At 56.9% G+C, this 56,571-nt stretch carries 55 protein-coding genes (1 of these 55 running past the window's edge); 38 read left to right on the top strand and 17 right to left on the bottom strand.

The genetic code is table 11. From position 1 onward, the window contains the following. Window positions 1-4: 4 nt before the first annotated feature. From BLU39_RS01310 to BLU39_RS01295, 4 genes are all read right to left on the bottom strand, one after another. Entirely contained in the window at window positions 5-1,012 is a 1,008-nt protein-coding gene (locus tag BLU39_RS01310) for a LacI family DNA-binding transcriptional regulator (protein ID WP_092708590.1), read from the bottom strand. Window positions 1,013-1,295: 283 nt separating this feature from the next. Beyond that, a complete protein-coding gene (locus BLU39_RS01305; protein WP_092708586.1) occupies window positions 1,296-2,033 on the bottom strand; it encodes an NRDE family protein in 738 nt (245 codons plus the stop codon). Continuing rightward, window positions 2,024-2,314: a DUF4936 family protein gene (locus BLU39_RS01300; RefSeq protein WP_092708583.1), complete on the bottom strand. Its 291-nt coding sequence runs from the start codon at window positions 2,312-2,314 to the stop codon at window positions 2,024-2,026. The genes BLU39_RS01305 and BLU39_RS01300 overlap by 10 nt, the downstream gene beginning before the upstream one ends. Before the next feature lie 7 nt (window positions 2,315-2,321). Beyond that, the gene (locus BLU39_RS01295) at window positions 2,322-3,437 is read right to left on the bottom strand and encodes a CAF17-like 4Fe-4S cluster assembly/insertion protein YgfZ (RefSeq protein WP_092708580.1); all 1,116 of its coding nucleotides are present in this window, start codon (window positions 3,435-3,437) and stop codon (window positions 2,322-2,324) included. 176 nt (window positions 3,438-3,613) lie between these two features. On the opposite strand from BLU39_RS01295, the gene mltG reads away from it, so the two are divergent. The 10 genes from mltG (at window position 3,614) to qatD (ending at window position 16,592) form a co-directional block, all read left to right on the top strand. Continuing rightward, window positions 3,614-4,600, top strand: a complete 987-nt coding sequence (gene mltG, locus BLU39_RS01290) for an endolytic transglycosylase MltG (protein WP_092708577.1) — start codon at window positions 3,614-3,616, stop codon at window positions 4,598-4,600. Window positions 4,601-4,776: 176 nt separating this feature from the next. Next, window positions 4,777-5,412 (top strand): dTMP kinase, encoded by a 636-nt coding sequence (tmk, locus tag BLU39_RS01285; RefSeq protein WP_092708574.1) that lies wholly within the window; start codon window positions 4,777-4,779, stop codon window positions 5,410-5,412. A gap of 241 nt (window positions 5,413-5,653) precedes the next feature. Continuing rightward, on the top strand, window positions 5,654-7,399 hold the full coding sequence (locus BLU39_RS28055; protein ID WP_139178107.1) for a hypothetical protein: 1,746 nt from the start codon (window positions 5,654-5,656) through the stop codon (window positions 7,397-7,399). A 2-nt stretch (window positions 7,400-7,401) separates the two neighbouring features. Further along, window positions 7,402-9,354, top strand: a complete 1,953-nt coding sequence (locus BLU39_RS01280; RefSeq protein ID WP_092708571.1) for a tyrosine-type recombinase/integrase — start codon at window positions 7,402-7,404, stop codon at window positions 9,352-9,354. Then, window positions 9,354-10,322, top strand: a complete 969-nt coding sequence (locus tag BLU39_RS01275; protein ID WP_139178105.1) for a hypothetical protein — start codon at window positions 9,354-9,356, stop codon at window positions 10,320-10,322. The genes BLU39_RS01280 and BLU39_RS01275 overlap by 1 nt, the downstream gene beginning before the upstream one ends. A gap of 2 nt (window positions 10,323-10,324) precedes the next feature. Then, window positions 10,325-11,611: a site-specific integrase gene (locus BLU39_RS01270; RefSeq protein ID WP_092708559.1), complete on the top strand. Its 1,287-nt coding sequence runs from the start codon at window positions 10,325-10,327 to the stop codon at window positions 11,609-11,611. Window positions 11,612-11,868: 257 nt separating this feature from the next. Beyond that, a complete protein-coding gene (locus BLU39_RS01265) occupies window positions 11,869-13,737 on the top strand; it encodes a KAP family P-loop NTPase fold protein (protein ID WP_092708556.1) in 1,869 nt (622 codons plus the stop codon). Window position 13,738: 1 nt separating this feature from the next. Next, a complete protein-coding gene (qatB, locus tag BLU39_RS28050) occupies window positions 13,739-14,572 on the top strand; it encodes a Qat anti-phage system associated protein QatB (RefSeq protein ID WP_368087013.1) in 834 nt (277 codons plus the stop codon). Beyond that, on the top strand, window positions 14,569-15,849 hold the full coding sequence (gene qatC, locus BLU39_RS01255) for a Qat anti-phage system QueC-like protein QatC (RefSeq protein ID WP_092708550.1): 1,281 nt from the start codon (window positions 14,569-14,571) through the stop codon (window positions 15,847-15,849). Before qatB ends, qatC begins: the two co-directional genes overlap by 4 nt. Next, window positions 15,849-16,592: a Qat anti-phage system TatD family nuclease QatD gene (gene qatD, locus BLU39_RS01250; RefSeq protein WP_254788848.1), complete on the top strand. Its 744-nt coding sequence runs from the start codon at window positions 15,849-15,851 to the stop codon at window positions 16,590-16,592. The genes qatC and qatD overlap by 1 nt, the downstream gene beginning before the upstream one ends. Before the next feature lie 313 nt (window positions 16,593-16,905). On the opposite strand, the gene BLU39_RS01245 is transcribed toward qatD, so the two are convergent. Next, window positions 16,906-17,910 carry a GlxA family transcriptional regulator gene (locus tag BLU39_RS01245; protein ID WP_092708544.1) on the bottom strand — a complete coding sequence of 335 codons (1,005 nt, stop codon included), beginning with the start codon at window positions 17,908-17,910 and terminating at the stop codon, window positions 16,906-16,908. Window positions 17,911-18,052: 142 nt separating this feature from the next. On the opposite strand from BLU39_RS01245, the gene BLU39_RS01240 reads away from it, so the two are divergent. Genes BLU39_RS01240 through BLU39_RS01225 form a run of 4 tightly spaced genes read left to right on the top strand, consistent with a single transcriptional unit; the run spans window position 18,053 to window position 21,402 of the window. After that, a complete protein-coding gene (locus BLU39_RS01240) occupies window positions 18,053-19,159 on the top strand; it encodes an S-(hydroxymethyl)glutathione dehydrogenase/class III alcohol dehydrogenase (protein ID WP_092708541.1) in 1,107 nt (368 codons plus the stop codon). Window positions 19,160-19,169: 10 nt separating this feature from the next. Further along, window positions 19,170-20,012, top strand: a complete 843-nt coding sequence (fghA, locus tag BLU39_RS01235; protein WP_092708537.1) for an S-formylglutathione hydrolase — start codon at window positions 19,170-19,172, stop codon at window positions 20,010-20,012. A gap of 11 nt (window positions 20,013-20,023) precedes the next feature. Beyond that, window positions 20,024-20,599, top strand: a complete 576-nt coding sequence (gene gfa / locus BLU39_RS01230) for an S-(hydroxymethyl)glutathione synthase (RefSeq protein WP_092708534.1) — start codon at window positions 20,024-20,026, stop codon at window positions 20,597-20,599. 50 nt (window positions 20,600-20,649) lie between these two features. Beyond that, window positions 20,650-21,402: a ZIP family metal transporter gene (locus BLU39_RS01225; protein ID WP_092708531.1), complete on the top strand. Its 753-nt coding sequence runs from the start codon at window positions 20,650-20,652 to the stop codon at window positions 21,400-21,402. Here BLU39_RS01225 and BLU39_RS01220 read toward each other — a convergent pair whose 3' ends face one another. After that, a complete protein-coding gene (locus BLU39_RS01220) occupies window positions 21,403-23,838 on the bottom strand; it encodes a glycoside hydrolase family 95 protein (protein WP_217635038.1) in 2,436 nt (811 codons plus the stop codon). Between the two features lie 174 nt (window positions 23,839-24,012). Between BLU39_RS01220 and BLU39_RS01215 the strand changes: the two genes are divergently transcribed. From BLU39_RS01215 to BLU39_RS01195, 5 genes are all read left to right on the top strand, one after another. Further along, on the top strand, window positions 24,013-24,699 hold the full coding sequence (locus BLU39_RS01215; RefSeq protein WP_217635037.1) for a TetR/AcrR family transcriptional regulator: 687 nt from the start codon (window positions 24,013-24,015) through the stop codon (window positions 24,697-24,699). A 36-nt stretch (window positions 24,700-24,735) separates the two neighbouring features. After that, window positions 24,736-25,500 (top strand): MipA/OmpV family protein, encoded by a 765-nt coding sequence (locus BLU39_RS01210; RefSeq protein ID WP_092708525.1) that lies wholly within the window; start codon window positions 24,736-24,738, stop codon window positions 25,498-25,500. 74 nt (window positions 25,501-25,574) lie between these two features. Then, window positions 25,575-26,285, top strand: coding sequence for an MlaA family lipoprotein (locus BLU39_RS01205; RefSeq protein WP_092708522.1), 711 nt, complete (start codon window positions 25,575-25,577; stop codon window positions 26,283-26,285). Between the two features lie 131 nt (window positions 26,286-26,416). Next, window positions 26,417-26,854 (top strand): DoxX family protein, encoded by a 438-nt coding sequence (locus BLU39_RS01200; RefSeq protein WP_092708519.1) that lies wholly within the window; start codon window positions 26,417-26,419, stop codon window positions 26,852-26,854. Between the two features lie 23 nt (window positions 26,855-26,877). Next, window positions 26,878-27,450: a cytochrome b gene (locus BLU39_RS01195; RefSeq protein WP_092708516.1), complete on the top strand. Its 573-nt coding sequence runs from the start codon at window positions 26,878-26,880 to the stop codon at window positions 27,448-27,450. Here the strand turns inward: BLU39_RS01195 and BLU39_RS01190 are convergent. Further along, on the bottom strand, window positions 27,447-28,379 hold the full coding sequence (locus BLU39_RS01190) for a LysR family transcriptional regulator (RefSeq protein ID WP_092708513.1): 933 nt from the start codon (window positions 28,377-28,379) through the stop codon (window positions 27,447-27,449). The genes BLU39_RS01195 and BLU39_RS01190 overlap by 4 nt on opposite strands. 110 nt (window positions 28,380-28,489) lie before the next feature. Here BLU39_RS01190 and BLU39_RS01185 point away from each other — a divergent pair, with 110 nt between their 5' ends. Genes BLU39_RS01185 through BLU39_RS01125 form a run of 13 tightly spaced genes read left to right on the top strand, consistent with a single transcriptional unit; the run spans window position 28,490 to window position 39,753 of the window. Further along, entirely contained in the window at window positions 28,490-29,476 is a 987-nt protein-coding gene (locus BLU39_RS01185; protein WP_090185983.1) for a 2Fe-2S iron-sulfur cluster-binding protein, read from the top strand. 11 nt (window positions 29,477-29,487) lie between these two features. Continuing rightward, entirely contained in the window at window positions 29,488-30,537 is a 1,050-nt protein-coding gene (gene gtdA, locus BLU39_RS01180) for a gentisate 1,2-dioxygenase (RefSeq protein ID WP_254788847.1), read from the top strand. Between the two features lie 37 nt (window positions 30,538-30,574). Beyond that, window positions 30,575-31,300: a fumarylacetoacetate hydrolase family protein gene (locus tag BLU39_RS01175; protein ID WP_092709826.1), complete on the top strand. Its 726-nt coding sequence runs from the start codon at window positions 30,575-30,577 to the stop codon at window positions 31,298-31,300. Further along, on the top strand, window positions 31,293-32,552 hold the full coding sequence (locus BLU39_RS01170; protein ID WP_092708507.1) for an aromatic ring-hydroxylating dioxygenase subunit alpha: 1,260 nt from the start codon (window positions 31,293-31,295) through the stop codon (window positions 32,550-32,552). The genes BLU39_RS01175 and BLU39_RS01170 overlap by 8 nt, the downstream gene beginning before the upstream one ends. Next, entirely contained in the window at window positions 32,552-33,028 is a 477-nt protein-coding gene (locus BLU39_RS01165) for an aromatic-ring-hydroxylating dioxygenase subunit beta (RefSeq protein WP_092709823.1), read from the top strand. Before BLU39_RS01170 ends, BLU39_RS01165 begins: the two co-directional genes overlap by 1 nt. A 7-nt stretch (window positions 33,029-33,035) precedes the next feature. Further along, window positions 33,036-33,359, top strand: a complete 324-nt coding sequence (locus BLU39_RS01160) for a non-heme iron oxygenase ferredoxin subunit (RefSeq protein WP_090185711.1) — start codon at window positions 33,036-33,038, stop codon at window positions 33,357-33,359. A 27-nt stretch (window positions 33,360-33,386) separates the two neighbouring features. Next, window positions 33,387-34,559, top strand: coding sequence for an ABC transporter substrate-binding protein (locus BLU39_RS01155; RefSeq protein WP_092708504.1), 1,173 nt, complete (start codon window positions 33,387-33,389; stop codon window positions 34,557-34,559). Between the two features lie 11 nt (window positions 34,560-34,570). Then, a complete protein-coding gene (locus tag BLU39_RS01150; protein ID WP_090185719.1) occupies window positions 34,571-35,491 on the top strand; it encodes a branched-chain amino acid ABC transporter permease in 921 nt (306 codons plus the stop codon). Next, window positions 35,491-36,501, top strand: coding sequence for a branched-chain amino acid ABC transporter permease (locus BLU39_RS01145; protein WP_092708501.1), 1,011 nt, complete (start codon window positions 35,491-35,493; stop codon window positions 36,499-36,501). Before BLU39_RS01150 ends, BLU39_RS01145 begins: the two co-directional genes overlap by 1 nt. Then, window positions 36,498-37,250: an ABC transporter ATP-binding protein gene (locus tag BLU39_RS01140; RefSeq protein WP_092708498.1), complete on the top strand. Its 753-nt coding sequence runs from the start codon at window positions 36,498-36,500 to the stop codon at window positions 37,248-37,250. Before BLU39_RS01145 ends, BLU39_RS01140 begins: the two co-directional genes overlap by 4 nt. After that, window positions 37,247-37,963 (top strand): ABC transporter ATP-binding protein, encoded by a 717-nt coding sequence (locus BLU39_RS01135; RefSeq protein ID WP_092708495.1) that lies wholly within the window; start codon window positions 37,247-37,249, stop codon window positions 37,961-37,963. The genes BLU39_RS01140 and BLU39_RS01135 overlap by 4 nt, the downstream gene beginning before the upstream one ends. A 1-nt stretch (window position 37,964) precedes the next feature. Further along, on the top strand, window positions 37,965-38,618 hold the full coding sequence (gene maiA / locus BLU39_RS01130; protein ID WP_092708492.1) for a maleylacetoacetate isomerase: 654 nt from the start codon (window positions 37,965-37,967) through the stop codon (window positions 38,616-38,618). A 43-nt stretch (window positions 38,619-38,661) separates the two neighbouring features. Continuing rightward, window positions 38,662-39,753 (top strand): porin, encoded by a 1,092-nt coding sequence (locus BLU39_RS01125; protein ID WP_092708489.1) that lies wholly within the window; start codon window positions 38,662-38,664, stop codon window positions 39,751-39,753. 12 nt (window positions 39,754-39,765) lie between these two features. On the opposite strand, the gene BLU39_RS01120 is transcribed toward BLU39_RS01125, so the two are convergent. Then, the gene (locus tag BLU39_RS01120) at window positions 39,766-39,945 is read right to left on the bottom strand and encodes a tautomerase family protein (RefSeq protein WP_090185740.1); all 180 of its coding nucleotides are present in this window, start codon (window positions 39,943-39,945) and stop codon (window positions 39,766-39,768) included. Window positions 39,946-40,072: 127 nt separating this feature from the next. On the opposite strand from BLU39_RS01120, the gene BLU39_RS01115 reads away from it, so the two are divergent. Together BLU39_RS01115 and BLU39_RS01110 are read left to right on the top strand one after the other, a co-directional pair. Beyond that, entirely contained in the window at window positions 40,073-40,981 is a 909-nt protein-coding gene (locus BLU39_RS01115; protein ID WP_092708486.1) for a LysR family transcriptional regulator, read from the top strand. A 25-nt stretch (window positions 40,982-41,006) separates the two neighbouring features. Beyond that, on the top strand, window positions 41,007-41,993 hold the full coding sequence (locus tag BLU39_RS01110; RefSeq protein WP_092708483.1) for an AraC family transcriptional regulator: 987 nt from the start codon (window positions 41,007-41,009) through the stop codon (window positions 41,991-41,993). A gap of 9 nt (window positions 41,994-42,002) precedes the next feature. On the opposite strand, the gene BLU39_RS01105 is transcribed toward BLU39_RS01110, so the two are convergent. Together BLU39_RS01105 and BLU39_RS01100 are read right to left on the bottom strand one after the other, a co-directional pair. Beyond that, window positions 42,003-44,180 (bottom strand): beta-glucosidase, encoded by a 2,178-nt coding sequence (locus BLU39_RS01105; RefSeq protein WP_092708480.1) that lies wholly within the window; start codon window positions 44,178-44,180, stop codon window positions 42,003-42,005. Window positions 44,181-44,196: 16 nt separating this feature from the next. Further along, window positions 44,197-46,320, bottom strand: a complete 2,124-nt coding sequence (locus BLU39_RS01100; RefSeq protein ID WP_092708477.1) for a TonB-dependent receptor — start codon at window positions 46,318-46,320, stop codon at window positions 44,197-44,199. 262 nt (window positions 46,321-46,582) lie between these two features. On the opposite strand from BLU39_RS01100, the gene BLU39_RS01095 reads away from it, so the two are divergent. Genes BLU39_RS01095 through BLU39_RS01085 form a run of 3 tightly spaced genes read left to right on the top strand, consistent with a single transcriptional unit; the run spans window position 46,583 to window position 50,715 of the window. Beyond that, window positions 46,583-48,301, top strand: a complete 1,719-nt coding sequence (locus BLU39_RS01095; protein ID WP_092708473.1) for a GMC family oxidoreductase — start codon at window positions 46,583-46,585, stop codon at window positions 48,299-48,301. Between the two features lie 23 nt (window positions 48,302-48,324). Beyond that, a complete protein-coding gene (locus BLU39_RS01090; RefSeq protein ID WP_090185766.1) occupies window positions 48,325-49,776 on the top strand; it encodes an aldehyde dehydrogenase in 1,452 nt (483 codons plus the stop codon). Between the two features lie 24 nt (window positions 49,777-49,800). Then, window positions 49,801-50,715 carry a SphA family protein gene (locus BLU39_RS01085; protein WP_092708470.1) on the top strand — a complete coding sequence of 305 codons (915 nt, stop codon included), beginning with the start codon at window positions 49,801-49,803 and terminating at the stop codon, window positions 50,713-50,715. A gap of 28 nt (window positions 50,716-50,743) precedes the next feature. Here BLU39_RS01085 and dmpH read toward each other — a convergent pair whose 3' ends face one another. The 3 genes from dmpH to BLU39_RS01070 are packed head-to-tail and all read right to left on the bottom strand — an operon-like array spanning window position 50,744 to window position 52,850. After that, complete coding sequence (gene dmpH / locus BLU39_RS01080; protein ID WP_092709820.1) at window positions 50,744-51,532, bottom strand: 2-oxo-3-hexenedioate decarboxylase; 789 nt, start codon at window positions 51,530-51,532, stop codon at window positions 50,744-50,746. Between the two features lie 53 nt (window positions 51,533-51,585). Then, window positions 51,586-52,164 carry a YceI family protein gene (locus BLU39_RS01075; protein ID WP_090185779.1) on the bottom strand — a complete coding sequence of 193 codons (579 nt, stop codon included), beginning with the start codon at window positions 52,162-52,164 and terminating at the stop codon, window positions 51,586-51,588. Window positions 52,165-52,220: 56 nt separating this feature from the next. Beyond that, the gene (locus tag BLU39_RS01070) at window positions 52,221-52,850 is read right to left on the bottom strand and encodes an NADPH-dependent F420 reductase (protein ID WP_092708467.1); all 630 of its coding nucleotides are present in this window, start codon (window positions 52,848-52,850) and stop codon (window positions 52,221-52,223) included. Between the two features lie 113 nt (window positions 52,851-52,963). On the opposite strand from BLU39_RS01070, the gene BLU39_RS01065 reads away from it, so the two are divergent. Further along, window positions 52,964-53,866, top strand: a complete 903-nt coding sequence (locus tag BLU39_RS01065; protein ID WP_092708464.1) for a LysR family transcriptional regulator — start codon at window positions 52,964-52,966, stop codon at window positions 53,864-53,866. A gap of 70 nt (window positions 53,867-53,936) precedes the next feature. Here BLU39_RS01065 and BLU39_RS01060 read toward each other — a convergent pair whose 3' ends face one another. From BLU39_RS01060 to BLU39_RS01045, 4 genes are all read right to left on the bottom strand, one after another. After that, window positions 53,937-54,407, bottom strand: coding sequence for a cupin domain-containing protein (locus BLU39_RS01060; RefSeq protein WP_092708461.1), 471 nt, complete (start codon window positions 54,405-54,407; stop codon window positions 53,937-53,939). Window positions 54,408-54,498: 91 nt separating this feature from the next. Next, window positions 54,499-55,875 carry an MFS transporter gene (locus BLU39_RS01055; protein ID WP_092708458.1) on the bottom strand — a complete coding sequence of 459 codons (1,377 nt, stop codon included), beginning with the start codon at window positions 55,873-55,875 and terminating at the stop codon, window positions 54,499-54,501. A 9-nt stretch (window positions 55,876-55,884) separates the two neighbouring features. Next, window positions 55,885-56,361, bottom strand: coding sequence for a nuclear transport factor 2 family protein (locus BLU39_RS01050; protein WP_139178102.1), 477 nt, complete (start codon window positions 56,359-56,361; stop codon window positions 55,885-55,887). Between the two features lie 28 nt (window positions 56,362-56,389). Continuing rightward, window positions 56,390-56,571 carry the 3' end of a hypothetical protein gene (locus tag BLU39_RS01045; RefSeq protein ID WP_254788846.1) on the bottom strand. 517 nt of this gene lie beyond the right edge of the window, so only the last 182 of its 699 coding nucleotides appear in the window; its start codon lies off the right edge, out of view — the gene reads right to left on this strand; its stop codon occupies window positions 56,390-56,392.

Below are 56,571 nucleotides of genomic sequence, written 5' to 3'. Positions count from 1 at the left end.
AAGGTCAGGGGCAGCCGCAGGAATTGCGCACGCGCAGGGTCGGCGACAAGCGCTGCACGTGCTGGGCGCGGCCCGGATTGGCGATGCGGTCGATCAAGAGGTCGACGGCCATGGCGCCCAACTCTTCAAGCGGCTGCGCCATCACGGTCAAACGGGGGCTGAAGTAATCGGCCCAGTCGAAATCATCGAAGCCGGCCAGGGACACGTCTTGTGGCACCGCAATGTGCGCATCGCGCAAGGCGTGCATGGTGCCGATGGTCATCAGGTTATTGCCGGCCACGATGGCCGTGGGACGCTGTCCGGCGGGCAGGGCCAGCAATTCGCGCGTGGCCGTGCCGCTGCGCTCGAGGTTGGAGTCGCCCGAGCGCAGCAGCTCGGGATCGAAAACGATATTGGCGCGCTGCAAGGCCAGGCGGTAGCCTGCGATACGCTCGTCCGTCGTGGACAGGCCGGGCGCGCCCGCGATGAAGCCGATGCGGCGGTGGCCGTGGACGGTGATCAAATGGCTGACCAGCTCGGCCGTCGCTTCGATGTTTTCCACGCCCACCTGGTCGAAGGCCTGCGGCGACATGCGGTCGACCAGCACGGAAGCGATCTTGTTACTGGTCAAATAGTCGAGCGTGCGGTGGTGCGGATCGCCGGACGGTGCCAGCACGATGCCGTCGACGCGGCGCTGGTGCAAGTTCTGCACCACTTTCAATTCCTGTTCGGGATCGTCGTGCGTATCGGAAAACAGCATCATCAGGCCATGGCGCGTGCAAGCGGCCTCGATGGCGCGCACGGTTTCGCTGAAGTAATGATTGGTGAAGGCGGAAATGGCCACGCCGATGGTGCCCGACGAAGAGCCGGCCAGGGCGCGCGCCAGCATGTTCGGCACGTAGCCGATCTGCTGCATGGCCGCATTGACGGCGGCGACGGTTTTCGGGCTGACCTTGCGGGTGCCGTTGAGTACATGCGAAACGGTCGACAGCGATACGTCCGCCGCCCGCGCTACATCTTCCATGGTGGCCATGGTGTCTCCTGATGGTTTTTTTATTATTGTGTGCTGCGATTGGATGCGGCTGTGTCGCCGCGTTTGAATCTATCGTAAACAAAAGAAAGCGCTTGCGCAAGCGCTTTCTTTTTTGTGCGAGCGGATGTGGCGTGGGTTTTGGATGAAGCGAGGCGAAGCTTGCGTAGGTCGGATTAGCGCGCCGCAGGGGCGCGTAATCCGACATCGGGGACGGCGGTGATGCCGGTTGAGTGTTGTGGTGTTGTCGGCTTACGCGCTTGCGCGCTAACCCGACCTACCCGACCTACTGTATCACCAGCTCATGCAATTCGCCGGGAGAATCCTGGAATAGTTTCACGACGGTGGACGTGCGCGTGCCGTAGCCCGGCGTTTCGATGCAGACGGCGGACAGCACGCGCTCGAGGTCGAGCGGCACGCCCGTGTCCGGCAAGCGGAAGTCGGGTGCGCGCGTGGTATCGGCCAGCATGTCGAAATACGCTTCGTCGGGCGCGCCCTGGCACAGCAGGCTGGCGAACTGGGCCTTGGTCTTCAAGACCTTCGGCCACGGCGCGTCGAGCAGGGCGTTCGACAGGCCGTAGATGCCGGGCTCCAATGGCTGGCCGTTGCGCGCATCGCCATCGCCCCGGTTGGAAAACCAGATCAGGGTGTCCGCATCACCGAGCACCAGATTGAAACCGTTGTAGGCTTTGCAGCCGGGGCGGATTTGCGCGATGTAGTCTTGCGGCGACATGTTGCCAGCCAAATAGTCGGCCACCAGGGCGCCGCGCGAGGGAGCGTCCGGGTTGCGGTCTTGCGGGCTGCGGATATTCGTGATGGCGGCAAAGCGCGAGCTGCCGCCGCCGGACTGGGTGATGCCCATCCAGCTGCCGCCGGCCTGCAGGTCGCGGCCCGCATACACTTGCGGGTGCTCGGGCCAGGCGCCGGCGGGGGCGCTGGCGCGTTCATAGAATTCATCGCGGTTGGCGGCGGCAATCAGCGGGATGTGCGGATTGACTTTCCAGGCAAAAACGATCAGGCACATGGGGGCAAATCCATGAACACTTCCGTATGGCGCGCGTCCGCCGTCAGGGACAGCAAGCCCGCTTCATCGGATGCGTCGGCCAGCAGCTCCGTAAAACCTTCGCCGACGACGGGGTAGATTTCCATCCACGTCTGCAAGCCATCCTTGCTGTCAGGACGGCGCTTCAGTTGCGGCGCCACGCCGGACGCGGCCGCCAGTTTCGCCTGCATGGCGCGGACCCGGGCTTCCAGCGCCTGGGCGTGCTCTTCTTTTACCTGATAGTAAACGTACAGATCTTTCATGGCATTCTCACAAGTCGAGTGCGTCGAGCACGTAAGGCATGGGCAGGAACTGCACGGCAGCGCCCTGGGCCGAGCCGTAGCGCACGGCGCCGGCGGCGCTTGAACCTTCTTCGATTGCCCCCAGCTTCATTTCAACGAGGGCGTCGATGCCGCCCACGCCGTTCGGTGCGGCGTTGACGACCATGCCGCAAGGCTGGTCGGGATCGCTGACGGCGAACAGTTCGCCGCCGGCCACCACCGAGGGATCGGCAATGCTGACGAGGGTGGTGCGGCGTTTGAGCTTGCCCAAGTACTGGCTGCGCGCGACGATTTCCTGGCCCGGGTAGCAGCCTTTCTTGAAATTGACGCCGCCCAGCAGCTCGAAGTTGACCATCTGCGGCACGAACTGCTCTTGCGTGGCGGCCGTGATCAGCGGGATGCCCGCGTGGATTTCCGACAATTGCCAGGCGTCATTGCCGCCCTGGGCGAGAGTTTCGGCCAACTGCGGCCACACGTTCTGCGCCGTGGCGGCCGACGTCAGCCATTGATAGCGGGCGCTGCCGAAGGCATCGGCCACGCGCAGCAGGGTACCCAGCGCGTGGTCCACCTTGCTGAACGGCGTGGCGGGCAGCGCCGGGAACCAGGCGGACAGGGCCGCGCTGGCTTGCTTGCCGCCGAGGCCCAGGATAACTTGATTGGGTTCATCGGCAGAGGCATCGTGCAGCTTGGCCTTGGCGCGCAGCACGAACATTTGCAGCCGCTTCTGAATCGCCGGCTGTATGGCGCGCGGCAATTGCAGATAAATGGTGGTGGCGTTGCGCCACATCAGGAAACTGGCCAGCAGGCGCCCCTTCGGCGTGCAGTAGCCGGCCAGGCGCACTTGCTCCTGGTTCAGGTGCTCCACGTCGTTGGTCAGCTGGCCGTGCAGGAAACTGGCTGCATCGTCGCCGGTCAAGCCGATCAAGCCCTGGTCCGTGATGGCCGCGACAAAACCTTCTTGCAGCTGGGGCACTGTCAGGGACAGGCCGAAATCATGGATAGGGGCGGCGGCGATGGCGGCGGTGCCGTCAGGCGCGCCATCGGTGGCGGCGGGACGGGCGCCTTGTGCGGTTAAAAATTGATTCCAGTTATTCATAATTTCCATTAGATCAGCGATTAAGCATTATCATTACGGGTTCATTATAGTGATGTCGCGCAAATTGCGTCGGCAGCGGCGAGATTGCCAGTGTTGGCGCCGCTTTGCGCGCACTTGATTCACAAATGAACGATCATAACAAGCGTGCGTTGCCCGCCAACGAGCGCATCACAAGAATCGGAACAATGGCTTTCTTTAAAAAACTTGTAGTCAGTTCAGTCATCGCCGCCATCGGCGTGGGCGGCACTTTTGTGTACTGGGCGCAGCAGCCCATCACGACGGAAGGCGAAGCGATTCCGTTTACGATCAGCCCGGGCAGCGGCGCGCATGCGGCCGGCCAGCAGATCGCGGACGCGGGCGTGCCCATCGTGCCCATCCTGTTCAACATGCTGGCGCGCATCGAAGGCAAGACCTCGAAGATCAAGGCCGGCTCCTACGAGCTGAAACCGGGCACGACCCCGCAGCGCCTGATCACCCAGCTGGCGCGCGGCGAGTTCGCGCAAGAGTCGCTGACCATCATCGAAGGCTGGACGTTCAAGCAGATGCGCCTGGCGATGGCGAATCACCCGGGCCTCAAGCACGATACCGTGGGCCTGTCCGACAAGGAACTGATGGCGAAGATCAGTCCGGAATACGTGCTGCCGGAAGGCCTGTTCTTCCCGGACACGTATCTGTTCGCCAAGGGCGCCAGCGAAATGCAGATTTTCAAGCAGGCGCACGCGGCCATGATCGGCCGCCTGTCCGAAGCGTGGGACAAGCGCGATCCGGCCTTGCCATATAAAAATCCGTACGAGGCGCTGATCATGGCTTCCATTGTGGAAAAGGAAACGGGACAAAAGTCCGAGCGCGCCATGATCGCCGGCGTCTTCGTCAACCGCCTGAAGACGGGCATGCTGCTGCAGACGGACCCCACCGTGATCTATGGCATGGGCGACAATTACCAGGGCAAGATCCGCAAACGCGACCTGGAAGCGGACACCCCGTACAATACCTACACGCGCGGCGGCCTGCCGCCCACGCCGATCGCCCTGGCCGGCGCGCAATCGCTGACGGCGGCGCTGGCGCCGGCCCGCACGCAGGCGCTGTATTTTGTGGCGCGCGGCGACGGCACCAGCCAGTTCTCGGCCAACTTGCCCGACCATAACCGCGCCGTGAACCAGTATCAGCGTTAACCCATCATCAGAGAACAAGAAGTTTCATGACTCAACACTATCAACCGCGTTTCATCACCTTTGAAGGCATCGATGGCGCGTTATATGTGCTTGCTCAGTGATGTAAACTTGTTGCGCTTATCTGTGTTTGTGCTACAGTGGAAACCTTGATACGGGTTGAACACTGGAGATCGAATATGCCTGGATGCATGATTGTCTGTGATGGAGGGAACGGTGCGGGGAAGAGCACTGTGCTGAAGGCAATCGAGGTTCACCTGAAAGATTTGGGGTTGGACCCTGTTATGACCCGCGAGCCAGGTGGAACGCCTATCGGAGAACGCATTCGCGACATTCTCCTTGATCGCGGCGCGGCAGAAATGTGCGATGTCACTGAGCTGATGCTGTTCGGGGCCGCGCGCGCTCAGCACCTTCAGCAGAAGATTCTTCCAGCAATCGGTGCCGGTAAAATTGTTGTGTCGGACAGATTCAACTCAGCGACCGTTAGCTTTCAACACTATGCGCGTGGAATTTCATTCGATGTTATTTCTCAGTTGAATGAAATCGCAATCGGTGACTTTAAACCCAACATTACCATTATCCTCGACCTCGATCCCGCTATCGGATTAGATCGGGTTGCGTCTCGTGGCAGCGAACTAGATCGCCTGGAAAAAGAGAAAATCGATTTCCTTGAGAAGGCCAGACACGGTTATCTGGAACAAGCGAAGCTTGACCCAGGTCATTTCGTTGTTATCGATGCATCTCAGTCTCTCGATGTTGTGGTTCAAGAAGCGATCGCAATAGTGGATCGCACCCTTAAGAATAGGAACAACTAGTCGTGCCTGATTAACTGCGCGTTTCCTTCGAGGTCTGGCTATGTCGTTTCGAACCGTAGTAGCGGCTGTAAGCAAAGTTCAGTGCAGCGATGGGAAAATCGTACCGTGTAATTATTTACAGCACCCACGGTTTTCTCTAACGTGTGGCTTTTGTGCTGGGCTGCATTATGTGTTTGTGCGCTATGGAAGCGATGTATCTTTCGCGCGAGTCTATTCATTGCGTACGGCAATCAATCTACTATTGAATTTTATCGTTGATTTTGAGATACGCAATCCCAAACCATTGCATTTGACGGAACTGTCGCAATTTGGAGTCGAGCTATTTCGTGGTTTTGATTTTTTTATCAAAAAAAATGGTGGACCGCTAGACTCCGCCTCGCGGCTCAAAACTGCTATCAAGATGGTGGGGCAGAGGCATGATGAGGGAATGCCTTTGCTGACATTACCTGTTTTAGATCAACCGCGATCAGTTCCAAACGAACCACTAACCGAGTCGTGCTTTAATGAGCTAGAGACTTCTCTTCGTACGCATATAGTCAAACTATATGAGAAGCTTGAATTCAGAAAAGTTGTTGAGGCCGCAACGCCTTACACCATCGAGGAGGTGAATGCTATTGCATCCATCCAAAAATGGATTCCGAATTTCGAGAGATGCTTACGTACTCTTTCTTTGCACGGTCATCCGTTTTCGGTGAGTATATCAGAAGCGATCGATGCACCGAAGAGAGATTTTAAAATAGATGTTCTCGCTGCAATCTACGGCGCATTTCGAGTATCGCCAAGAGATTACGGCATTGAGCGCCCTTTTTTTGATGAGCTTCTATCGAAATATTACCCATCTGCGATGGATCAAACGGCAATCTGCCTGTTTCTAATGCTCCAAACTGGGTGGAATAAAGAGACCGTTATAGCGATCGATGGTGAAAACTTCAAGCATATACTGACCGGTGCTTTTGACACAAATACTGTCCTTATTGTCTCCGAAAAAAATAAGTCTCAAGGGAATGGTAAGCCATTTTCAGCGCCTAAGACTTTCTTTGCACCTAGCAACAAGGCAGATAAATTTTCAGCTTACTCTCTCGTTAAATTAGCCAAGTCACTGTCATTGCCGTTATCTGGGTTGCCGCTGGAATGTGATGCCAAGCAACATCGTGACAATTTCAATCCGCTATTCATCTGTATCCGTGGCTATCGCACCATGTTCGTCAACGACAAGGGCGTTCGTTCGGGCAGATTCCTTTCCATCGGTAGCAAGTATCCATGGGAAAGCGGTATTGCTGATTTTCTCAAGCGATATCCGATATTTGAGAACGGCAAGCGCCTCGAAACTGCCGGCGAGTTGACAGATCGTTTGCGACCGACATGGATACGTTTCCATCGCGATAAGCTTGATAAGCCATTGAGCTTAGTCGCGCTGCAACAAGGACATGCGTCAATTGAGACGACGGATGTGCACTACGATAATTCTGGGGTCGCACGTCAAGGTCGTAGAGAACGGTTGCGCGAGGAACTTGAAATCGTTGTACAAGCGTTACGTGAGCGCCGTTTCAAAGGGATGCTTGGCAGGAGGTCTGACGCTTCGATAGATATGTCGACTTGGCGCATATTTACAATCCCGGGACACGAGCGCGCATTATGGGGTTGCTCCGATTCTTTGAGGCCCGACTGGCCTGGCGCCGCCCATCGTGTTCCCGAGGGGCAGCGATGCACCGAGATCTCACAATGTCTTTTTTGTAGCCGTGTTGGCATATTTGAAGATTCACTCCCGTATCTGATGAGCCGGGAATCACGTATTCAAGTTGAACTAACAGACTATCAAGAGCCAGAGCTTGATGCGCCACTTCAAGATGAATTGAAGATTATTGAGTATATCCTTGAAGTCTGGGGTGACGAGCGAGCTTTAAAACTTGCCGCGCGATATCTTCGTGCACACCCCAATCTTCTGCCGGCCAGTATGCGGGAGCTTTCTACTCTAGTGGAGGATTGACCATGATAGATATCGGCAAGACAAAAGAGTCGCAGGATTCTGATCGCCTTTGGATCGATGAGCTTGAGCAAGAAACTAATGATGCTGCGCAATTCGAGTTTGAAAGTATGCAGGAGTTGTTAGATGTTGGATCACATCCAATATCTCCGCTCTTGGCTCGCATAAACTCGTCACCTACACTAGATTTTCCGGTAAGCGACTATTCTATTTATCTTCAAAATCGCTGGATACTTTCTAGTCCTGATAACTCGACCGAAATTTCGGTGCTCTTCAATAATAAAGTAGAAGGGGGAGATGAACTTGCGAAGATGTTGACTTTCTTTTTGCTTCCACAATTTCATCCGCTGGGAACAATCAGGAGTTATGTTTCGACAAAAACTTACGCCTGGGCATATAGTTTGCTGGAGGCGCATCTTTTTATCCCCAATTGTCTTGAAGTTACGACTGAGAGTATCTCGTTGATAACTGGGAGAATGCTCAATGAGGCTCTCGACCGTGCCAAAAATATCGGGAATGCTCGTCAATATTTTCTACTATTTTTTATAATTATGTTTTGGCACATGTTGTCGGCCAACGGCCTGATTCCAAAAAGCCATGTACTTTCTGTGTCTGCGAGATTGATCGACACCTCAGATCGAAAAAAAGATATTCAAAATTGCATTGCTAGATACTATAAAGGGTGGAAGTCGCTTTCTGAACAAGAGCTGGCTAGAGTAATCAATCACTCATTTTTTTGGACCGAGACTGTTATGCCACAGTTGCTGGAAATGAGTGCTGTGTTTGATGGTTCTGCCCGACTGCAGGAAAAAAATAAGGAATATCGTTGGGAATGGCTGCACAAGTTGTTTGATCGGAATGATGTTGGTAAGGGGTGGGCATACTCTTATAAGTTAGCTTTAGATAAGATTAAGGATGCTCTGCTGGTATTAGTCGGTTTGGTTATGGGCCTCAGGAAGAGTGAATTATCAGAGTTAAAATTTGAAAATTTAATTTCTGGATCAGATGGAACTTATTCTCTTTTGGTAACTCGTTTTAAGACGAGTTTAGATCCCAATTTTTCGGGGGAAACAGAAGCTCTACCGATTCCAGTCTTTTTAGCTATTGCTATTCAAGACTTCGAAAGCCTCAGAAAATTCGATGGGAACTATGGACGTGGTTACATATTCGAGCAAATGGCGAATTCTAGGCGAACTACTTTTTTAGACCGATCTGTGGGGAAGGCGCTTGCCAAGCTGGGCCGCGAGCTAGGTATCGAGAGTCTCCATCCTCATCGCCTTCGCAAAACGATTGCTGAAATTTTAATCAATCGCTCGGAGCGAAATATTGATTTAATCCGCATGCTTTTCGGTCATCGGAGTTATAAGATGACGTTAAGATATATTGCTAGAAATCCGTATTTGGTACAATCAATCGCAACTACGATGGAAGTACACTATGCAGAAGATTTTGTTGATATCATTAATTCTGTGCGAGATGGTCATTACTCCGGAAGTGTTGGCGATCGTATCACTGCGCTAGCTTTAGCGAGACCTGAGCTATTCACAGGACAATTGCTAAGAATGACTGTTTTTAATTATATCTCCTATTTGCTAGCCGCTGGCGAACCTGTTTATATAAAAAGAACTGCAGTTGGTCAATATTGTTTGAGTATGGAAAATTATACTGAAAAGGATTTGCCGCCGTGTCTTGCTAATAAGGTAGAAGGTAATGATTTCACTTTGCCCGATCCAAGTAATTGTAGCCTGGAATGTAAAAATCTACTTGTACTTGAAGGTGCTATAAAATCACTTGAGCAAAATATTATTTTTTACTCAAATTTATTGAATGATGTTGAGAAAAAATTATCTCGAAATATGTTGATGTCGAAAATTGAGGTGAATGCGCGTCATTTAAAAAATCTGAATTCTAATTCAAAAATTTTAGCTATCGCCTCGGATATGGGGGTTGTAGCATAATGAGTCAAAGTGCAACGCGGGAACGTATTATTCAAGTCATCGTTCAGCATTATTCGACGGGTGGAAAAAGAAAGCTTAGGGTCGAAGATGCAGCATTATTAGCCGGAATTTCTCGGCAAGCCTTAAGTAGGAATTATCATGAACTAATAGTTTATATACAAGGAAAAAGTCCATTCACGGATTTGCTGCGTTCAGACACAGAAAATCTTGTTGATCTTTTGGCGGCAAGCCAGTATAGAGTAATCGACCTAGAAAAAACTCTGGAAAATTTGAAGAATTCGCAGCACGAATCATTTGAAAAAATGAAAGCGAGTTACATAACCAGTTTAATGAATTCTGATATTTCATTGAGAAACAGTCAGGAGGTCAGAAGTACACTTGAGAAACAAAGCTTGCACAATGAGAAATTAATAAAAGATATTCATCGACTGCAGATTGAACTCACGGCGGAGAAGAGCAGGAAGCTTTCCCAAGGAAGCGAAGTTTCCAAAACTATTTGGATGGAACCCGATTTGGAATCGGTGTTTAAAATCTTTTTTTCTTCAGGTGATCAAGAATTATTCGAGGAAAAGAAAGATTTTGAAATCGAACGTCTTGCTGAAAAATTGTCGAAGGTTTGTACCGCCTCAGCGTGTAATGTGACTCTTTTTATTGATCGTTATTTAATGAATTTTGAAAATATCATGAGTTTTGTACCTATTACAAAGTCGGGTATTTCAGTCGCTGTGAGATTGCCATTATTTAATCCGTTGGAAATTAAGATGTTCGCAAAGAAGATTTCTAAAGCAGTGGCAATATCGATTATTGTACCGGTATGCGAGGTCGATTCCATAATTAAAGCCCAGAGGAAATTCCGCTTTAGATCCACTCCTGAAATTGAGTTTTTGGCTGCTGATATGATGAGTTATCCGAAAATTAGTGATGGATATTCTTCGGTTACTTTTTATAGAGTCAATCAAGGAGATTGATTATGATCGAATTTCAGCGTGAGGTTTTTGATTACAATAGTCAAGAGACCGGACGGAATATGCGCCATCATATTTTGACTGCTCATACAAGAACAAATATAATTTTACTTAGTTATCCAAATTTGTTTTTACATGATCATGCGACCTCTTCTATAGAAACTTCTAACCGCTATTCTTCGGTTTTACTAATGTTTTATCGATATTTATCTATTTCTGAAAAATTTAAAAATATTGATGTAAGTAATTATCATGCGATTGTTGATAATAGAGATATAAAGCGATGGCAAGTTCAGAGGCAGATTGAACGAGTTCGCAGCCAAAATGCAAGTCCGACCTCCAACACAATTTTTGAGGATGCGAAGTTATTGTTGGTTTTTTTTAATTGGATAAATAAATCAGGTTATATAACTTGCGTTAAAATTAATATTAAAAGCTGGGCTGCAAATTTTAAAAGCGAAAAAATGTTAAATTATGTTCGCCAGAAATCTGGGCTGCGGATTGATTCTAAAAATATAGAAGTCCTTGATAAGGAGAAAAGGCAACAATCTAGAAAATCCCTTATAACAGATGCTGAAATAAAAGCTTTAATATTGTCTTTTAATGATCCGGTTTATTCAGTGATGTTTAAGTTGGCGCTTGGCACAGCTATGCGGCCTATGGATTTATGTAAATTCCCCTATATCGGGAATGGACCAAATCAGCACATTCTACCGTACTCGGAAATGAGGAGCGAGGGGGCAGTAGTTTCTTATCTTGTCACTGAAAGTAAAGGCAAAAAAGATAGAGAAATAAAAATAAACCGTGCTGATCTAAAGGTTTTGGAAGATCAATATATTCGACCATTTTATAATGAGCGTGCACGGAAATATGAAAAGAAGTATGGGAGGAATTGTCCTCCTTCTATACTATTTTTGACCGTGCACGGTGAGCCGGTGACATCGAATAAAGTATCTTCGCGAACTGGTGCAGCAAAGGAAAGGGCGATCCGGAACTTTCCAGAATTTCGGCGATCCATCACTTTTTACGATGCTCGGCATTGGTGGCCAACAATGTATATTTTGAAATTTTTCGGAGATAAATTGCTCACTCAATCTGCCGACGCCTTATACCTCGCCGCTGGAGAAATCTTGGTGAAGCAAATGGGGCACGAGGATTTGTCGACCACATATAAATACTATGTTGACATGGCCAGGCTTCTCATGTTGGCACATGACGGACACGTGCATGAGTTAGTTACAGACCCCGATCAGACGGTAGAGGAGTTCGTCGAAAAAATGGGCGCGCATTAGCCCATAGCTTCTGTGTCGCAAATTCTTGGGTATTAGCCGGATAACGACGAGCTCTAATGGATACACTGCCACTCTCCCGAGGTCGCTCTGTTGCGTGATGTAGTGATTCGAGCGCTGGCAGTTTCGTAAAACCAGTCTCAAACCTCGTTACATTGTGTGACGATTGGCGGGGCAATATTCCGTAAAATCAAGAGGTGATAACAAGCGTGCAAGAGCTGTGCAGTTCTGGCCTGATACTTCTATGAAGATGCAAATACATGTGGACTGACATTGAGACAAAAACGGATTTGCTTAATTTTCGGGTGGTCGCAGATACGGCCGCGCAGCTGATTAGAGACGCGGGCGGTCAACCTCTCTCTATTGGTGTCTCGGGAAACTGGGGCGTCGGCAAGTCTTCCCTCGTAAAGATGATTGGCGAGTCTTTGAAAACGCCCCTTGAGCAGCAGCACAAGTATGTTTTTTTGGAGTTCAACGCTTGGTTATATCAAGGATATGACGACGCCCGCATGGCCCTGTTGCAAGCCGTTTCCGACAAATTGTCGGATGAGGCGAAGCAAAACGATACTATCCTCGGGAAGATAAGGAAGTTCGCTAAGCGGATAAAGTGGCTCCGGGTTGGCACTTTGGTTGCGCCGGCTGCGGCGGGGGCGTTCATGGGCGGTACCGTCGCGGGCCCAGTGGGGGCTGTTATCGGGGCGGTTGGCGGACTATTCCAAAGCGGCGGAATGCCAGATGCCGAGGCGTTAGGTAAAGTCAAAGAGGCGTATGTGGAGTTGCAGCCAGATCTGAAAGAGCTAATTGCGGAAAAAGAGCATAGCTCTCTCCCACAGGAAATCGAAGCTCTCCGGAAAGCATTTGCTGAAATTCTATCCGATCTGCAGGTCACTTTGGTCGTACTCGTTGACGACTTGGACCGGTGCCTGCCCAACACCGCTATTTCCACTCTGGAGGCTATGAGGCTGCTGCTATTCGTCCCGCGCACAGCTTTCATTATTGCGGCCGACGAGCAAATGATTAGAGGTGCCGTTCGTTCTCACTTTGGCGCTGCAGATATCGGTGATGAACTAGTTACCAGTTACTTTGATAAGCTTATACAGATTCCATTACGAGTGCCGCGTTTGGGGGTCAACGAAGTTAAAGCGTACGTCATTCTCTTGCTAGCTGAGCTTGCAGAAAGGCGAGGGCGGATTACTTTGCAGGAGCGGGCGCAGGCGCAGGCGGCTATTCTTGACGCAGTACGTAAATCTTGGTCAGGGGCGCTGACCCGCCAGTTTCTGCACAGTGTGTTCGCATCGTTCTCTGATGTGCTTTCGATGGAGGTCGATATGGCCGATCAGTTGTCGGGAATTCTAACGACAGCTGAGCAAATTTCCGGTAATCCTCGGCTCATCAAACGTTTCCTGAATAGCTTACTTATCCGAGAGTCCATCGCGAAAGCTCAAGGTATGTCTATCGGTTTTGAAGAGCTAGTTAAATTGCAGTTATTTGAGCGCTGCGCATCCCCTGGTGCTTTTGACTATCTCGTCAAGTGCGTTAACGAAAGTGAGGGCGGTAAACTTCCGATGCTTGGCGCGATCGAATCCGCGCTTAGCAAAGAAGAAGAAATCAAATTGCCTGACAAGATATGGGACACACCGTTCATCATCGACTGGCTTAAGCTTTCGCCGCCATTGGCGGCGGTTGACTTACGTCCACTTCTGCATTTGAGTCGCGATAGAAAAATGACCCTCGCGAACTTTGATGAGCTGTCTATCAACGGAAGAAAAATGCTCGACGCCTTGCTAGAGGCAGATCGACTGATGACTCCTTTAGTCACCCAACTCCAATCGTTAGGTGAAACAGAATCGGAGGCTATCCTAGCCCGATTAATGCGGCGGGCACGTTCTGATCAATGGACGCTTGCGTCGCTGGTCCGCTGTTTAAACGTTCTATCAGCGCACCCCCCATTAGCACCTCGTTTTATCGCGTTGCTCACTGAAATGCCCGCCAATATGCGTCAGGCCGCTCTGGTGCCGCAGTTGCGTAAATTTAGTTGGGCAAAGCAACTGCTAGCTGACTGGGCGTCTGATTCTGACTCTCCAAGCCCATTAAGAAAAGCTCTATCAGCGCTCGCGGAGAAAAAATAATATGGGTACCTCTACTTCAAGCAGTGGACCGGGACCGGGAGTATCGTTTGATCCACCATGGTTAGATCAAATTGGCGGAGGCGAAAGTGATTCTCCTGCTACTCCAACAGATGGCGCGAAGCCCGATGGCACGGCAGTCCCAGTCGCGGCTCAGGGAAGCGCACCGCCGAGGCGGTTTGTCGGCGCAAGACGAGAGCTGAAGAGGTTCGCCAACACTGGTGATCGACACGCGCTCTCGCGCGCTGCCGGCCATTACTCGAAGAGTGGCATGGGCGGAGCCAAGAACGTTGCGGCCAGGATGCGCATGTCGACACGTTCGGCGACTGGTTTAGTTGGGCTGTTACAAGCAGCAAGGGATGGCACAAATCCTGAGGTCAATCGTTGGGTCAGTGATCTGAGTGCTGGCAGTCCCAATGTCCAGGACGTGATTCACGAAATTATTCGTCAGGTGACAAGTGGTGGCGGGAGCGTGGATGAAGAGGCTTGTAACGACTCGATGGCGCAAGCAATGGCGGAGCTATTAGAAAATAACCCGGACGTAGAACTGCTTAGCATGGACAATGCTGATATCTGGGTGCTTGTCGAATTATTCCTGTCAAATGAGGCATGTAGCAGAATGCATCTAGACATCGGGCAGCTTTTCGAGAGCTCGAATTTGCCTCCGAGGCAGGCAGTCCAACGCGTGAACGAAATGAGGGATTTCCTTAAATCAGAAATTGGTGCTCAACTTGAGACCCTACGCGCCGCTCAGCCGGATCCGACTCCCACAGAACTTGAAAAATTGATGCGTGATGCGTTGAAACTGACATTTACCGTCTACGAAGGAGAGGTATGAGCAAAGTTGTGTGTGCCCCTCAGGACTTGCTACCAGCCGTTTTCGTACCCGGAACGCGTTACTTTTCCTTGTTCTCGAATTCGGGTAAACCGTGCGTTGGATCGATCGCACCGGGCTGGCGAACGGTCATTCAGAAAGAAGGGTTGCTCCCTTCTGTTGTGGTTTGGGATTTCGTTACCATTGCGTTGGCGGTCGCCGCCGCTGACTTAGCCTGCCCGCGTTCGGGGAGTGCCGACGGATGGACGAGAGTCATCGAGCTTCAAGTCAATGTGTATGACCCCGCGCCTTGGCTTGGTCAACGTGAAGAGTTACAACTGGCGTTGCGGTTTTTGACAGGGGACTTTTGGACGCTAAATATTTTACCTGGCGGCGATGCAGCGCCAATCACGACCGCCCCTATGACACGGGATGCTGATTGTATTTCGCTTCTATCGGGTGGAGTAGACAGTCTGGTCGGAGCGATTGATTTGCATGGGCAAAAGCGAAAGCCAATCTACGTTTCTCAGACCGCAAAAGGTGATAAGGTAACTCAACAGCAGTACGCAGCGGCTCTCCATGCCGCTCACCTCCATTTCCAATGGAATCATAGGATTAAACATACGGCGGAATTTGAGCGGTCTACACGAGGCCGCTCAATCGTCTTCTTCGCGTTTGCGGCGTTGGCGACTAGCGCCTTGGACTCTGCAAGCGGGCCAGCTGAGATCTATGTGCCGGAAAACGGATTTATTAGCTTAAATGTGGCGCTAAATTCGGGCCGACTGGGTAGCTTCAGCACTAAAACTACCCACCCAGTGTTTATGAGCCGAATGCAGGCAATTTGGAATGCTGTCGGTATCTCCGCTGTCTTGAAACTGCCTTATCAATTCAAAACAAAAGGGGAAATGCTGGTGGATTGTGTGGACCCAGGCATGCTAGAGCAGTTAATCGGAAGGTCGACCAGTTGTGGTAGGTTTGGTTACTATGGGTATAAGCACTGCGGGCGATGTGTGCCATGCCAGGTTCGACGGGCGGCTTTTATTCGTGCAGAGATTGACGACTCTACAGCTGACTACGTGTTCCCATCGTTAGGAAAGCTCAGTTCGGCGAGGGAGAAAGGAGCAAATGATATTAATGCGGTCGCATCTGCTGTGATACGTTGCCAAGACGATGGCGTAGAACGGTTCGTTGGCGGCGCGTTGAGCTTTTCTAGTTCTGCTGACCGCGCGAATTACGAGGGTGTGGTGTCACGTGGCCTCAAGGAATTGGGCGTACTTCTGAAGCGGCACGGAGCTTTATAGTGGACCTGCATTCACACTTGGATCTATATCCCGATGCAATGGGTATCCTTGCTGAAGTTAATCGCAGAAATTCGTTTACCTTAGTTGTCACCACGAGCCCTCGTGCGTGGGTTGGCACCTCTAAGGTGTTTTCTGGGCACCGTAATATTCACGTTGCACTCGGGTTGCATCCTGAGATCGTGGACCGCAAAGCATCGGAAAAATCGCTTTTACTTTCGCTGGTCGAGCATGCTCCATTTATTGGTGAAATAGGGCTAGATGGTTCACCAAGGTTTAGAAAAACATTGCTATTGCAAGAAGAGATTTTTGCAGCCGTCGTTGCCCGTTGTGAGCAGGTCGGCGGGAAAATTATGAGTATTCACTCGCGCGGCGCTGTCGGCCGCGTGCTTGATATTCTTGAACGTCACCCACTTGCGGGGCAAGCTGTCTTGCATTGGTTTTCAGGGACTGAAAAGCAATTGCTGCGGGCAATTTCTTTGGGGTGTTGGTTCAGTGTTGGCCCTGCAATGCTGCAAGGTTTGAAAGGTCAGGAGCTCTTTCAAGGAATGCCTATGGATCGAGTTCTGCCCGAGACGGATGGTCCATTTGCACAAGTGGCTGGCCGAAGCTTACAGCCGTGGGATGCGGTATCAATTGCAAACTATGTTTCCAGGATATGGCATATGCGGCCCGAGCAAGTGCTTATACAATGGAACCATAATCTTTCGCGCTTGCTGCAAATGAATTCAAACCATCGGTTTTAACGATTGCGTCTGCTTAGCTACTCGCAGAATTGATCACCCTGATCGGGCGGGGTGGCGATGATTCCGCATTTACGTGATGTAGATGGGCTTCCGGCGCCCAAACCCAATGTCAACTTATCTTTAACAACGTTCACCAAGGCATTGAGTTGGAAATCGGCCAATGCCAACACATGCGCCGCCCCACGATGTGGCTATGGTGGTGTTGCATTGCAGTGGTTGCCATTCGGACCTGCGCCCCACGCACAATGATTGGGAATCGAGTTACCATCGGTCCGTCGCGAGACATGAAGACGTTGTCCGCGTGCGAGCGAACTCAGTCGTAGATGCCGGTTGTCGCGAAACGTTCCCGATAGAGCTTTGGTGTTATTCCCAGTTTCTTAAAAAATACGCGGCGCATGTGTGCCTCATCGGTGAAACCGGCGCGTGCCGCCACAGTCTTCAGTGATAACGTAAGTTCCGCCAGTAATGAGGTCGCACCTTCGAACCGGCAACGTTCGATAAATTCTTGTGTGCTCATGCCGACCTCTTGTTGAAACACGCGCGTAAAGTGACGCTCGCTCATCATTGCTTTCTGTGCGAGCTGTGCGACTGAAAGCTTTTCTTGCAGATTGTCCAGAATCCAATTTTGTAGCTCGCGTATATTTGGCCGGTTAGTACGCTCATTAAGCAGATGTGCGCTGAATTGCGATTGGCCGCCTGGTCGCTTCAGGAAGACCACCATCTCTGTGGCCACCTCCAGCGCGAGATCCCGACCGAAATCTTCTTCCACTAGCGCAAGTGCCAAATCAATGCCTGCTGTTACGCCGGCAGAAGTCCAGACATTGTCAGCCCGGATGAAGATGGCGTCTGCCTCTACCTGAATGGCAGGGAAGTCCGCTTGCAAGCGATCAGCAACACCCCAATGTGTGGTCGCTCGTTTTCCATCAAGCACACCAGCAGAGGCGAGGAAGAATGCGCCAGAGCATAAAGAGGTCAGGCGCTTGATGCGAGGGGCAACCGCAGCGACCCAATCGATGATCGCTGCGCTTTCGATCAGCGCTTCATGAATGTGGCGGGCACCAACAATGATTGCGTTGTCCGGTAAGGCGAGGGTGCTTAGTGCCTTAGTAGCATCCAGGGACATCAATGTATCGGAACGTATTTGGCCAACCTTGCAGGAGGCCACACGTACATCGTAACCCGGTGCTTTGCCGCGCCGCTGCAGGTGCAGATTCGCGTATTCAAACACCGACATTGGACCGATCGCTTCGACCGCCTTGAAACCAGGGTACACGATGATGTCGACGGTCTTTGCTGCGGTTGACGGTTCAGATTTCATAAGCTAGTGGGACAGTCATTCTGGAAAATCCGGTCATTATGGCACCATTTTCGGCCATTATCTTTGTGCTCCCGCCGTCTGACGTGCGAACGCTTGCACAATGACCAGGCGTTAATTCACATACCTTTAAGGGAGCACGTCTATGAAAACCAAAGCAGCTGTTGCGTGGCGCGCCGGTGCGCCGCTGACTATCGAGGAAGTTGATCTGGCAGGACCACGCGAGGGCGAGGTGCTGATCGAACTGAAAGCCACCGGCATTTGCCATACCGATTACTACACGCTGTCCGGCGCCGATCCGGAAGGTCTGTTCCCGGCGATTCTCGGCCACGAGGGCGCCGGCATCGTGGTCGACGTCGGTCCTGGCGTCAAGACCCTGAAGAAAGACGACCACGTCATTCCGCTGTACACGCCTGAATGCCGCCAGTGCAAATTCTGCCTTTCGCAGAAGACTAACCTGTGCCAGGCGATCCGCTCGACGCAAGGCCGTGGCCTGATGCCGGATGCCACCAGCCGCTTCTCGCTTGACGGCAAGCCGCTGTTCCATTACATGGGCACCTCGACCTTCTCCAACTACATCGTGGTGCCGGAAATCGCTCTGGCGAAGATTCGCGAAGACGCGCCGTTCGACAAGGTTTGCTACATCGGTTGCGGCGTCACCACCGGCGTTGGCGCGGTGCTGTTCTCGGCCAAGGTGGAGGCGGGCGCCAATGTGGTCGTATTCGGCCTCGGCGGCATCGGCCTGAACGTGATCCAGGCCGCGAAAATGGTCGGTGCAGACAAGATCATCGGCGTCGACATCAATCCGAATCGCCAGGAGATGGCGCGCAAGTTTGGCATGACGCACTTCATCAATCCAAACGAGGTCGAGAACGTGGTGGACGCCATCGTCCAGCTGACCGACGGCGGCGCCGACTACAGTTTCGAGTGCGTCGGCAACACCACGCTGATGCGCCAGGCTCTGGAATGCACGCACAAGGGCTGGGGCAAGTCGTTCATCATCGGCGTAGCTGCCGCCGGCCAGGAAATCTCGACCCGTCCGTTCCAGCTGGTCACCGGCCGTGAGTGGCGCGGTTCGGCCTTTGGCGGCGCGCGCGGCCGCACCGACGTACCGAAAATCGTCGACTGGTACATGGAAGGCAAGCTGAATATCGACGATCTGATCACGCACCGCCTGCCGCTGGAACGTATCAACGAAGGTTTCGACCTGATGAAGAGCGGCGAGTCGATCCGTTCGGTAGTGCTGTACTAAGGCAATGGCGATGCTAGAGCTCATCAGTGAACACGCCTGCTTCGGCGGCGTGCAACGCTATTACCGGCATCAGTCCACGGCGATCGGCTTGCCGATGCGCTTTGGTGTGTTTCTGCCGGCGCAGGCGAGTAGCGCCAAAGTCCCGGCACTGTTTTGCCTGGCGGGACTGACCTGCAACGAAGAGACCTTCGCCACTAAGGCCGGCGCTCAGCGTCAAGCCGCAGCGCTGGGCCTGATGTTGATTACTCCCGACACCAGTCCGCGTGACGCGGCGGTGCCAGGAGAGGCCGACAGCTGGGACTTGGGCATCGGCGCGGGCTTCTACGTCGACGCCACCGAGGCGCCATGGCACCCCCATTACCGCATGTACAGCTATCTGCTGGAACTGCGCGAATTAATCATCGCGCAATTGCCAGCGGCGGACGACCGTATTGGCATCATGGGGCACTCAATGGGCGGGCACGGCGCGCTGGTTCTGGCGTTGCGCAATCAGGATCGGTTCAAGTCGGTGTCCGCACTGGCGCCGATCAGCGCACCCGGTCGTTGCCCATGGGGCGAGAAGGCGTTTTCCGCTTACTTGGGGCCGGTTTCTGCAGCTTGGGATGCCTACGATGCCAGTGCATTGATGTCTACGCTACACCGGCCATTCCCGGGCGGGATTCTGATCGACCAAGGACTGTCCGACAAGTTCTTGCCTGATCAATTGTTCCCGGAAATGTTTGAAGCGGCCTGCGCCGCCGCCGACCAGCCGCTGACGCTACGTCGTCACACCGGCTACGACCACGGCTATTACTTCATCGCTACGGTCATTGACGATCATCTGAAGTTTCACCACGCAGCATTGATTTCTTAAGGAGTAACACCATGAGTACCGAGTTCAATATCCATCCGGCCATCGGCCAGAAACGTCCGGCTGCAGCAGCCGATTTCACCGGCGGTAGACTGCTGTGTAACTGCGCCACCGACAAGGTCGAAGTCAGCATCGACAGCCAGACCGCCCACAACCACGCCTGCGGCTGCACCAAGTGCTGGAAACCGGAAGGTGCGCTGTTCGCGCAGATCGCCGTGGTCTCGCGCGACAAGGTCAGCGTGACCGCTCACGCTGAAAAGCTGAGCGTGGTCGATGCCAATGCCACCATCCGCCGCCATGCGTGCAAGGCGTGCGGCGTGCACATGTACGGTCGTATCGAGAACGAGGCCCATGCCTTCTACGGCCTGGACTTTGTGCACACCGAACTGTCTCCGCAGAGCGGTTGGTCGCCGGTGCAGTTTGCCGCGTTCGTGTCCTCGATCATCGAGTCTGGCACCAACCCGTCCGACATGGCCGCCGTGCGCGCCGAGCTGGGCAAGCTGGGTCTGCCTTACTACGATTGCCTGTCGCCTGCCCTGATGGACGCTTTGGCCGCACACGCTGCCAAAGCCAGCGGCGTGCTGCAATAAATGCCGAACGCGCTGAACGTGGCGCTCACTTGAGTTGAAGAGATCATCACATGGACGCTACGCTCCGCGCAATTCTGCTGACTACGACCCTTTCCGGCGTGGTCAGTATTTCGGCTGCCGCTTTTCTGTCATTCGGGCTTCTGGCCCGCATGGCGGAGCGCATGGTCAGCCTTTCTGTCGGCATCATGCTGTCGACCTCATTACTGCATGCAATGCCTGAAGCGCTGGAGTCGACAGCATCAGCGGAAAGCCTGTTCGCCACATTGCTGGCGGGCCTGCTTGCGTTCTTTGTGCTGGAAAAACTAAGCATTTTGCATGATGGCCCTTCCAGCGCTGACCATCAGCACGGCCACCATCATGGCGGAAAGCGCAGTGCATGGATGGTCCTGGCCGGTGACGGGCTGCATAATTTTACCGACGGTATCATGATCGCTGCTGCTTTCCTGGCCGATCCCGCGCTTGGCATTTTGACCGGCATGGCGATCGTTGCGCATGAACTGCCGCAGGAAGTGGGCGACTTCGTTGTGTTGCTCAATTCGGGCTATACACGTGCCCGTGCCTATTTGTTGAACCTGCTGTGTAGTCTGATGGCCTTGATCGGCGGTGTACTCGGCTACTTTATGTTGGATAAAGCCAGTAACCTGGTTCCCTATGTGCTGACGTTTGCCTCCGCAGGTTTTCTTTATGTCGCGATCAGCCACTTGATGCCGCAACTGCAGCGCAAGGATACATTGCGCGACAGCCTGCCTCAGGTAGGACTGATCGCCATCGGCATACTGGTCGTCGTGCTGATCCTTGATTGATCAGTTGAATGTCATAGTTGCCTTGCCGTGCGCGTCCAGTGTCATCTCGGTCAGGCGCTGTTTGTAGCGCACTTTAATAATCTGGCCAGCCTTGCCGCGCAGTTGCAAGCGTTTAAGCTTGCTTCGAGACCAGTCCACGTCCAGCTCCACGCCGCCGCGTGCGCGGACCCCGTGCAGCGCGCCTTCCGGCCATGCCTTAGGCAGGGCCGCCAGCACATGGATTTCACCGCCCCATGATTGAACCAGCATTTCCAGAATTGCCGCTGTACCGCCAAAATTGCCATCGATCTGGAAGGGTGGGTGGGCGTCGAACATATTCGGGTAGGTACGCTCCGGCCCGAGCAAGCCTTGCAGGATGGTATAGGCCCGCTCGCCTTCGCCCATCCTGGTCCATAGCGCCAGTCGCCACGCTGTTGCCCAGCCGGTAGATTTGTCGCCTCGCGTGTTAAGCGTTACCTTGGCTGCGGCGATCAGCTCCGGTGTGTCACGCACATTGATTTGCTCGCTCGGGTACACACCATAAAGATGTGATACATGCCGATGTTGCTGCTCCGGCGCGCCGGCATCCCAGTCGTCCAGCCATTCCTGCAGCTGGCCTTGGGCGCCGATACGATCGGCCGGCACGCGGGCACGTATGGCGCGCAAGTCAGCGGCGAATGCCGCGTCATGGTCATCCAGTATTTGGTGCGCCTGCAAGGTCCACGTGAAGAGATCACGAATGATCTGGCGATCCATGGCCGGCCCCGCGCAGGTGGCTACTCCCTTGTGGTGTTCATTTTCCGGCGAAATGGACGGCGAGGTCACCAGTCCGCGCCCTTGTGCATCCTCGACCATGGTGTCCATGAAGAACAGGGCGGCTCCTTTTAGTAGCGGATAGATGCGGCGCAAGTAAGCAGGATCGGGGAGATAGTCGTAATGGTCCCACAGCGCCTTACAAAGCCAGGCGCCGCCGCATGGCCACATTCCCCACAGCGCGCCGTCGATCGGCGCCGCCGCCCGCCACAGGTCGGTGTTGTGATGCGCAACCCAGCCACGCGCGCCATAGGACTGTCTGGCGGTGATCGCGCCGGTGACACTGAGGTCCTCCACCATCCGTAGCAGCGGCTCGACACACTCTCCCAGGTTAGCCGATTCCGCAGGCCAGTAGTTCATCTGCGTATTGATGTTAATGGTGTACTTCGAACCCCATGGCGGGTTGTTCCCCTCATTCCAGAGCCCTTGTAGATTCGCAGGCTGGCTTCCAGGGCGCGATGAAGACAGCAGCAAGTAACGGCCGTACTGAACGTAGAGCGCTGCCAACGATGGATCCGCGTGCTGCTCTGCCTCGGCAATGCGCTGGTTTGTTGGGCGCTCATCGGCGACCGTCGGTCCAATACGCAGCGACAGGCGGCGAAACAGTGCCTGATGAGCAGCCACATGATCGCTGCGCAGACGGGAGTAAGATTTGGATGCGGCAGCCTCGCCATGCTTGCGAGCGATTCCTACAGGGTCGCCACTGACATCGTCGTACTTGATGTAGCTGGTTGCCGCCGAAATAATCAGCGTCACATTGGAGGCGCCCCGCACTTCAATGCCGTCTCCGCGCACGACTATCGTGCCATCGCCATCTGCGCGGATGCCTACCGCATAACGCAGCGCTGGGGGAATTCCCGCTACGGCGATGTTGCTCCCTTCTACTAGCAAAGCCCGCTCGCCATCCGCACGGACAGACAGGGACTTCGGACGCTTTTCAGTGTGCGATGATTCGCGATAATCCCACGGAACGGCGGCGCTGCGGTTTGCTTGATTGCCGCCGCTGTAATCGGACAGTCCATAGATCGCGTCTGATGGGTGGCGGTAGGTGAGATCGAAATTCATCATCCCGCCTGTGGCGGACAGGCGCATAACGATCACCTGATCGGGTACGCTGGCAAACACCTCTCGTTTATATTGCACTTTGCCGTGCCGGAAGCGCGTAGAGCAAATGGCCGTATCCAAATCCAGCCAGCGACGATATGCCGTTGCTGCGCCAAGGCCCGTGAACTTCAGAAGCAGATCGCCAGCAGCGCCGTAGGGCATCTGTGTCTTGGGAATGCCCATCATCGAACGTTCGATGAGTTCTGCTGCGTCGGCAAAATGACCGCTGGCGACTAGAGCGCGTACCGGTGGCAATGCAGCGAGCGCTGCAGAATTATTCGGGCTATAGGGACCACCTGCAAACAGGGTATCTTCGTTCAGTTGCAGCCGCTCCTGTGCGATACGGCCAAAGCACATGGCCCCGATACGTCCGTTACCGACTGGCAGCGCCTCAACCCAGGTGCCTGCTGCCTGTTCATACCGTAGGGCGAGATGCTCTTGCCTGCCTCGCGTGGTCGCTTGTACTGCGGCCCTGGCCAACCCCGGGAATGCCGATGCCAGGCCGGCGGATACCATGAAACTGCGTCGTGTCGTTGTCATGTCTCTTATCGTAGTTTTTTCTCCATTCTGGGACGAAGTACCGCTATTCCTCAATTGCGAAATTCGGTAATGGAGAAATGAAATTGACCAGCACTAGATTAATCTGCTTTCATTTTTCCTTGACCATAACGAAACGAGACGGTATCGTATCGTTATGTTGAGTCAATGGAGCGAATGATGGTCAGAACAAAAACGGAAGCGCGGCGGTCGGCTCTGCTGACAGCTGCACGTGACGTATTCCAGGAGGTCGGCTTCGACCAGGCATCCATGGACGTGATTGCCGCCAGGGCAGGGAGCTCAAAGGCGACGCTGTATCGCTACTTCGATTCGAAGGAAACGTTGTTCACCGAGCTGATGCAGAACTCTGCCAACGCGCAGGGCGGCGGGATGATGGCCTTGCTGCACCAGAGTGGTGGTGCGGCGCCCGACATTGAGCTTACTGCTGCCGTTCCAGTGGCCAATCCAATGCTGGACCCCGCTGCAGATGTGCTGCCAACGTTGACCAAATTTGGCGAGTACATCCTATCCGCCTTTCATACCCCCGAGTCGCTCGGCGTGCAGCGCATGGTCATCGCGGCTGCGGTCAATCCGGATATCGGCGCCACGTACTACGAGCAAGGACCGCTGCGCGCCATGCAATATCTCGGGCACTACTTGCAGCAGGTCTGCTCAAGCGGGAAATTGCGCAAGTCCGATGTTCATGTCATGGCCTGTCATTTTTACGGACTTATTGAGTCCGAGGTTCACCAACTTGGTCTGTTCAACGTGATGACCACATTGGAACCTGAGCGTGTGGCTGCAACCGTTGCACGCGCCCTGGACGTTTTTATGCGGGCCTACGGTCCCGATCGCCAACCGTGATTTTTCCACCCCCTGATCAGAAAGAAGGTTGATCTCATGAGTATGCTCTCTCGCTTCACTTCCGTTGTGTTCTTAACGTTGGCCAGCGCATCAGCGTCGACCGCCAGTGCACAGGGGGACGCTGCGGCAGCGCCTAGTTGGGCGCTGGGTGCGGGCGTCAACGTAACCCAGAAGGGCTATCGCGACATTGATCGTGATGTGCTGCCATTGCCGCTGATTTCGTATGAAAGCAAATGGATCAGTGCATCGGTACCGACGTTGGACCTCAAGGCATACAGCGCAGATACTGTATCGCTACGTCTGCGGGCGCGCTATGCCCGCGATGGGTTTGAGGCCAAGGATTCGCCATTCCTGGCCGGCATGGCAGATCGCAAGGGCAGTGTATGGGTTGGTGGCGCTGCACTGTGGCGTCCCGGGTTTGCTAACTTCTCCGCAGAATTGTTAGGCGACGCTGCTGGCCACAGCAAGGGAACGCGAGCCAAGCTACAGCTGGATCGCCGCTTCGCTCTTGGAGCCTTTGGCCTCACGCCCCGGTTGGGAGTGGAATGGCTTGATCGCAAATTCGTCGACTACTACTACGGCGTGCGCGTGGATGAAGTACGTGGGGATCGTGCTTTTTATCAGGGCGATGCCAGCGCCAACATCGAAGCAGGCTTACGCTTCGACTACTCGTTTTCACGCCGTCATAGCGTATTTACCGATGTCCGTGTGACCCGTTTCGGTAACGCAATCAAGGACAGTCCAGTGATGGAAAAATCCGGCCAGACCGGTGTCAGCCTCGGCTACATCTATCGCTTCTGACATGTGGCGCGCGTCCTGCGCGGCACCGCTGTAGTACCCCGTAAATTTACTTCACTAATCTAAGGAGCATTCCTATGAAAGCCCTCCGTACGCCTGTGCTCGTCGCAACGGTATTGTTGACCAGTGCGTGTGCCAGCCGCCCGATTCAATCGCCACCGCCAAGTCCTCCCACCGCAGAACGCAGCGCCAGCGATCCTTGGGAAGGATATAACCGCCGAATCTACAGCGTTAACAGCACGCTCGACAAAGTGCTGATTCGTCCTGTGGCGGTGGCCTATGACTGGGTTACCCCTGCCCCGGTGCAGGCCAGCGTGACCAGGCTCTTCGGCAACCTACGCGAGCCGGTCACGGCAGTCAATCAAGCGCTGCAGATGAGACCGGCGCCAGCGGTGCAATCGCTAGGCCGGTTTGTGGTCAATTCAACGGTAGGCGTTGGCGGGCTGTTTGATCCCGCGACGCGGTTTGGCATGGCGCGCGAGCAGGAAGACTTCGGCCAGACGCTGGCGACTTGGGGCTGGCGCGATTCGCGTTACGTGATCCTGCCGCTGCTAGGCCCACGCACGGTGCGTGACACGGTGGGCATGATCGGCGACCAGCCACTGTCGCCGATCAGTCGCATCGACAGTGCTGGCGTTGCAGATAAGCTGACCTTACTGCAAATGGCGGATGGGCGTGCCCGTGGGCTACAGGTGGACGGCATGCGCGAGCTGGCGTTGGATGAATATGCGGTCGTCCGCGATGCATGGCTCAACCGGCGTGCACAGCAAATAGAGATACATCAGTAAATAGCCGGGGTGGTTAGGGGCGGATGCGCCCCAATTGTCAATCTAGGGGAAATAGTTTGATCGCCAAACAGGTATTTATTAACCCTGAAATCGAAGATATCATTTCTCCATCATTCAACTAAGGAGTAATCATGCAAGCCCAAACCACCCCTGCCAGTTCCATTCGCACCAGCACGGACGATGCCGGTAAATCAGTCCTGCGCGTTGCGCTCGCAGTTACTTTGCTCTTTCACGGCGTCTCGAAACTAATCGGCGGCATTGGCTTTGTCGGCGACATGCTGGCTCAGGTCGGTGCACCGGCCGTCCTGGGTAATCTGGTCTATGTCGGCGAGGTTGTCGCTCCCCTGCTGATACTGGTGGGTGTGTTCACCCGCCCGGCGGCGCTGATCGTTGCCATCAACATGATCGTTGCTATCCTGTTGGTGCACACCAGTCAGTTCTTCACGCTCAACGAGACGGGTGGCTGGGCACTGGAGTTGCAAGGCATGTTCTTCTTCGGCGCTGTCACGGTGGCATTGCTGGGTGCAGGGCGCTTCAGTCTGGGCGGCGCCAGCGGCCGTTTTAACTGACCCCATTCACCCAGGATTTCGACATGGCCAATCTCAACAAATTACCCACCGTATCGTCGTATCACCCCGCCGCCAAATTTCAGCATTGGCTGATGGCGGCCATTTGGATCGGCGCGTGGGTGATTGGCTTCATCGCGGTGCATTTTCGCGATGAACTCAACCCCCACCACCAACTGACGTTCCTGCATAAGGCGATCGCCAGCACCGTGCTGTTCCTGTCAGCGGTGCGCATAGCCTGGCGCATCACACATCCGTTGCCGGCCTTGCCGGCAACGATGTCACCCGCCATGCAGCGCGCGGCTCACTTCGGCCACTACGCGCTATATGCCTTTGCCCTGATTGCGCTGCCGCTGTCGGGATGGATGTGGAGTTCGGTGGCCGACAAGCCGATCATGGTGCTCGGCCTAGTTCAGTTGCCGCCGTTGGTCGGACCGGCGCCGCAATACTACGATCTCGCCAAGCTTGTGCATCAGTTGCTGGCCTGGAGTCTGGGCATGATGGTGCTCGGCCATGCAGCAGCAGCGCTGAAACACCATCTGGTCCATAAGGATGGCGTTTTACTCAGCATGCTGCCCGGACGCGGCCGCAAGGGCTAAATTGCGGCCTCGGTCGCTGGAGCAGCCTGGTCCGAAAAATAGTCGAAGATCAGGCTGCGCAGCCATTGGTTGCCGGGATCCCGGTGGTACTTGGCGTGCCAGAAGACGTTGATGTCGATCGGCGTCTTAACCACCGGATGCTCCACATAACGCAGGTTGAACGGCTTCACACAAGCATGGGCAAAGCGTTCCGGTACGCTGGTAATCATGTCGGTGGTGCTGATGATGTGGCCGACGGCGACGTAATGCGGCACTGTCAGTTTGACCTTGCGCTTGATGCCTTTGCGCTCAATGGTCGCATCCATATCGGCATGGCCGGTGCCGGCTGCCACCACCACCACGTGGTCAGCGGCGCAGAATTCATCGAGCGTCAATTTTGGCTTGTCCAATGCGTGGCCAGCGCGGAACATGCATACATAGCGCTGGTGGAACAGCCTGCGCTGGAAGAATCCGGCTTTCAACTGCGGTAACAGGCCAATCGCCAGGTCGACGTGGCCAGCTTCCATTTCATCGCGCAGGTTGACCGCTGTATTGCGGACCGAACTCACCGTTACACGCGGCGCCACCTTGGCCAGCACGTCCATCAGCTTCGGCAAGAAGTAAATTTCGCCGATATCCGTCACACCCAAGGTGAACTTGCGATTGCTGGTCAGCGGGTCGAAGCTGTGCCTGTCGTTGAGCGAACTATGGATGGTGCTCAAGGCATATGCGATAGGCTCCGCCAACTGGTTGGCGTAAGGCGTTGGCTCCATTCCTTTTGAAGTGCGCTGGAACAATTCATCGCCTAGCAACAGCCTCAACCGCTTAAGCGCGTTGCTGACCGCCGGCTGACTGAGGCCAAGCTTCTCTGCCACGATCGACACCCGCCGCTCCATCAGCAACTGGTGGAAAACCAGCAGCAAGTTCAGGTCTACGTCCTTCAGTTCCATAAAGTAATATTCATTTGAGTGATTTTGTTCATTCACGAGATTCTATATATTTATATTACATCAGTTCCTATACTCGTCACAAAACAGAACTACGAGACATGGATCGAATGATGGAACTGATCGTACAACCGCTGGGCCAAAGCGTGCCCGTGAACGCCGGCGATAATCTGCTGGCAGTTCTCCGCGAAAACAATATCCCCATTTCGTATAGCTGCACCGCCGGCCGCTGCGGCACCTGCCGCTGCAAAGTGCTGGAAGGGCGGGTGGTGGAATCTGGCCAGGAAGCCAAGATCACCAACCCGAATGAAGGCCGCTACGTGCTGGCGTGCATGAGCACTCTGAACGAAAGCTGCGTCATCGAAGTCCCTGAGCCGGACGAGATCGTCACCCATCCGGCACGTATCGTTAAAGCCGAGGTAGTAGCAATCGAAGATGCTACCCACGACATCAAGCGCATCGTCATGCGATGTTCGAAGCCGCTGTCGTTCTCGCCAGGTCAATACGCGATGTTGCAATTCACGCCGCAGCACATCCGGCCTTACTCGATGGCCAGTCTGGACAGCGATGGCCATCTGGAATTCCATGTGCGCCTGGTGCCGGACGGCCGTGTTACCGGCTATATCCGCGACAGCCTGAAAGTTGGCGACAGCGTGCGCGTCAGCGGCCCGATGGGCACTGCTTACCTGCGTCAAAAGCACGAGGGACCGATGCTGTGCATCGCCGGCGGCACCGGTCTGGCGCCGGTGCTGTCGATCCTGCGCGGTGCGCTGGCGACAGGCATGCAAAACGAGATGCACGTTTATTTCGGCGTGCGCTCGCCGGCGGACATCTACTGTGCCGAGCAACTGGCTGCCATGGCGGAACAGCATCCCAACCTGCACGTACAGATCATTGTCGCCATGGGCGAACGTGATGGCGTGCATCGTCGCGGCCTGGTCACCGACGCGGTGGCCGAAGATCTGCCCAATCTCGACGGTTGGCGCGCTTACCTGTGTGGCGCACCGCCGATGGTCGATGCCGCTACGTTGCTGCTGCGTCGACGCGGAATTCAACCTGAACACGTCTATGCCGACGCGTTCTATGCCAGTGCCACCTGATGGAGACCCAGATGAACTCGAACACCAAGGCCGCGACGCAAGATCCGGCACGCGAACAATTTTATCGCCGCATCGATCAATACAACCTGACGCCTCTGTGGGAGGTGCTGGGCACGCTGGTGCCAAACACGCCGCGTCCCAAGCAAGTGCCGGCGCTGTGGCGCTACGCCGATGTGCGCGAGCATGTGATGGAGTCAGGAACGCTGATTACTGCCGAGGAAGCGGTGCGCCGCGTCCTGATCCTGGAAAACCCTGCATTGCGTGGCAACTCCTCGATTACGCAGTCGTTGTACGCTGGTCTGCAGATGATCATGCCCGGCGAGGTGGCACCGGCGCACCGCCACACGCAGACCGCACTGCGGCTGGTGTTGGACGGCGAGGGTGCCTACACCGCCGTCAATGGCGAGCGCACCACCATGCATCGCGGCGATTTCATCATCACGCCGGCCTGGACCTGGCACGACCACGGTAACCTGGGCGACCAGCCGGTGGTATGGCTGGATGGCCTCGACATTCCATTGGTGCGCTTCTTCGACACAGGCTTCCACGAGCATTCCGATCACGCGGTGCAGGACACCAGTCGACCCGAGGGCGATGCGCTGGCGCGCTATGGCAGCAATTTGCTGCCGGTGGATTTCCAGCAGGCGTCGCACGAGCCGACCAAGATCTTCGTCTATCCCTACGCGCAAACCCGCGCCGCGCTGACCGCCATTGCCGCTGGCGCGCCGGCCGACAAGCATCTTGGCCACAAGATGCGCTATGTAAATCCAGCTACCGGCGCGTCGCCGATGCCAACCATGGGCGCCTTTGCCCAGCTGCTGCCAGCCGGTTTCAAGACCGAGCCGTATCGCTGCACCGATGGCACCGTGTACGTCTGCCTGGAAGGCAGCGGTAGCGCGCAGATCGGTGAAGAAATCTTCCATTTCGCTGAAAGCGACGTCTTCGTCGTACCGCCCTGGTACACGCTGACGTTGAGCGCCGACAGCGAAACCGTTCTTTTCAGCTTTTCCGACCGTCCGGTCCAGCAGGCGCTGGGCATGTGGCGCGAGGAAAAGCGCTAACCCACGCATTGAATAACGATAACCATTGGAGCAAACCATGCAATACGCCACGCAGTACGCCATCCCGCCAGCCGCCATCAATACCTTGGAAATCGCCGGCCAGGACGCCGTGTTCCCGGTCAACCGCATCTTCTGCGTGGGCCGCAACTATGCGGCACATGCCATCGAAATGGGCAAGGATCCAACGCGCGAGGCGCCTTTCTTCTTCATGAAGCCGGCCAATGCGGCGGTGCGCGCCGGTGCCGAGGCCATTACCATCGACTACCCGCCGAAGACCGCCAACTACCATCACGAGATTGAGCTGGTGGTGGCGATCGGTAAGGGCGGCGCGAATATCCCGTTAGAGCAAGCGCTGGAACATGTGTACGGTTACGCCGTCGGCCTGGACATGACGCGTCGCGACTTGCAACTGGATGCCCGCGACAAGGGCCGCCCGTGGGAGTTCGGCAAATCGTTCTCGCAGTCGGCGCCAATCGGCCCGCTGCACACGGCAACCGCGATTGGCCACCCGGAGAATGCAGCGATCACGCTGACCGTCAACGGCGCGCCGCGCCAGGGTTCGGATATCAACAAACTGGTCTGGTCGGTGGCGGAATCGATTTCCTATCTGTCGCAGTACGAAACCCTGGAAGCTGGCGACATCATCATGACCGGTACGCCGGAGGGCGTGAACGCCGTGGTGGCGGGCGATGAAATGCGTGGCGCCATCGCCGGCCTTGGCGAGATTGTGGTCCGTGTCGGCAAAGGGAAAGATCATGAATAAGCAGCCCATTTTTCCCATCAAGCCGGTATGGGATCAGCAGGGGTCCAGCCGGATCCCATTCTGGGCCTACACTGATACCGACCTCTACAAGCGCGAACTGGAGCGCTTTTTCTACCAGAACCACTGGTGCTATGTCGGTCTGGAGGCCGAGATTCCCAACCATGGCGACTTCAAGCGCACGGTAGTCGGTGAGCGCTCGGTGGTCATGGTGCGTCGTGAGGACGGCGGCATCACGGTGGTGGAAAACGTCTGCGCGCATCGCGGCATGCAGTTCTGCCGCGAGCGTCATGGCAACAAGAAGGAACTGGTCTGTCCCTATCACCAGTGGAATTACAACCTGCAGGGCGATCTGCAGGGTGTGCCGTTCCGGCGTGGCGTCAAGCAGGACGGCAAGGTCAATGGCGGCATGCCGAAGGACTTCAAGACCGAAGATCACGGCCTGACCAAGCTGAAGGTCGCCACCCGTGGCGGCGTTGTTTTCGCTTCGTTCGATCACGACGTGGAGCCGCTGGAAGACTTCCTGGGACCGGAAATCCTGTCGTATTTCGACCGCCTGTTCAATGGCCGGCAGTTGAAGATCCTCGGCTACAACCGCCAGCGCATTCCGGGCAACTGGAAGCTGATGCAGGAAAACATCAAAGACCCATACCATCCGGGCTTGCTGCACACCTGGTTCGTTACCTACGGCCTGTGGCGCGCCGATAACAAGTCGGCGCTACGTATGGACCAGCAGTTCCGCCATGCCGCCATGATTTCCACGCGAGGCACCGGCGGCCAGAAGGCCGAGGTCACTGCCGGCGTCACCAGCTTCAAGGAAAGCATGGAGATCGAGGACAAGCGCCTGCTCGATATCGTACCGGAGGCATGGTGGGGAGGCCCGACCGCTGTGATGATGACTGTGTTCCCGAGCGTGATTTTCCAGCAGCAGGTCAACAGCGTGTCGACCCGCCATATCCAGCCCAACGGCAACGGCTCCTTCGATTTCGTCTGGACCCACTTTGGTTTCGAGGACGACACCGAGGAAATGACGCAGCGCCGTCTGATCCAGGCCAATCTGTTCGGCCCGGCGGGCTTTGTCTCGGCCGACGACGGCGAGGTGATCGAATTCTCGCAACAGGGCTTCGAGCAAAAGCCATTCCACCGTGCACTGGCGGAGCTGGGCGGTCTGGAGTGCGAAGACACCGAACACATGGTCACGGAAACACTGATACGCGGCATGTACAACTACTGGCGCAAAGTGATGGAGGTGTGATCGTGAGCCAACTGCAAACCTATTTCGACATCAGCCAGCTGCACGCTGCCTACAGCGCCGCCGTCGACAGCAACGACTGGGATCGCTGGATCGCGCTGTTCACCGAAGACTGCGAGTACAAGGTGCAGCCGCGCGAGAACTATGAACGCGGCTTCCCGCTGGCGACGCTGGCCTTGCTGAGCAAGGGCATGTTGCGCGACCGCGCCTACGGCATTCGCGAAACACTGTTCCATGACCCGTACTACCAGCGTCACGTGGTCGGCCAGCCGTTGATTGTCAGCGATGACGGCGCCGTCATCGTCACCGAAACCAATTACACGGTGTTCCGCACCAAGCTAAGCCAGGAAACCACGGTGTTCAACGCCGGCCGCTATCTGGATCGTATCCGTCGTACTGCCGACGGCCTGCGACTTGAATCGCGCCTGTGCATTTACGACACCGAGATGATTCCGAACTCTTTAATTTATCCGATCTGAGGCTGCCATGACGACTGAAACCTGGATAGACGCGGTAGCGCAAGATGCGGTGCCGGACGAAGATGTGGTTGCCGTCGACGTGGGAGGCCGGGAGCTGGCTTTCTATGGCGTCGATGGACAAGTCTATGTAACGGACAACATCTGCACCCACGGCCACGCCCGTCTGAGTGATGGATTTTTGGAAGGCACGGAAATCGAATGCCCACTGCATCAGGGCAGATTCGACGTGTGCAGCGGTAAAGCCATGTGTGCGCCGCTGACTGTGGACATACGGACCTATCCGGTCAAGATAGAAAACGGACGGGTGTATGTAGACCTCGGCGACATCTGAACCACTAAAAAATATACGGAGACAAAGATGAAAACGAAGAATAGTTGGGCAACCCTGGCCATGTGCGGCGTGCTGTGCACCGCCAACAGCGCGATGGCGCAAATCAAGGTCGGACTAATGGCGCCGCTGACGGGCAGCCAGGCCGTGGTGGGTCAAGACCAGGTAGACGGCTTTATGCTGGCATTGGAGCAGGCCGGCGGCAAGTTCGGCGGCCAGGCGGTGCAAGTCTTCAAGGAGGACGACCAGTTGAAGCCGGAGATCGGCAGCCAGGCGGTGCGTAAGCTGATCGACAAGGATCGGGTGGATGCCATTGTCGGCCTGAGTTTCTCCAACGTGATGATGGCCAGCCTGAAAAGCCTGACCGAATCGGGTACGGTAGCGATCCTGACCAACTCCGGTCCGTCGCCGATAGCCGGCGCCAGCTGTGCGCCGAATATCTTCTCGGTGGCCTGGCAAAACGATGGCGCCGCCGAGAGCATGGGCAAGTACATGCAGGACAAGGGTATCAAGCGTGTCTACCTCATGGCGCCGAACTACCAGGCAGGCAAGGACATGCTGGCAGGCTTCAAACGCTACTTCAAAGGTGAGGTGGTCGATGAGGTCTACACTCAAGTAGGCCAATCCGACTACTCGTCGGAAATCGCCCAACTGCAGGCTGCCAAGCCTGACGCAGTGTTTGCTTTCTATCCAGGCGGCATGGGTGTCAACTACATCCGTCAACTAAGCCAGGCCGGCCTGCTGACCAAGCTGCCCAACTATTCCGTGTTCACGGTGGACGGCGTCACCATGCCGGCGTTACGTGATGCCGCCGTGGGCACCACCTTCGGCGCGATGTGGGATGCGGCGCTGGACAACCCGGAAAACCGCGCCTTCGTCACAGCGTTCACGGCCAAGTACAAGCGCGTGCCGAGCGAGTATGCGGCGGCGGCCTATGACGCTGGCCGGCTGCTGAACGTTGCGGTTGGCAAGCTGCAGGGCAAAGCAGGTGATAAACGTGCATTGGCGGCGGCGGTCAAAGCGTCCGGCGACCAGTTCCGCTCGGTGCGTGGACCGTTCAGCTTCAACAAGAACAATCTGCCTATCCAGAATTATTACGCCTTCCAGGTGGCGAAGGAAGGTGGCGCGCCGGTTGTCAAGAATGTGGCCACGCCGTTGACGCAGCACCGCGACGCCTACGCCGCACAGTGCCGCCTACCGTAACGGAGCGGATCATGAGTATGAGTCTGTTATTGACCCAACTGCTGAATGGCTTGCAGTTGGGGGTGTTGCTATTCCTGTTGGCGGCGGGGCTGACGCTGGTGTTCGGCATCATGAGCTTCGTCAATCTGGCGCACGGTTCGCTGTATATGCTGGGCGCCTACTTCGCAGCGAGCGCCTACACGCATACCGAGTCGTTCGGGCTGGCTCTGCTGGCTGGTGTGGGCGGCTGCGTGGTGCTGGGCTTCTTGCTTGAGCGATTAGCGATCTCCCGCTTGTACCGGCGCGATCACCTCGACCATGTGCTGGCCACCTTCGGCATGGTGCTGTTCTTCAATGAGCTGGTGCGTATCGTCTGGGGGCCGCAGCCTTACTTCCTGCCGGTGCCAGCTTTCCTGGAAAGTACGGTCGATCTGCTGGGCATCAGCTATCCGTCGTACCGCTTCGCGATCATCGTGGTTGGCTTGCTGGTGGCGCTGGGCGCGCATCTGTTGATGCACAAGACGCGCCTTGGCATGCTGATCCGCGCTGGCGCTGTCAATCCAGCCATGGTCGGCGCGCTAGGTGTGGACATCAAACTGCTCAACGCCTTGCTGTTTGCGCTGGGCGCGGCACTGGCGGGCTTGGCCGGCGTCATGGCCGGCCCCATTCTGTCGATCCAGTCCGGTATGGGCGAGCCGGTGCTGATCACCACCCTGGTAGTGATCGTCATCGGCGGCATCGGTTCGATCAGCGGGGCTTTCTATGCCGCGCTGATCGTCGGCGTGGCCGACACGCTGGGCCGCGCTTTCCTGCCAGCCTTGCTGCGCGAAGTCGCCAGTCGCGAGGTCGCCAATGCGGCGGGGCCGGCACTGGCATCGATGCTGATTTATGTTTTGATGGCGCTGGTGCTTGCCATCCGTCCGCAGGGCCTGTTCCCTGCAGGGAGAAGTTGATGAACACCATATCCCTGAAGCCAGCGGTGCTGGTCCCGCTGTTGTTGCTGCTCGCGTTGGCAGCCGTGCCAGCCATCGCGCAGTTGACGGAACAGCCATTTTATCTGGCGTTTTTCGCCCGCATCATCATTTATGCGATTGCCGCCAGCGCTTTGAACCTGGCGCTGGGCTTCGGCGGCCTGGTCAGCCTGGGTCATGCCTTGTTCCTGGGACTGGGCGCGTACAGCGTGGCGATTCCGGCGTTCCACGGCATCGACAACGGCTGGCTGCATTTGTTGTGTTGCGTGCTGGTGTGCGGCCTGGTCGGGCTGGTCACTGGCGCAGTCAGCCTGCGCACTTCCGGTATCGGCTTCATCATGATTACGCTCGCCTTCGCGCAGATGGGCTACTTTGTGTTTGTCAGCCTGAAGCAGTATGGCGGTGACGACGGCACCACCATCGCCGCTACCAGCAAGTTCTTCGGCGCCGATCTGGGGCAGGCCGGTACGGTGTACTGGGTGGCGCTTGCCTTGTTGGCGCTGGTGCTGTGGTGGACCGCGCGCTTGCGGGTGGCGCCGTTCGGCATGGTGTTGCGTGGCGCACGGCAGAATCCACGTCGCATCAATGCGATCGGCCTGCGCAGTACGCGCTACCAGTTGGGGGCGTATGTGCTGTCTGCAGTGTTGTGCGGCGTGGCCGGCATGCTGCTGGCCAATCTGACAGCCTTTGCCTCGCCGTCGACGCTGACCTGGATGATCTCCGGTGATCTGATCGTCATGATCGTACTAGGTGGTATCGGCACCGTGTTTGGCCCATTGCTGGGTGCGCTGGCTTTCCTCGGCCTGGAGGAAGTGCTGAAAATGGCTACCGAATACTGGATGGCCGTGTTTGGCCTGGTGATTGTACTGATCGGCGTGTTGGGCAAGGGCGGTATTGCCGGGCTGTTGGACAGCTGGGGCGCCCATCGGCCGGCCCCAACAGCGGCGAAGCCCAAGGCTGGGGTGCCGGTGCCTGCTGGAGAGCATCCATGAGCGCGCTCCAGACTTCGGCGCTGGTCAAGCGCTACGGCGGCATTCTGGTAACCGATCACGTTTCGCTCGATATTCGTCCTGGTGAGCTACATGCCATCATCGGCCCGAACGGTGCAGGCAAGACCACGCTGATCAACCAGCTCTCGGGCGAACTGGCTTCCAACAGCGGCGCCATCCATTTCAACGGCGAAGACGTTACCGGCTTGCCGATCGATCAGCGTGCGCGGCGTGGCTTGCTACGGTCGTATCAGATCACTTCGATCTTCGAGCAATTCACGGTGCGGGAAAATGTCACCCTGGCAGCGTTGGGAGCGCGCGAACACGGCTTCCGATTCTGGCAGCCGCTACTCGGTCGACGCGATCTGGCGCGGCAGGCCGACGAGGCACTGGCCGCGTGTGGATTGGCGCCTCAGGCGGAAGCCATGGCCGGCGATCTCGCCTACGGCCAACGGCGGCAACTGGAACTGGCGATGGCATTGGCCGCCAAGCCCAAATTCCTGCTGCTCGATGAGCCGATGGCCGGTATGAGTGTGCAGGAATCCCATGCTGTGATCCAGATGCTGGCGGGGCTCAAAGGTAAGTATTCCATCCTGTTGATTGAGCATGACATGGACGCGGTATTTGCGTTGGCCGACCGCATCACGGTGCTGGTGTACGGCAAGGTGATCTTCACCGGGACGTCGGATGAGATCAGGAACCATCCTGAAGTCAAGGCGGTTTATCTCGGAGAGGAGGGCATCGAAGCATGAGCACCTTACTGAAAATCGATGGCTTGCAGGCGTCCTATGGCCATGCACAAGCCCTGTTCGGCGTGTCGATGGCGGTCGATGCCGGTCAGGTCGTCACCCTGCTCGGGCGTAATGGCATGGGCCGCTCGACCACCATCAAATGCCTGTTCGGACTGCTGGCGGCGAAGGCCGGCAACATCGTCTTTGGCGGTCAGCCGCTGGCGCAGATGGCGTCGCACCAGATCGCGCGGCTCGGCCTGGGGCTGGTGCCGGAAGGCCGGCAGATCTTTACCAACCTGACGGTCGAGGAAAACCTGGTAGCCACCGCGCGTGTGCCGCGTGCCGGCAACCAGCTGGAGCCCTGGACTTTGCAGCGCGTGTATCGCTTCTTCCCGCGATTGCAGGAACGGCGTAGCAACCTCGGTTGGCAGTTGTCCGGCGGAGAACAGCAGATGCTGGCCATCGGCCGCGCGTTGATGACCAATCCCCGCCTATTGGTGCTGGACGAGGCGACCGAAGGACTGGCGCCGATCATCCGCACTGAAATCTGGAATGCGCTGGCGGCACTGAAGCGGGAAGGGCTGTCGCAAATCGTTATCGACAAAAACGTAGGGGCGCTGCTGAAACTGGCCGATCGTCACTACGTGATGGAGCGGGGCACCGTGGTGTGGAGCGGTGACTCACATCAACTGCGCGGCGAACCAGAAATTATTCATCAATACCTCGGAGTTTAAAATGTCAGAACGCATCCTTCACAATTATTTTCGCAGCTCGTCCGCCTATCGCGTCCGCATCGCGCTCAATCTGAAGGGATTGGCGTACCAATACGCTTCAGTGCACCTGAACCGGAATGGCGGCGAGCAGTTCGGCGCGCCGTTCGCTGCGCTCAATCCGCAGCGATTGGTGCCGGTGCTGAGCGAGCAGGGTATCGATATCAGTCAGTCGCTGGCGATTATCGAATACCTGGAAGAGCAATACCCTCACTCGCCGCTATTGCCTGAAGCCGCCGCTGACCGCGCCTATGTACGTCAGCTGTCGCTGGCGATGGCCTGCGATATTCATCCGCTCAACAACCTGCGGGTGCTGAAATACCTATCCGGTCCGATGGGCCAGCCCGACGATGTCAAACAAGCCTGGATTGCGCACTGGACCAAGGCAGGGCTGGATGCACTGGAGGAGGAGCTGGCGCGCGCGCCGCAACGCGGCCGCTTCTGTTTTGGTGATATGCCCAACATGGCGGACTGCTGCCTGGTGCCGCAACTGTTTAATGCGCAGCGCTTCAACATTGATCTTGCGCCTTATCCGACGCTGCGGGCAATTGATGCCGAATGCCAGAAGCTGGAGGCATTCGCGCAAGCCCATCCCGCACGCCAACCTGACGCCGAATAAGCGGCGTTGTAAGTAGTACCAAACTATAAAAACGGAGACAAAAATGAAAAATGCGATACAAGGCGCAGCCGCACTGCTGGCCGCCATCAGTGCTGGCACGGCGATGGCGCAAAGCTCGGTCACCATCTATGGCTTGCTGGACGAAGGCATTGTGCACACCACCAACGCCGATGCCGCCGGCCACTCGATCACTAAGATGCCGACCTTGACCGGCTCCTTCCCTTCACGCATCGGATTTCGTGGCACGGAAGATCTCGGCGGCGGCTTGCAGGCGGTGTTTACACTGGAAGCTGGTTTGTTGATGGATACCGGTGGTTTAAGCCAAGGTAACCGGCTGTTCGGCCGGCAGGCATCGGTCGGGCTGAAGGGCGATTTCGGCACCGTCACGATTGGCCGGCAAGTCAACATGACGTTCATGGCAATGCTCAAGTCGGATGTCATGGGGCCGAACCTGTTCTCGATCAGCAGCATCGACCCTTACATCCCCAATGCGCGCAGCGACAATGCGGTTGGTTATTACGGCGGGTTTAACAACGTAGTCGTGGGTGCTACCTACAGCACTGGCCGCGACAACTCAGCTGCGGGCGGCCCGGGCGGCACTAATTGCGGTGGCGAAGTCCCGGGCAACGCCAAGGCGTGTCGGCAAGTGACCGGCCTGGTGGGGTATGAAACGCCGGGCTACGGTTTCAACGTCGCCTATGACATCATGTACGGCAACACCGGCGCGGCCAACGGCCTTAGCAGCAGCAATAACAGCGACAAGCGCCTCATGCTGAACGGCTATCTCAAAGCTGGTGATGCCAGGATTGGCGCTGGTGTCATGGATCGTAGCACACGTGCGGTGACGGGGCTGACCGAGACCGATCTGTACTATCTCGGCGTAAGTTATCCGGTAACGCCGTTTGTCACGCTCGATACGCAGGTAGCGCGCCGCAACCAAAAAAGCAGCGACAACGATGTGACCATGCTGGTGGGCCGCCTGACCTATTACTTCTCGAAGCGTACAGCGGTGTATGCGGCGTTGGGGCGGATGAAAAATAGCGGCACCTCGGCGGTGTCGCTGGATGCTGGCGGAACGGTGGGAGCGGGGAAAGCGCAGAACGGTGTGATGACCGGTCTGCGCCATAGCTTCTAACGCTGCGCGAGCTTATCCGAAGAGTTTACCGGCACCGGCCCAGTCGGACGGCTTGACGTCTTCAAAAACGACGTAGATGTAGTTTGCGTCCGTGCCGGTGTGCTTGACGATGCTTTCGGTGATTTCGGCAGCAACCACTGCCTTGGTTTTGGCTTCTTTGCCTTCAAACCAGGTGACTCGTACGACAGGCATAATGTTCTCCAGGTGAGTAAAGGTTGTAGCTTAAAGTAGCGTCGGCTTTGGATAAACAGGCTGTGCCTCACCATAGCGTCAACTTATTATCTACAATGAGGCTCTGTTTTGCAGCAATGGAGCTGGTATGATCGAAATAGAATCATTAAGCGGCATCGCCACTTTTGTCGCCGTGGCGCGGTCATCAAGTTTTACCGAGGCCGGAGAAAGACTGGGAATTTCGAAATCAGCGGTCGGCAAGGCAGTCTCCCGGCTCGAGGAGCGGCTGGGCGTCAAGCTGTTTCATCGCACCACCCGCCACTTGTCGCTGACGGCGGACGGCGAGGCTTATTTCGGCGTCTGTGCGCAGGCACTGGAAGGAATAGCCGAGGCCGAAGGCAGCCTGGGTAGTCGTCTGCAGGAGCCAGCAGGCAGGTTACGGGTCGATATGCCGGCTGCCTTTGGTCGCAAAGTCATGCTGCCTATCCTGCTGGAGATTGGCAAGGCGTATCCGGCGCTGCAACTGACGCTGACCTTCACGGATCACGTCATCGACTTGCTGGAGGAGGGCGTTGACCTGGCCATCCGCTTTGGTGCTCTGGAAGATTCCAGCGACCTGGTGGCGCGTAAGCTGACCAGTCACCGCTGGGTGATTTGCGCCACCCCTGGGTATTTGCGCAAGTTTGGCAAGCCGCGCACGCTGGCGGACATTGCGGCGCACCGCTGCATTGTCGGCTATCGTCGCGGCAGGCCACTGGCGTGGCATCTGACCGAAGAGGGCGTGCCTAGCCGTTTTGCGCCACCACCGACGTATCAGATCAGCGATGGTGAAGCGATGATGGATGCCGCACTGGCCGGCATAGGACTGTGTCAGATGCCGTTGGCGCTGTTTCGGCAGCACATTGAAGCGAGCCAACTGGTAACCGTGCTCGACGAGTTCACCACGCATGAGGTTGATGTCCATGCGGTGTGGCCCAGGACCTCACACCTGCGGCCAAAGGTGAGGCATCTGGTGGACAAGTTGTTGGAGTTGGCGCAGCAGGGAAAATTAGACTAAAAATAATTCATGGGGAGACACCGTGATGTTCAGCGAAGCCGGTTTAAGATTATCCGATCGCTTCACCAGAGTCGCCACGCGCGACCTGGCTGAGGCAAGGTCAGCCATCGAGACACTGCAGGGCGCCTTTGTTGCGCGTCCGGCGCTGGCGCGTTCCGCCCGCGAACAGGCGGTGCATGTGCGGGCTGCCACTTGTGGCAATGTGGCGATCTCGACGTTCCAATTTGGTCGTACAGTCGAAATAGAGCCGCAGGGGTTGACGGGCGCAGTGCTGGTGACCACGGCAATTGCCGGCCGCGCTGGGTTAGGAACCCGCCACGGGCTCTATGGCGCGCAATGTGGCGCCACCTTTGTTTCGCAGGAAGAGGATCGGCCTGTGTTCCTGTACGAACCGGATACGGAAGTCTTGAAACTGCGGTTTGATCGCAGCCGCTTTGAAGCCTTCAGCCTCAAGCTGCACGACGAGGCACCGCACGGCAGCTTGCGCTTCGATTACCGGATGCCATCTTCGGAAGCCAGTCACCGCTGGACCACCTTGCTGCGTTTCGTGGTGGCGACGGTGAATGCTTCGCCGTCGGCGATGGAATTGGCCAGCATGGAAGAACTGCTGATGATGACCTTGTTGAACATCCAGCCTAGCAACTATCACGTCGACCAGACCAGCAATGCGGTCAAGGCTACGCCGCGACAGTTTCGTCAGGCGGTGGAATACATCAATCAACATCTGGAGGCCGACATCCGTCTCAGCGATATTGCTGACGCAGCTTCCTGTAGCATCCGTTCGCTGACGCGGGCGTTCCACCTCGCCAGCGACACCACGCCGATGCAGTATTTGCACGCCTTGCGTCTGCAGAGAGTCAGGGCTGAACTCTCGCAGGCGCGCTTGCACGACAAGACCATTGCCGACATCGCTTACCACTGGGGTTTTCGCCACCTCGGCGAATTTAACCGCAAGTACCGCGAGGTATTCGGCGAAACCCCTTCGGAGACGCGTGCCGTGGCTGCTCGTTAGTTTTCGAGCTTAGGGCCTGATGGTCTGCGCCACCACCTGGGCTGCGCCCGCAAGCGCGGCATCATTCGCATGTTCGCCCACGGTGACACGGTATTCGCCAGCCGCCACGCTCCAGCCATTGATTGCCGGATCGTAGTGCGCGAGGAGACGTGGATCGGCCACCAAGGTCACGCGCTGCCGCGCGCCCGGGTTCAACTGCACTTTGTCCCAGCCGATCAGGCGCAGCAGTGGCTTGCCTGCTGCCGACCTTAAATATACTTGTGGCACGTCGGCGCCGGCACGTGCGCCGGTATTGGTAATGTCAAAACTCACCGTCAAGGTTTTGCCGCCGGCGACCTGCAGATTCGAGACTGCGAAGCTGGTGTAAGAAAGGCCATAGCCGAACGGGAATAGCGGCGCTTGCTGGTTGCGGGCGAACCAGCGATAGCCGACGTCGGCGCCTTCATTCAGCACAATGTCGAAGGCGCTGTTCGGCGGCAAGCCCTGGCCAGGCAACTGGGGACGCGGCAATTGGTCCAGCGATTTGGGAAAGGTCATCGGCAGATGGCCGGATGGATTGACTTTGCCAAACAACACGTCAGCCAACGCGGCCGCGCCGTATTGTCCGGGGTACCAGGCTTCCAGTACCGCACCGCTGTCTTCAAGCCACGGCATCAGCACAGGATTGCCGGTCTCCAGTACCACCACCGTGCGCGGGTTGACGGCGGTGATGGCGGCAATCAGCGCATCCTGGCCTTGTGGCAAGCTCAGATCACTCACATCTTCGCCTTCACCGTTCCACTGTGTACCGAAAACAATGACCACCTCCGCATCCTTGGCCAGCGCGGCAGCGGCGGCGGGATAGCGGCCGTCGTTGAATACGATCTCGGCCTTCCCGGCATGGGCACGGATCGCGTCCAGCGGTGCCGGGCCGAACCAGAAGGCACGCCGGAACATCGTCTCCAGCGGGCCGACGCCGCCTAGCGGTTGGATCAGCGGTGGCGCGCCATACGGCGCTACCTGCGAAGAACCGCCACCGGACAGCACGCCGAGGCTGGCGTTACCACCAATGACGACAATGCGCTTGAGGTTGTCCCCCAGTGGCAGCAGGCGGTCGCGATTGCGTAGCAGGACCATGCCTTCGGCCGCAGCGCGCTGAGCGACTTGCGCGTGCGCGGCGTAATCGATAGGCGCTGGGGTGGCCGGATGTTCGAATAATCCCTGTGCGAACATTGAACGCAACATGCGGCGCGCCATGTCCGACACCCGGGACTGCGGAATAGTGCCGGCGGCGACCGCCTGTTTCAGTGGCTCGCCAAAGTAGACTTGCTGGTCCAGCTGTTCCCCGGATTGGTGATCGAGCACACGGGCTGCACCGACCGAATGCACGGCGCCCCAGTCCGACATGACCCAACCCCGGTAGTCCCAGTCCTGCTTCAGCACCTTGCCCAGCAATGCTTCGTTTTCGCACGCATATACGCCGTTGACTTTGTTATAGGCACACATGACCGCGCCAGGCTGGCCACGCTCAAGGGCCAGCTTGAATGCCAGCAGGTCGCTTTCCTGCATGGCGGCGTCGCCAATGACGATGTTGTGATGATTGCGGCCGTTCTCGTAAGCATTCAGCGCGAAATGCTTCATGGTCGAGACCACGTGCTGGCTCTGCACGCCGGCAATCGATTCACCGGCGAGGATGCCGGCCAGCAGCGGATCTTCGCCCAGGTATTCAAAGTTGCGCCCGCCGCGTGGGTCGCGCGCCAGGTTGACGCCGCCGGCAAGAAGTACGTTGAAGCCTTTGGCATGTGCCTCGCGCCCGATCAGTGCGCCGCTGGCCCGCGCTAGTTGGGTATTCCAGGTGGACGCCAGCGCCAACCCGGATGGCATGGCGGTGGCGCTGTCGCCTGGCCGGGAATTGAGCGGGTTGGTGACGCCCAGACTAGCGTCGCTTTCATGCAGCGCTGGTATGCCGAGTCGCGGCACGCCAGCGACGTAGCCGGCCGAGGCCATGACACTGGCCGGCTTCTTATAGTCGCCCAAGTCCATGGCGAGTGGACTGTGTAGCAGTCCGATGCGCTCGTCCTGCGTGAGTTGCTTCTCCAGCAGGCGGGCTCGTTCGTCCGGTGACAGACGGCTGTCGCGCCAGTCTGCGCCTGTGGCGAGACTGTGCGCAGCCAATGCGGCAATGATAATTGAAAAGCGTTTCAGCATGTAGTCTCCGGGAGTATTAGAATGTGGCGCCGACACGCAGGCCGGCCAGTCTTGGCGGCGCAATGCTGACGTTGCCGATCGGCTGTGCGGTGTACGAGGTCATCACGTTTTTATCCTCGATATTGCGCACATAAGCCTGCACATACCACGCACCGGCCGCTGGCGTATAGGTGAGCGTGGCGTCGCTCTTGTGAAAGCCATCCTGGCGATATTGGCGCGGGATGGAAAAATCGCTCAACACATAGGAGCTGCTGTAGCGTGTGCCGATGTGTCCACTGACCGAGGCGCCACTGGCAAGATCCCAATGATGGGTGTATCCAAGCCCAACTGAGCTGCGCGGTGATTTGTCCAGCCGCGCGCCGGACCAGTCGATGCTGGTGGTCGGATGATAGTTCTCGTAGGTGCTGTCCAGATAAGTCAGCGAGAAGTCGATCTTGTCGTTGTTGGTGATGGCATATTTTCCTTCCAGTTCCACGCCGGAGATCTTGGCCTTGGCAGCATTCCTTGTTTGTTGCGTGACTGCACCGTTGACCGGGTCCGCCACCAGCGAGGTCAGTTGGAGATTCTTGTAGTCATAGCGGAATATTGCAGCGGTCAGCTGAAGGCTGTTGTTGAGGAAACGGCCCTTGACGCCCGCCTCGAGCGAGGTCAGCTTTTCCGGATCGTAGGTCAGGAAGGGATTGGAGGCGGTGGTGCCATCGTTGAAACCACCGGCCTTGTAGCCGCTGGACAGGGTGGTGTAGAGCATGACCGACTTGCTTGGCGTGTAGTCGATGCCGAGCTTGCCGGTGGTCTGGGCATAGCTGACGGCAGCATCGTTGACATCGCGGGCAACCACCGGATTGCCATACAGCGAGAAACCCTGGCGCGATTTGTCGTCCTTGGTACGGCGCGCGCCTATGGTCAGGCGCAGGTCCGGCGACACGCTGTAGGTGAGGTCGCCAAACGCGGCCTTGGACTTCGAGATCGTTGGGTCCTGCACAAAGCGAAGTTCGCCGAGATCCGGAAAATTCAACACCTGGAAGTCCAGCCGCGATTGTTCCTTGAACCAGTATAGGCCGGCAATCGTGCGGAAGGCGCCAAATGTCGATGCCAGCCGCAACTCGTGCGAATTTTGCGTATAGCTGGCGTCGGCGTAGGTGTAGGTTGGCAGGGCGGACAGCCCAAAGCCGAACGGCTGCACTTCATCGCGGTCATAGCTGCGGTGTGCGGCCTGATATACAAGCTCACCGAGGCCGACATCGGCTTTCAACTCGGCGCTGTAGCCCTGCGCGCGATTGTGAATCTCGCCCTGAATATCGGGCGTGGCGGTACGTTGCGCGTCGCCGCTGGATGACAGGAAGCTGGTCACGGGTACTGCATACGGACCGGCGCCGCGCATTTCGCTGCTGTCGGCACTCAACAGCAGGCTGACCGAGGGGGCCAGCTTGAGCAGTGCATGGATGCGGCCCGAGATCGTATCTTCATCGTCGAAGTCGCGCTGCAAGCCCTGGGTCGAGCGCAGATAGCCGTCGTGCTTGCTGCCGGAAACCGCCGCGCGCAACGCCAGCGCATCGTTGACCTTGATGTTGAGCATGGCGTCAACCTTGCGCGTGCTGTAGTTGCCCACCTCGAACGCCGCACTGGCCTCGAAGCGGTCCGCCGGCTTGTTGGTAATCAGGTTGATGGCGCCGGCGGTGGCGTTGCGGCCGTACAGCGTGCCTTGCGGGCCGCGCAGCACTTCGACACGTTCAAGGTCGTAGAAGGCCAGTCCAGCTGACTGCGGCCGGGCGATATTCACACCATCGATGTTGAAGGAGGCCGATGGATCGCCTTTCTCGGTGTTGTCTGCGCTGCTGACACCCCGGATGGCAATCACTGTGGCACCGTTGCTGTTGGCCACCTGGACGTTCGGCACCAGGTCGGTAAGGCTGGATGCATTGACCGCGCCGGCGCTTTTCAAATCATCACCGCTGATGACGCTGAGCGCAACCGGCGTCTTGGACGCCGGCTGGGCAACACGTTGCGCCGTAACCATCACTTCGACGATCTTGCCCTGGTTGTTGCTCTCTTCTTCCGACAGGTTCTGCGCCTGGCTGATCCCGCACATCATCATCATGGCTATGGCGTGAGCGATAGGGCGCTTCTTGAATCCATTCATCTTAGGTCTCCTTGTAGTTGTTTGAATGTCTTGTTTTGTTGTGCGAGGAGGCTACGGGAAAGACCGATAGGGGAGATAACGGAATCTGGTCAACGGCAACGGAAAATTGCCAAAATTTGAAGCTTGTCGTTTGCTACCAAATTCTGGCCATTTCCCGTCAGCGCTGGCCACATTCCGTAAGACGGTCAGCCGTGATCGATCTACGCTGTGAAGAGATCGGACCCCGTCAGAGGGCCGGACATTAACCAGACTGGAGGAGACTATGTCGAACAAGGATCAGCAGGCGTCGCTGGAAGCGGCGTTTATTAAAGGCCGAATCGGCCGCCGCGACTTTATGCGCTTTATGGGCGCGGCCGGTTTGCTCGGCGCCGGCGTCAGTGCGCTCGCGGACAATCTTGACGCTATCCGCGCCAATCAGGCAGAACGCGGCAAGGCATTGCTGGACGCCTATGATTACATCGTTTGCGGTTCCGGCAGCGCCGGCTGCGCCATCGTTAACCGACTGGCGGCAGATCCGGAGGTGAAGATTCTGTTGATCGAGGCCGGCGACTGGGACACCGCGCCTTCCATCGCCGACCCACGCCAGTGGTTTACCAATCTGGGTACGCCGCGCGACTGGGCTTTTGTCTCGGAGCGCTCAGCGCACGTCAATAACCGTGCCATTCCAGAGCACATGGGACGAGTCGTCGGCGGCGGCAGCAGCATCAACGCCACCATTTGGGCGCGGCCGTTCAAGAAAAATCTTGACGACTGGGTTGCCGTGACTGGCGATCAGGATTGGGGCTATGAGCATGCGCTGGGGATCTATCGTCGCATGGAAAATTGGCAAGGCAAGCCCGACGCGCACTATCGTGGCCAGGGCGGTCCAGTCTGGTGCCAGCCTGCTCACGATCCGGCACCGATTGCTCCCGCCATGTTGCAGGCATGTGCTGCCCTCGGCTTGCCAGTGCTGGAGGACTTGAACGGCGCACGCGAAGAACGCGATATCGGTTTCGCGATGATGAACCAGATCATCAAGGACGGTCAGCGTCACAGTATGGCGCAAGCCTATCTGTACCCGGTGCTGGGGCAGAAAAACGTCACGCTGCTGGTGAATACCCATATTGACCGTCTCAGCTTGAGCGGCAATGAAGTGACAGGTGTTGAAATCACGCGTGACGGCAAGCCTCTGAAGGTGAAAGTCAACCGTGAAGTCATCCTGTCCACCGGAGCCATCAACACCCCCAAGCTGTTGATGTTAAGCGGCATCGGCGACCAGCAGGAACTGAAGCGTCACGGCATCAAGACCGTAATGCATGCGCCGGAAGTCGGCAAGAACTTCCAGGACCACATTCTGCACGGCGGCTGCCTGTGGGAATCTACCGCGCCCGGCGATTTGCGCAATAGCGGGGCAGAAGCGTCCGGCTTTATGCAAAGCAGCAAGCAGCGTCAGGGCGCGCCCGATCTTAACCTGGTGCAGATCGAACTTCCGTATGCGAGCGAAGTTATCGCCAAGAGCTACAGCCCACCTGGCAATAGCTGGGCGCTGTGCGCCGGCCTGGTGCAGCCTAAGAGCCGTGGCCATATTGCGCTCCGCTCGGATAAAAGCGGCGACAAGCCGGTGGTGCACGCGAACTTCCTGAGCCATGACGATGACGTCAAGGCACTCGCAGTCGGGATCGAGATGTGCCGTGACATCGGCAATTCCGCGCCTATGCGTGCGCATGTCAAGCGCGAAGTGGCACCAGCCAAAAAGCTGGTCGGCAAGGAAATGGCAGATTTTATTCGCAACGGCGCCACCACCTATTTCCACGAAAGCGGCACCTGCCGCATGGGCAAGGATGATCGGGCGGTGGTGGATAGCAAGCTGCGTGTGAATGGTATTAAACGCTTGCGTATCGCCGACAGCTCGATCATGCCGCAAATCGTCTCGGTCGCCACCATGGCCACCTGCGTCCTGATTGGCGAGCGGATGGCGGAAATTCTGAAGGCAGAAGCCTGATTATTAAAACAAAGGAGAACAGCATGGATACCAAACTCATCATCGACAATCAACATGTGGCCGCCGCTGGTGGCGCGACCTATGCCCGCATCAGCCCGACCTCTGGGCAGAAAGTGACGGTGGCTGCCGCCGCTACGGTGGACGACGCCAATAAAGCAGCAACCTCGGCTGGCGTTGCCTTTAAAAGCTGGTCGCTGACCAGCCCGACAGAACGCCGCCGCATCATGTTGAAGGCGGCCGATGCGCTGGAGGCGAAGACGCCGCAGTTTATCGAGGCGATGGCGAATGAGGTCGGCGCCTCGGAATTGTGGAGCGGCTTTAACGTGATGCTGGCCGCCAATCTGTTCCGCGAAGCGGCTGGCCTTGCCACGCAAATCCAGGGCGAAACCATCCCAACCGACAAGCCGGGCGCGCTGTCGATGACGGTGCGCCAGCCGGCCGGCGTGGTGCTCAGCATCGTGCCGTGGAATGGCCCGGTGGTGCTGGCGGCGCGGGCCATTGCCTATCCGCTGGTGTGTGGCAACACGGTAGTGTTCCGGGCCTCGGAGGCGAGCCCACGTACCCATCTGCTGGTCGCAGAGGCGTTGCTGGATGCCGGCCTGCCGCCGGGTGCACTGAACTTCCTGACCAACGACCCGGCCGATGCCGCCGACGTTATCGATGCGCTGATCGCCCATCCAGCCGTACGCCGCATCAACTTCACCGGCTCGACCAAAATCGGCCGCATCATCGCGCAGAAGGCTGCTACCCAGCTGAAACGCTGCCTGCTGGAGCTGGGTGGCAAGGCGCCGCTGGTGGTGCTGGATGACGCCAATGTCGACGCGGCGGTGCGGGCAGCGGTATTCGGTTCGTTCCTGTATCAGGGACAGATTTGCATGTCGACCGAGCGCCTAGTGGTGGACACGGCGGTGGCCGACGAGTTTGTACGCAAGTACGCGGCACGCGCCCAGGAGCTGCCGGTTGGCGATCCGGCCAAGACCGCAGGTTGCGTGATCGGCCCGATGGTGAGCAACGAGAATGGCGCACGGTTGAATGCATTGATCGATGACGCAGTCAGCAAGGGGGCCAAGCTGGTGTGTGGCGGCCACGCCGAAGGCGCAATGATGCCAGCCACCATCCTGGACCATGTCACGCCCGACATGCGTATTTACGACGAGGAGACCTTTGGTCCGATCACCACCGTGGTGCGGGTGCAAGGTGCTGAAGAGGCGGTACGGGTAGCCAATGATACTGCCTACGGCCTGTCCGCAGGCGTGTTCGGCCACGACGTCCACCGCGCACTGTCGGTGGCGCTGCAGATCGATGCCGGCTGCGTGCACGTGAACGGCGCAACGGTGCAGAACGAGGCGCAGTCGCCATACGGCGGCACCAAGCACAGCGGCTATGGCAAGTTCGATGGCCGCGCTGTCATCGATGAATTCACGGAACTCAAGTGGATCACCATCGAGCCGGAAAATCAGCAATACCCATTCTGATAAAAATAATAGAGGAGACAAATCATGAAAAGTAACCGAGGTATCCGCACGCGCTGCACTGCGGCAGCCGTGTTCGGCGTCGCGCTGTGTGCGCCTGCGCTCGCCACCGAAGGCGGCGGCAGCATCTATCCGAACGGCGTGGAAAACTTCCTGGTCGGCGCCATGCCGCCTCCGGGATTCTATCCGCTGGTGTACGCCACCAGCTACCATGCGACAGAACTGCGCGATGATCGCGGCAACGATATTGCCGCTGCCATCGGTGGCTTCAAGGCGGACGTGGCCGGTGTGATTCCACGCTTCATCTGGGTAACCGACCAAAAGGTGCTCGGTGGTCAGTTGGCCGTGCATGCAATTGTTCCGCTGCTGAATGTCGATGTCCGTGTTGGGTCGAATAAGAACCGCAACACCGGCATCGGCGACATCAATCTGGCAGCGGCACTCGGCTATCACGTCTCGCCGGAGCTACATTACGTGGTGGCCCTGGAGACCAATGCGCCGACCGGGCGTTACGACCGCAACGATGTCGCCAGTATCGGCCGTAACTACTGGAACATCGAGCCGCTGATTGCCATCTCTTACATTCAGTCCAAAGGGCTGAATGCAGATCTGAAGCTGATGTACGACTACAATTTCCGCAACAAGGACACCGACTATAAATCCGGCCAGGAGTTGCACGCGGACTATGCGTTGGGCTGGGGGATGGGTAATGGCTGGGCCCTGGGCGTCAGTGGCTACATCTATCGCCAGATCAGCGATGATAAAGTTGGCGGCGTGGCGGTAGCGGGCGGGAACCGTGGGCGGGCGTTTGCGATCGGTCCGTCGCTGCGCTATCAAAATGATAAAGGCTGGATGATCACCGCGAAGTACGAGCGGCAGTATGAGGTTCGTAACCGTTCCTCAGGCGGCGCGTTCTGGATCAAGACGCTGATTCCGCTTTAGCAGCGAAGTGCCCGGCGGCAGCGTCTTCTCAAGTGAACTGCATGGAGATGCTGCCGAGCCCGTCGTAGTCTACGGTTATGCAATCGCCTGCATGCACCGGCACCGCCTCGGTGGCACCCCCCGTCATGATCAGCACCTCTGCGGGGATATACCTGCCGCGCGAGCCCAGCATATTAGCCAACATCGCCACACTGGCGGCGGGATGGCCGAGTACATCGGCGCCTGAACCGACTGCTGCGACAATGCCGTTCTTGCGTAACGAAATTTTGAGATGTGGCAGATCCAGGCTGGTGACGTCGAGGTGGCGCTCGCCGACCACATAGCGCGCTGCCGAGGTATTGTCGGCGATGACGCTCCTGGCGTCGAACCGAAAATCCTGATAGCGGGAATCGATCACTTCCACTGCTGCGACGATATATGCGGTGGCTGCCAGTACATCCTCGATCTGGCAATCCGGCCCGCGTAAGGGGTGCTTGAGAACGAAACCGATCTCCGCTTCGACCTTGGGGTGTATCAGTTGTGCTGTGCTGATCTCGGCGCCGCTGTGAAGCGCGTGATCGGCATTGAGAAAGCCATAGATCGGTTCTGAAACGCCCATCTGCCGGATCTTGGCGGCTGAGGTCAGTCCCATTTTCAATCCCCGGACATTTGCACCGCGCGCAGCCTTGGCGTCGCGAATGGCGTCCTGAATGGCATAGGCATCTGCCAGATCTATTTCCGGATGTTCATCGGTGAGCATGCTGATCGGTGCGGCGTTTAGTTCCGCCTGCTCCAGACGGTGGGCTAAGGCGACAATAGAGGGGGCGGGGAGTGTCATTGCGGAGTTGTTCTGGTGTTGGAGACGCCCAGCCTCGGCTGGGCGTATCAAGCTTATTGCTTGATGCCTTCTGCCTGAATGCGCAGCGTGACTGGCATCTTGAAGCCGTAGCCCTTGCCGTAGTCGATACCGAAATCTTCACGGCTAAACGTGGCGATCGAGTCGGTGCCGCAGACTTCTTTCTTCATCATTGGATTCTCAAAGCATTTGTACGACAGCACTTTGAGGTTGAGCGGCTTGGTTACGCCATGCAGCGTCAGTTCGCCGATCACCTCGACTGGAACGTTGCCTTTGAATTTAAACGAGGTGCCCTTGTAGCTGGCGGTCGGGAACTTAGCGGTATCGAAGAACTTGTCGCCCTTCAGCTCAGCATCCAGCACGCCGTTGCCGATGTCGACCGAGTTCAGGTCGATGGTCACGTCCAGCGTGCCTTTTTTAGCGGTGGTGTCCAGCGTGAAGCTGCCGCTGCTCTTGTTGAACTTGCCGCGCCATACCGATACGCCACCGAAGTGGTCGGTTTCAAAGCTCGGGTAGGTGTGGCTAGGATCGAGTTGATAAGTGGCTTCGGCGGCGCCGGCGCTCAGCGAGACGCCGAGGCTCATCAGGGCAGCGATCAGAAAGGTACGTTTCATGGTTTTCTCCAGGTTGGGATGATATGGGGCAGGCGGCAAGCCGCCCACCGCTTTGCTTATTGAATGCCGATCCAGCTTGGGGCGATGCTGGTGCCGAGACCTGCGCCGTAGCCGAAGTAGATGTTCAGGCCGCCGAGCGGTTCGAGGTAGCGCGCATTTTTAAGTGGGCCCGCATCGACCGGTGCGAAGCCGATGCTGTCGATCAGGCTGCGCACGGTTTCACGGCCTTGCTCGGTATCAGCGGCGAAGTAGACCGGAATCTTTTGGTCATTCAGTTCCGGGCCGCCCGCCAGTATCTGGGCGAATACGGTATTGAACGCTTTGACCACTTGCGCACCCGGAATCGCGGCGGCGATTTGCTCCGCTGCCGAAGTGCTGTGGCCGATGGTCAGGCCCATGTAGTCAGCGGTCAGCGGATTGGTAATGTCGATGACCACGCGGCCATCCAGGTTGCCCAAGGCTTGCAACGCAGGTACCGCATCGGCAAAGCCGGTGGCAACGATCACCACGGCCGACTCGCCAAGCGCGCTGGCTGCAGGCGCGGCTTTGACACCGGCGAACTCGGCGGCCAGTTGGGTTGCCTTGTCCAGGTCGCGGGCGGTGATGGTGATCTGGTGGCCAGCTTTGGCCAGTTGTTGTACCAGGCCACGGCCCATGTTGCCGGCGCCAATAATCGTGATATTCATCTGTTGCTCCTTTAAGTTGGCCACCAGGCGGTAGCCGATGAATAGACTTTACCGATATCTCGCAGCGAGATAAATATGGCTTAGAATGATTGTTTGTTCCGAATTCCGAGCCAATGGACAGATTCCAGGAAATGAAAGTTTTCGTCGCGGTGGTCGACAACGGCAGCTTTGTGCGTGCCGCCGAGGCGCTCAACAGCTCGAAGGCAGCGGTCTCCCGGCTGCTAGCCGATCTGGAGCGACGCTTGGGCGCACGGCTGCTGAACCGCACCACCCGCACGCTATCCCTAACCGATGACGGGAAAATGTTTTATGCGCGCTGCACCGAGTTGCTCAACGCGCTGGAGGAAGCCGAGTCTGAGCTCAATACGCGTACCGGAGAGGCGGCAGGGCACTTGCGCGTCACCGCGCCGGTCACCTTCGGAAACAACCTGCTGGCGCCGCTGTGGGGCGACTTCCTCGCGCAACACCCGAAGGTGTCGCTCGACGTGAATTTGTCTGACCGCACGGCGGATTTGGTGGAAGAGGGGCTGGACCTAGCGGTCCGGATCTCACGCTCGCCACACCCAGTGTTTATCGCACGCAAGCTGGCAACTACGAGAATGGTGCTGTGCGCCTCACCAGAATATTTGGCAAGGCATGGGACGCCGCTGCATCCGCAGGAAATCGTGGCGCACGAGGTCGTGTCTTACACCTATTGGTCATCGCGCGATGAATGGGAGTTCAAACGCGCCGACGGCGTCGTTGAAACAGTCAAGACGCGGCCACGCATGCACGCTAATAGCGGCGATACCTGTGTGGCCGCCGCACTGAAACACCATGGCATCGTGATGCAGCCGGATTTCCTGCTATATGAGGCGTTGCGTTCGGGCGCACTGGTGCGCCTGCTGCCTGAATACGAGGCGGTAGAACTGGGCATCTACGCGGTCTATGCCTCGCGCCGGCAACTGCCTTTGAAGTTGCGCTATATGATCGATTTTCTAGTTGAGTCGTTTCAGGCGCCAGTCTGGCGCGATTAGCGGCTTGCGGTGTGCTCGCAAGCTAATCCCCGATCTTCAGCTTGGAGCCGTCTACTGTGGTCACCATGCGTTAAAGTGCCTGCTCACACTTACTGCTGAACTGCACCATGATTTGGACGCAGGGATGTGCCCCTATCTGTCCCGAACGGTGGTTGATCTGCGTTGTCGCGCCGGAGTCGCTCACGTCTTCACCCCAATGAATGTCGCCCGGGCCCATCTCAATCCGTTGCCCATCCTGGGTTTCGATGAACCATCTACCAGTCAACACGATTACCCATTGCAAAGCAGGGCTAGGATGCCATTCTCCGACCCAGCCGACAGGCATGACGTTGAACCAAACTGCCTTTGCATTGCCCTGAAACTCACGCATCCAGAATGGATCTGCATCGCCGCTAACACTCTTGCGGATGAAATCCGCCAGTTCCTGTCGCTCAATAGTCGATTGGCCATCGGCGTTTGGCTTCATATGCCAGAATGGCACCGTGGGCGGAGTTTCCGGATCGCCCGCATCAGACTCCATTTTATCCAGCTGGCTTTTCATGCTTGCCTTTCATGCGACGAACGCATTCAAAATTCAAAGAGTGAGCGAATAATCACGACCAATGTTAAACGCTTTGTTGCAATCGCAACGTTCACGGGTTCAACGTGTGCGCTTGGTTTGCCAACGGTACTTTGCGAAGGAAAAGTAGTGTCGCTACCAGGGCACAGCAGGCCGTCAGCATGGCGTGCGACATCCCGCGCATAAAGTTGGCGCTGTCTCGTGAAGAGATCAAGGTGCCAAATAACGCCACGCCGACTACGCCCCCCATCTGCCGGGCCGTCGCCATCAAACCGGAGGCTACACCAGCGTCATTTTTGCTCACTGCCGACAGCATCGAGTTAGTGATGGAGGGAACGGACACTGCGCTGCCAATGCCAACCAATACCAACGCTGCATTGAGCCAACCAACCGGCGTTGTTGCGCTTAACCGAGAAAGAGCGAGAAAACCTGCAGCTTGCAACAGAAAGCCGACCGTGATGATGCGGTTTGCGCTAACAGTGCGTGCAACCCGTGATGACACTACTGAGGAAGCAGTCAAGACGGCGGTGAGTGGAATGAACGCGACCCCGGTTTGTAGTGGGCTGTAGTGCAAAATGGTCTGATAGTAGATGCTAAGGGCAAACACGGTGCCGTAAAAAGTCATATTGATGACGGCCCCGCACAACGAAGCCGATGCCAGAACCCGGTTCGTCGCGAGCCTGCGGGGCAGCATAGGGCAGGTAGCCGTTTTCTCGATTCGTACAAAGAGGGGAGCAAGTAAAAGCGCGAGAACAAGCGCAATCACAGGCGCTGCAGTCCACCCCTCGTTGCTGGATTCCGTGAGGGCGTAAGTCAGCGCGGCCAGGCATATTGCTGAGACGCTCTGACCTTGAATGTCCAACTTCCGCGCTACCTGCGGGGAAGCGGAACCGTAACGCATGATCAGGACAATCGCTGACGCGCCGATTGGTACGTTCAGCAAGAATATACTGCTCCAGCCAAGATGTTGGATCATCAAGCCGCCAAGAACCGGCCCGGCTGCGAGTGCCAAACCGCCGCACGCGCCCCAAATAGCCACGGCGGACGCGCGCTGAATGGGATCTGTGAATGAAATCCGGATGATCGTCAGCGACGTCGGCAGGAGCAGAGCCGCTCCAATGCCCTGAAGCAGGCGCATGGTGATTAACTCGGTCAAGCTATGCGCAAGGCCACAGCCGATCGACGCTAGCGTGAACGTCACGAAGCCGAAAACGAAAACCGCCCGTGCGCCAAACTTGTCGCCCAGCACACCGCCCAGAATAAGCAATGCAGAAAATATCAGCGCATAGCTGTTGATGACCCATTGCAGACCTGTCAGGTCGGTAGAGAAGGCAGCTTTAAGCGGACCGAGTGCGACGTTCACGACGCTAACGTCGAGTTGCACGACGAGAAAGCCTAGGCAGGCAGCGATCTGGATCGCGATATGGGCGGGCGTCAAACGGGAGGTCATGGCTCTGGCTTACTGCTTGAACTTGAGCTTGGAGCCGTCGAAGGTGGTCACCATGCCGGCCATCATGCCGTCATGGGTGATGTAAGCATCCGACCCGTAATAAGGCTCCGCTAGGAACGGCGCTTCGGCCTTCCAATACACTACCAGCGTGTCGCCGAATATGGCGGTGCTTTGTGGAATGAAGCGGATGCCTTTCAAGCCGTTGGGACGTGGCGTGACGAAGCCAACAAACAGCTTGCCGATGGCTTCACGGCCTTTGCTGACCTGGCCGTCCAGCATGTGGACTTCGCCATTTTCCGGGAATTGTGCGACCAGGCGATTCCAGTCGCTTTTGTCGACCGCGTCCAAGTGCTCTGCCAATACCTTTTCTGGCGTTGCTTGCGCTTTCATCGGTGGCAGTGGCAGCGCGTCGGCCGACCAGGCGCTGGCGCTTGCAAGTGCGCAGATCGTGGTAGCAAGGGTCAGGCGGCGTAGGGTGTTATTCATGTTGGGGTCCTCGTTAACGTTGTTTGATCTACTGATTGGGGTGGAGCTTCAACGGCTTCCAGCTTAGATTCCTGAAATAGCCGACCGTGCCGGATTCGATCCAGAAGCCGATGCCGCCATGCTGTGCTGCGCCATGCTTCAAGTCTGTAACGATCAGCGCCGGCCGCGCTGCGTCGTTGACGTAGAGCCGCGCAGCGTCGCCGCGCACCT

The sequence above is a fragment of the Janthinobacterium sp. OK676 genome (assembly GCF_900103595.1).
Classification (GTDB): Bacteria; Pseudomonadota; Gammaproteobacteria; order Burkholderiales; family Burkholderiaceae_D; genus Janthinobacterium.
This window is presented reverse-complemented; position numbering and strand designations above follow the sequence as displayed.

What these genes read in the sequence shown, in the direction of transcription:
- BLU39_RS01310 (WP_092708590.1), bottom strand. Translation starts at nt 1,012, where the DNA reads ATGGCCACCATGGAAGATGTAGCGCGGGCGGCGGACGTATCGCTGTCG.
- BLU39_RS01305 (WP_092708586.1), bottom strand. Translation starts at nt 2,033, where the DNA reads ATGTGCCTGATCGTTTTTGCCTGGAAAGTCAATCCGCACATCCCGCTG.
- BLU39_RS01300 (WP_092708583.1), bottom strand. Translation starts at nt 2,314, where the DNA reads ATGAAAGATCTGTACGTTTACTATCAGGTAAAAGAAGAGCACGCCCAG.
- BLU39_RS01295 (WP_092708580.1), bottom strand. Translation starts at nt 3,437, where the DNA reads ATGGAAATTATGAATAACTGGAATCAATTTTTAACCGCACAAGGCGCC.
- mltG (WP_092708577.1), top strand. Translation starts at nt 3,614, where the DNA reads ATGGCTTTCTTTAAAAAACTTGTAGTCAGTTCAGTCATCGCCGCCATC.
- tmk (WP_092708574.1), top strand. Translation starts at nt 4,777, where the DNA reads ATGCCTGGATGCATGATTGTCTGTGATGGAGGGAACGGTGCGGGGAAG.
- BLU39_RS01280 (WP_092708571.1), top strand. Translation starts at nt 7,402, where the DNA reads ATGATAGATATCGGCAAGACAAAAGAGTCGCAGGATTCTGATCGCCTT.
- BLU39_RS01275 (WP_139178105.1), top strand. Translation starts at nt 9,354, where the DNA reads ATGAGTCAAAGTGCAACGCGGGAACGTATTATTCAAGTCATCGTTCAG.
- BLU39_RS01270 (WP_092708559.1), top strand. Translation starts at nt 10,325, where the DNA reads ATGATCGAATTTCAGCGTGAGGTTTTTGATTACAATAGTCAAGAGACC.
- BLU39_RS01265 (WP_092708556.1), top strand. Translation starts at nt 11,869, where the DNA reads ATGTGGACTGACATTGAGACAAAAACGGATTTGCTTAATTTTCGGGTG.
- qatB (WP_368087013.1), top strand. Translation starts at nt 13,739, where the DNA reads ATGGGTACCTCTACTTCAAGCAGTGGACCGGGACCGGGAGTATCGTTT.
- qatC (WP_092708550.1), top strand. Translation starts at nt 14,569, where the DNA reads ATGAGCAAAGTTGTGTGTGCCCCTCAGGACTTGCTACCAGCCGTTTTC.
- BLU39_RS01245 (WP_092708544.1), bottom strand. Translation starts at nt 17,910, where the DNA reads ATGAAATCTGAACCGTCAACCGCAGCAAAGACCGTCGACATCATCGTG.
- BLU39_RS01240 (WP_092708541.1), top strand. Translation starts at nt 18,053, where the DNA reads ATGAAAACCAAAGCAGCTGTTGCGTGGCGCGCCGGTGCGCCGCTGACT.
- fghA (WP_092708537.1), top strand. Translation starts at nt 19,170, where the DNA reads ATGCTAGAGCTCATCAGTGAACACGCCTGCTTCGGCGGCGTGCAACGC.
- gfa (WP_092708534.1), top strand. Translation starts at nt 20,024, where the DNA reads ATGAGTACCGAGTTCAATATCCATCCGGCCATCGGCCAGAAACGTCCG.
- BLU39_RS01225 (WP_092708531.1), top strand. Translation starts at nt 20,650, where the DNA reads ATGGACGCTACGCTCCGCGCAATTCTGCTGACTACGACCCTTTCCGGC.
- BLU39_RS01220 (WP_217635038.1), bottom strand. Translation starts at nt 23,838, where the DNA reads ATGACAACGACACGACGCAGTTTCATGGTATCCGCCGGCCTGGCATCG.
- BLU39_RS01215 (WP_217635037.1), top strand. Translation starts at nt 24,013, where the DNA reads ATGATGGTCAGAACAAAAACGGAAGCGCGGCGGTCGGCTCTGCTGACA.
- BLU39_RS01210 (WP_092708525.1), top strand. Translation starts at nt 24,736, where the DNA reads ATGAGTATGCTCTCTCGCTTCACTTCCGTTGTGTTCTTAACGTTGGCC.
- BLU39_RS01205 (WP_092708522.1), top strand. Translation starts at nt 25,575, where the DNA reads ATGAAAGCCCTCCGTACGCCTGTGCTCGTCGCAACGGTATTGTTGACC.
- BLU39_RS01200 (WP_092708519.1), top strand. Translation starts at nt 26,417, where the DNA reads ATGCAAGCCCAAACCACCCCTGCCAGTTCCATTCGCACCAGCACGGAC.
- BLU39_RS01195 (WP_092708516.1), top strand. Translation starts at nt 26,878, where the DNA reads ATGGCCAATCTCAACAAATTACCCACCGTATCGTCGTATCACCCCGCC.
- BLU39_RS01190 (WP_092708513.1), bottom strand. Translation starts at nt 28,379, where the DNA reads ATGGAACTGAAGGACGTAGACCTGAACTTGCTGCTGGTTTTCCACCAG.
- BLU39_RS01185 (WP_090185983.1), top strand. Translation starts at nt 28,490, where the DNA reads ATGGAACTGATCGTACAACCGCTGGGCCAAAGCGTGCCCGTGAACGCC.
- gtdA (WP_254788847.1), top strand. Translation starts at nt 29,488, where the DNA reads ATGAACTCGAACACCAAGGCCGCGACGCAAGATCCGGCACGCGAACAA.
- BLU39_RS01175 (WP_092709826.1), top strand. Translation starts at nt 30,575, where the DNA reads ATGCAATACGCCACGCAGTACGCCATCCCGCCAGCCGCCATCAATACC.
- BLU39_RS01170 (WP_092708507.1), top strand. Translation starts at nt 31,293, where the DNA reads ATGAATAAGCAGCCCATTTTTCCCATCAAGCCGGTATGGGATCAGCAG.
- BLU39_RS01160 (WP_090185711.1), top strand. Translation starts at nt 33,036, where the DNA reads ATGACGACTGAAACCTGGATAGACGCGGTAGCGCAAGATGCGGTGCCG.
- BLU39_RS01155 (WP_092708504.1), top strand. Translation starts at nt 33,387, where the DNA reads ATGAAAACGAAGAATAGTTGGGCAACCCTGGCCATGTGCGGCGTGCTG.
- BLU39_RS01150 (WP_090185719.1), top strand. Translation starts at nt 34,571, where the DNA reads ATGAGTATGAGTCTGTTATTGACCCAACTGCTGAATGGCTTGCAGTTG.
- BLU39_RS01145 (WP_092708501.1), top strand. Translation starts at nt 35,491, where the DNA reads ATGAACACCATATCCCTGAAGCCAGCGGTGCTGGTCCCGCTGTTGTTG.
- BLU39_RS01140 (WP_092708498.1), top strand. Translation starts at nt 36,498, where the DNA reads ATGAGCGCGCTCCAGACTTCGGCGCTGGTCAAGCGCTACGGCGGCATT.
- BLU39_RS01135 (WP_092708495.1), top strand. Translation starts at nt 37,247, where the DNA reads ATGAGCACCTTACTGAAAATCGATGGCTTGCAGGCGTCCTATGGCCAT.
- maiA (WP_092708492.1), top strand. Translation starts at nt 37,965, where the DNA reads ATGTCAGAACGCATCCTTCACAATTATTTTCGCAGCTCGTCCGCCTAT.
- BLU39_RS01125 (WP_092708489.1), top strand. Translation starts at nt 38,662, where the DNA reads ATGAAAAATGCGATACAAGGCGCAGCCGCACTGCTGGCCGCCATCAGT.
- BLU39_RS01120 (WP_090185740.1), bottom strand. Translation starts at nt 39,945, where the DNA reads ATGCCTGTCGTACGAGTCACCTGGTTTGAAGGCAAAGAAGCCAAAACC.
- BLU39_RS01115 (WP_092708486.1), top strand. Translation starts at nt 40,073, where the DNA reads ATGATCGAAATAGAATCATTAAGCGGCATCGCCACTTTTGTCGCCGTG.
- BLU39_RS01110 (WP_092708483.1), top strand. Translation starts at nt 41,007, where the DNA reads ATGTTCAGCGAAGCCGGTTTAAGATTATCCGATCGCTTCACCAGAGTC.
- BLU39_RS01105 (WP_092708480.1), bottom strand. Translation starts at nt 44,180, where the DNA reads ATGCTGAAACGCTTTTCAATTATCATTGCCGCATTGGCTGCGCACAGT.
- BLU39_RS01100 (WP_092708477.1), bottom strand. Translation starts at nt 46,320, where the DNA reads ATGAATGGATTCAAGAAGCGCCCTATCGCTCACGCCATAGCCATGATG.
- BLU39_RS01095 (WP_092708473.1), top strand. Translation starts at nt 46,583, where the DNA reads ATGTCGAACAAGGATCAGCAGGCGTCGCTGGAAGCGGCGTTTATTAAA.
- BLU39_RS01090 (WP_090185766.1), top strand. Translation starts at nt 48,325, where the DNA reads ATGGATACCAAACTCATCATCGACAATCAACATGTGGCCGCCGCTGGT.
- BLU39_RS01085 (WP_092708470.1), top strand. Translation starts at nt 49,801, where the DNA reads ATGAAAAGTAACCGAGGTATCCGCACGCGCTGCACTGCGGCAGCCGTG.
- dmpH (WP_092709820.1), bottom strand. Translation starts at nt 51,532, where the DNA reads ATGACACTCCCCGCCCCCTCTATTGTCGCCTTAGCCCACCGTCTGGAG.
- BLU39_RS01075 (WP_090185779.1), bottom strand. Translation starts at nt 52,164, where the DNA reads ATGAAACGTACCTTTCTGATCGCTGCCCTGATGAGCCTCGGCGTCTCG.
- BLU39_RS01070 (WP_092708467.1), bottom strand. Translation starts at nt 52,850, where the DNA reads ATGAATATCACGATTATTGGCGCCGGCAACATGGGCCGTGGCCTGGTA.
- BLU39_RS01065 (WP_092708464.1), top strand. Translation starts at nt 52,964, where the DNA reads ATGGACAGATTCCAGGAAATGAAAGTTTTCGTCGCGGTGGTCGACAAC.
- BLU39_RS01060 (WP_092708461.1), bottom strand. Translation starts at nt 54,407, where the DNA reads ATGAAAAGCCAGCTGGATAAAATGGAGTCTGATGCGGGCGATCCGGAA.
- BLU39_RS01055 (WP_092708458.1), bottom strand. Translation starts at nt 55,875, where the DNA reads ATGACCTCCCGTTTGACGCCCGCCCATATCGCGATCCAGATCGCTGCC.
- BLU39_RS01050 (WP_139178102.1), bottom strand. Translation starts at nt 56,361, where the DNA reads ATGAATAACACCCTACGCCGCCTGACCCTTGCTACCACGATCTGCGCA.